Below are 57,671 nucleotides of genomic sequence, written 5' to 3' on the forward strand. Positions count from 1 at the left end.
GGCGCTCGGGTCTGCGGGTGCTGGCGATGCTGGAGGCGGCCGGCGCCAGCCTCCGCGCCGGGGGCGTCGCGGTCCCGGTGGAGCAGGTCCGCCTGGAGGTGGCGGCGTGAGTGCTGCGGTGGAGCTCGCCGGCAGCCGGGTGCTGGTCACCGGTGGCGCGGGCACCATCGGCTCGCACGTCGTCGACCAGCTCGTCGACGCCGGCGCCGCCGAGGTCGTCGTCCTGGACAACCTCGTCCGCGGTCGGTTGGCCAACCTGGAGCGGGCCCTCGAACGCGGTGGCGACGTCGTCCGGGTCGTGCAGGGCGACATCCGCGACGTCGGGCTGGTGCACGAGCTGACCCGCGGCACGGACCTCGTCTTCCACCTCGCCGCGCTGCGGATCACCCAGTGCGCCGAGCAACCACGGGTGGCGCTGGAGTCACTCGTGGACGGCACGTTCACGGTGCTCGAGGCCGCCGCCGAGCACGGCGTCGCCAAGGTGATCGCCTCCTCGTCGGCCTCGGTCTACGGCCTCGCGGAGGAGTTCCCGACCACCGAGCGGCACCACCCGTACAACAACGACACGTTCTACGGGGCGGCCAAGGCCTTCAACGAGGGCATGCTGCGCAGCTTCAAGGCGATGTACGACCTCGACTCGGTCGCGCTGCGCTACTTCAACGTCTACGGCCCGCGGATGGACGTCTACGGCGTCTACACCGAGGTCCTCATCCGGTGGATGGAGCGCATCGCCGCCGAGGAGCCGCCGCTGATCCTCGGTGACGGTCTGCAGACGATGGACTTCGTCCACGTCGAGGACATCGCGCGCGCCAACCTGCTGGCCGCGCAGGCCGACGTCACCGACGCCGTCTTCAACATCGCTTCCGGCACCGAGACCAGCCTGCGCGAGCTCGCCGACCGGCTGCTGGCGGCCATGGGCTCGGACCTGACGCCGGTGCACGGTGAGGCGCGGAAGGTCAACGCCGTCACCCGGCGGCTGGCCGACGTGACCGCGGCCCGGGAGCAGCTGGGATGGACGGCGCAGATCGGCCTCGACGAGGGACTGCGCGGCCTGGTCGAGTGGTGGCGCGCCGAGCGGGCGCCGGCCCAGGAGATGCCGGCATGACCGTCGTCGGCGTGCCGGCGGCGGCACTCCCGACCATCCCGGTGATGAAGCCCTGGCTGGGTGTGGAGGAGGCCGAGGCCGCTGCCGAGGCGGTGGCCTCGGGCTGGGTGGCGCAGGGGCCGCGGGTCAAGGCGTTCGAGGACGCCTTCGCCCGCCGCGTCGCCGTTCCCGAGGCGGTCGCCGTCTCCAACTGCACGACGGCGCTGCACCTGGCGCTGCACCTGCTCGGCATCGGGCCGGGGGACGAGGTCGTGGTCCCGTCCTTCTCCTTCATCGCCACCGCCAACGCCGCCCGCTACGTGGGTGCCGAGCCCGTGTTCGCCGACGTCGACGCACTCACCGGGAACCTGACCGCGGCCACGGTGGAGGAGGTGTTGACGCCGCGCACCCGCGCCGTGGTCGTCGTCCACCAGGCCGGGGTCCCCGCCGACGTCCCGGCGCTGGAGGCCCTGCTGGCACCGCGCGGGATCGCGGTCGTGGAGGACGCCGCCTGCGCCATCGGCAGCACCCTGCACGGCCGGCCGGTGGGCGCCGGCGCACACCTCGCCGCCTTCTCCTTCCACCCGCGGAAGCTGGTGACCACCGGGGAGGGCGGGATGCTGACCACCACCTCGGCAGGAGTCGCCGCTCGCGCCCGGCGGCTGCGCGAGCACGGCATGAGCGTCAGCGCCGCCGACCGGCACGCCACCGGACGCGTGGCCCCCGAGCAGTACCTCGAGCCCGGCTTCAACTTCCGCATGACCGACGTGCAGGCGGCCATCGGCCAGGTGCAGCTGACCCGGCTGGACTCGATGGTCGCCCGGCGGCGGCAGCTGGCCGCCCGCTACCGCGAGCTGCTGGCCGACCTGCCGGACCTGCGCCTGGTCGCCGACCCGCCGTGGGGGACGACGAACTTCCAGTCCTGCTGGGTGCTGCTGCCCGAGGGCGCCCCTGTCGGCCGGGACACCGTCCTCGAGCGGATGAGCGCGGCCGGGATCTCCTGCCGGCGCGGGATCATGGCCGCCCACCTCGAGCCCGCCTACGCCGACCGGCCGCGGGTCATGCTGCCCGTTACCGAGCGGCTCACGGCCGACAGTCTGGTCCTGCCGCTCTTCCACCAGATGACCGAGGCCGACCAGGACCGCGTGGTCGACGCCCTCCGCGCGGCACTGCGGTGAGCAGGACCGCGCGATCCCTGGTCATCCTCGGTTCGGGTGGTGCCGCCCGCGAGGTCGTCCAGCTGCTGCGTGCGTGCCCGCAGGCTGCTGGCGGTGATCCCGTCGCGGTCGCCGGGTTCCTCGACGACGATCCCGCGCGTGCAGGTACGGCGATCGACGGGGTGCCCGTCCTCGGACCCACCACCGAGGCCGCTGGCCACGCCACCCGCGGCGCACTGTTGCTGGCCTGCGTCGGCAATCCCGGAGCGCCCGCTTCCCGGCAGCGGCTGGTCGACCGGCTCGGGCTGCCCGCCGAGGTGTGGGCCACCGTGGTACACCCGCTAGCCAGTGTCTCGCCGGACAGCACGGTGGGTGCGGGCTCCGTCCTGCACGCCGGCGTCGTCCTCACCGCCGCCGTCATCGTCGGCCGTCACGTCTACGTCATGCCGCACGTCGTCCTCACCCACGACGGCGAGGTAGGCGACGCAGCCACCTTCGGCGCCGGCGTCCGGCTGGCTGGCGGCGTCTCGGTCGGCGCCGCCGCCTACCTCGGGTCGGGCGCGCTCGTCCGCGAGCACCGCCGCATCGGCGCCGGCGCCGTCGTCGGCATGGGCAGCGTCGTCCTCCGCGACGTCCCGCCCGGCGAGACCTGGGCCGGTAACCCTGCTCGTCCGCTCAGCTCGTCCCCGGCTCCCCTCATGGAGGCATCCCTGTGACCACCGTCGACCGTCCCGTGACGGCCCGCCCGGTCCCGCTGGTCGACCTCGGCGTCCAGCGGGACCGCATCGCGGACGAGGTCGCCGAGGGGTTCGCTCGGGTGCTGGCCACGACTGCCTTCATCCAGGGCCCCGACGTCGCCGCCTTCGAGGAGGAGTTCGCCACCTACACCGGTCGTGCGCACTGCGTCGGGGTCGGCAACGGCACTGACGCACTGGAGTTCGCACTCCGGGCCGCCGGCATCGGCGCGGGGGACCCCGTGGCGCTGCCGGCGAACACCTTCGTGGCCAGTGCGGAGGCGGTGCTCCGCGCCGGTGCGCGGCCGGTGCCGGTCGACGTCGATGACGAGCACCTGCTGCTCGACCCGGACGCGCTGGAGGAGGTCGCCGGCGAGATCCGCGCGGTGCTGCCGGTCCACCTGTTCGGGCAGATGGCCCCGATGGCGCGGATCCGCGAGGTCGCCGACCGGCACGGGCTGGTCGTCGTCGAGGACGCCGCGCAGTCGCAGGGCGCCACCCACCGCGGGGTGCCGATGGGCGGGTGGAGCACTGCGACGGGGACGAGCTTCTACCCGGGCAAGAACCTCGGTGCCTACGGCGACGCGGGCGCGGTGACCACCGACGACCCAGGCGTCGCGCGGACCGTGCGGCTGCTGGCCAACCACGGCAGCGAGGTCAAGTACCTGCACCCGGTGCTGGGCTTCAACTCGCGGCTGGACACGCTGCAGGCGGTGGTGCTGCGGGCCAAGCTGCGGCGGCTCGACGAGTGGAACGCCGAGCGGGTCGTCGCTGCACAGCGCTACGCGGACCTGCTCGCCGGCGTGCCGGGGGTGCGGCTGCCGGCGGTGGCGCCCGGCAACGAGCACGTGTGGCACCTCTACGTCGTGCGGCTGGCCGCTCGTGACGCCGTCCTGGCCGACCTGAACGCGGCCGGCATCGGCGCCGGGATCCACTACCCCGTGCCGGTGCACCTGACCGGCGCGCTCGCCCCGCTGGGGTACGGGCCGGGCGACTTCCCGGTCGCCGAGCGGGCGGCGGGTGAGATCCTCTCGCTGCCGCTGTTCCCCGGCATCACGCCCGCCCAGCAGGAGCGCGTCGCCGAGGCGCTCGTCACCGGGGTGGCCCGCCATGGGTGATCCGGCCGGCGTGCGTGTACACCCCCTCGGGCTGTGCGAGAGCGACGACGTGGGTCCGGGCACCCGGATCTGGGCTTGGGCGCACGTACTGCCCGGCGCCCGCGTCGGCGCGGACTGCAACATCTGCGACCACGCCTTCGTCGAAGGCGGGGCGCGGCTCGGCGACCGCGTGACCGTGAAGAACGCCGTCCTGGTATTCGACGGGGTCGAGGTCGGCGACGACGTCTTCCTCGGCCCCGGCGTCGTCTTCACCAACGACCTGCGACCGCGGGCGCACGTCAAGAAGGGACCCGACGCGCTGCTGCCCACAGTCGTCGAGGACGGCGTCACCCTCGGCGCCGGCACCGTCGTCGTCTGCGGCACCCGGATCGGCCGGCACGCCTTCGCCGCCGCCGGTTCGGTCATCACCCGGGACGTCGCGCCGCACTCCTTCGTCGCCGGGAACCCGGCCACGCACAGGGGCTGGGTGTGTGCGTGCGGGGAACGGCTGCCCGAGACCCTCTCGTGCGCGTGCGGACGAAGCTACGGGTCCGTCGGCGACGGAGTGGTGCAGATCGTCCCGCCCGCGGTCCAGTCAGCCGCCCCGGTACCCGAGGAGGTGCGCCTGTGAAGTTCCACCGGCCACAGCCGCTCTCCGGCCCCGCCAGCGTCAGCGTCCTCATCCCGTGCTATCGGTACGGCCGGTACCTGCGCGCAGTGGTGGACAGTGCGCTCGACCAGCCCGGTCTGGACGTGGACGTGCTCATCGTCGACGACGCGTCCCCTGATGATTCCGCCGAGGTCGCCCGGTCCATCGCCGCGACCGACCCCCGGGTCCGGGTGCTGGTCAACGAGACGAACCTGGGCCACATCGCCACCTACAACCGCGGCATCGCGGAGCTGACCGGAGAGTTTGCAGTGTTGCTCTCGGCCGACGACCTGCTCGTGCCCGGGGCGGTGACCCGCGCCGTCGCCCTCATGCAGGCTCATCCCTCGGTCGGCCTGGCCTACGGTCATGCGCCGCAGTTCCGGGGAACGCCCCCGCGACCTCGTCGTGGACCGGCGCTGTGGACGACATGGTCGGGGCACGAGTGGCTCGGGCTCCAGTGCCGGCGGGGCCGCAACCCGGCGTGGAGCCCGGAGGTCGTGATGCGTCGCACGGTCATGACCGAGTTCGGTGGTTACGACCCGGACATGCCACATGCCGGCGACATGGAGTTGTGGCTGCGGGCGGCGCTCCACGTCGACGTCGGCCGTGTCAACGGGCCCGACCAAGCGCTCTACCGGGACCACGGCGAGAACATGCACGTCGTCGTGTTCGGCGCGTTCCTCGACGACGCCACCGCACGCCGCGAGGTGTTCGACTCGATCCTGGGGGATGGAGCGACCGGGATCCTCGCCGAAGCGGAACGGCAGAGGCTGCTGCGTGTGGCACACCGAGCGCTGGCCAGGGAAGCGGTCCACACGGCGATCCTGGCGCTCGAGCAGGGACTGCCGGACAGCCGGAAGCAGGCCAAGGCCTGTCTCGACTTCGCTGTCGAGACCTGGCCGGACATCCGGGACGGGCGGCTGTGGAGGGCGGCCGAGTCGTGGCCGGGCTCGCAGCGATCGACCATCCGGATCCGTACCACGGCGACGGCGAGGCGAGTGCGAGACGTCGCTCGTTGGCGGCTCTGGCGTTACCTGGGTGTCTGAGGACGTGCTCTCCACCGGCCTGCCCGGGCAGGACGCTCCAGGGTCTCCGTGACGAGAGGTGGTGGAGTGGTGGTCCCCCGGCTGGCTGTGGTCGTCCCTGCCTACCAGGCGGAGCGATTCGTCGCCGACGCGCTGCGATCCGTGCAGGCGCAGACCCTCCCGGACTGGGAGTGCATCGTCATCGACGACGGGAGCACGGATGCCACGGTCGACGTCGTCCGGGCGTTCACCGCGTCGGACGAGCGTGTGAGGCTCATCAGGCAGGCGAACCGAGGACTCCCGGGGGCTCGCAACACCGCGATCCGGAACCTTTCACCCAGCGTGGAGTTCGTGTCCTTCCTGGACGCGGACGACCTCCTCTGTCCTGATGCCCTGCGCGTGCTGGTCAGCCGACTCGAGGACGACCCGTCGGCTGTCGGCGCATACGGCTATGCCGAGTGGACGGACGAGAGCGGTGACCCCCTGTTGCCCGGCTTCCATTCGGACCGGCAGCGATCTCGTCGGAAGTTGAGCGGGCGGGTCATCCGTGCGGTGGGCGAGATGGAACCCGTCGACTTCACCGAATGGCTGGTCGTCGGGCCCTTGTGGCCCCCGGCCGTCGGCTTGCACCGGCGCACTGTCGTGGACGCGGTCGGGTACTTCGACGAAGACCTCAAGCAGGTCGAGGACGTCGACTTCTACACGCGGATGTCCCGACATGGTCACTACCTCCCTGTCGCCGAACAGGTCGCCTGGTACCGCCAGCACGGCAGCCAGATGACGACGCGGCGAGCGGAGTTCTGGCACAGCCACGACACGGTTCGCTACAAGACCTGGGCTTCACCGCTGAACTCCCCCGAGCAGCGTCGGGCGGTCGTGAGGGCATGGCGGATAGCCCAGGTGCGGCGGATCGCCCGGTGCTCGGTGCGCTTGCTGACGGCAGTGGTCCGACGGCGGTGGAAGTCCGCCGGACGCCTGTTCGTCGGGCTCCTGGTCCTGCTGTTCCAAGGACTGCGGGGCAGGCCCCCGGTGGCCAGGCGCTGGCACGTCGTCTGGACGGGACGGGATGTCTGAGAGACCTCCTCCGTCGCCGGTGAACGGCGCCGGCACAGAACTCCTCGAGGACTGGGGCGATGGGTGAGGACGGAGTCGCGGCCGACGGGGCTACGCCGCGGTACGACAGCCATCCGGTGGTGGACGTCGTCGTGCTCGGAGCGGGGATCAGCGGCTTGGTCTCCGCATCCGTCCTCTTCGAGCAGGGTGCTCAGCGGATCGTCGTCCTGGATGAGTACGACCACGTGGGCGGCAATCACATCGACCGCACGTACGACGGGTACACCTACGACATCGGCAGCCTGATCTTCCAGGACGACTCGCCGCTGCTGGCACACTTCCCCGAGCTCCTGCCGCTGTACGTGCCCATCGAGCCCGCGTGGGCGCGGCTGAACCCGCAGGGCGTGGTGACGCACTACCCGTTCTCCATCCGAGACGACGTCTTGGCAGCAGGCCCCGTTGAGTGCGTACGGATGGTCGCGTCCGCGCTCGCTGGGCGTGCGCGCCGAAGGCGGCAGGCCAACGTGCGGGACTTCGCGGAACACCTGCTGGGTGCGCGGTTCGTCGAACGCTCAGGGCTGGGCCACTACATGCAGCGGCTCTGTGGGCTGCCGCCGGAGGAGATCGACCTCGAGTTCGCCCACACACGGCTGCAGTGGCTTGAGCAGGAAGCGAGCCTGCCGAACCTCGCTCGGCGTGTCCTGCGGTCGTGGACTGGCGACCCGGAAGCACCGAGCCGCAACAGGCAACTGGTGCGACCTCGGGAGGGATACGGGCACCTCTACGAGCCGGCTGTGAGGAACCTCGTGGCTCGAGGAGCGACGTTCTCACTGGGCGCTGAGCTCCACCGCGTCCGCAAGGTAGGGAACGACTACGAGGTGGAGGCCGAGCGGGGACGGGTGCGGACACGAAGGATCGTGTCCACCATCCCGATCGAGCGCACCTTGGAGCTGTGTGGTCTGGAACCACCGGGCCGACCCCTGCCGACGGTGACCCTCGTCAGCCTCTTCTTCAGCATCCGCGGAGACCGGGGGTTCGGACCGCCGATCCTCTACAACTTCTCCCGCGAGGGCGCGTGGAAGCGCGTCACCGTCCACTCCGACTTCTACGGGGAACACGAGGGGCGCGAGTTCTTCACGGCGGAGGTCATGGGGCGCGAGACAGGGGACGCGGTGGACGTCGCCGAGCGTGACTTCCGGGAGCACTGCCGGGCCAACGGACTCTTCAGAGGTGATCTGCGGCTCGAGGGGAGTCACGTACTCGAGAATGCGTACCCCATCTACACGCAGGGAAGCGGTCAGCGGGCGCGTGACGCCATCCGGGCGCTGCGCGACTTCGGTCTCGAGTCGCTCGGTCGTCAGGGCGGCTTCCAATACCAGCCAACGGCACGGGCTTCGACCGTGGAGGCCGAGAACGTGCTCCGCCGTCGACCGTCGACGTGACACCGGTGGGGACTGCGCCGCGGCGCCCTTCCATGCGCCTGAGCCGCCGATCGCACGCCCGGGTCCGTCGTCGGCCGGGCGCCCGGACCCACCCCTGGCCAGCTCCCAGCGCCATAGGGTGCCTCCTGGCGTGGGCGGTTCCCCGCGCTGGTCGAGCCACCGTGTCCCGGAGGGAGCTGATCCTCGTACTCGTGAGAGGACCCGGGATGCCCCACATCCGTGAGCAACTCTCATGAAGCGCCTCAGCGTGGTCATCGCCAACTACAACTACGAGCGTTTCGTCGGGCCGGCCATCGAGAGTGCGCTCGCCCTCGACTGGCCGGACGTGGAGGTCGTCGTCGTCGACGACGGGTCGACTGACGGCTCCCGCGAGGTGATCGCCCGTTACGCCGACCGTGTCACGGTCATCGAGCAGGAGAACGCCAGGCAGCGGGTCGCGCACAACCGCGGCCTCGCGGCATCGACAGGTGACGTCGTCGTCTTCCTCGACTCGGACGACGTCCTGTACCCCGCGCTGCCACGGCAGGTCAGTCGCGTGTGGCGCGAGGGGGTGAGCAAGGTCCAGTACCAACTCGAACGCATCGATGGAAACGGGCGGCGGCTGGGAGGTGTGATCCCGGAACTGCGCGAACCGCCTGAACCCGCGGAGATCAGGCACTGGATAGACACGACGACGGCCTACCCCACCCCGCCGTGCTCGGGTAACGCGTACGCCAGGAGCTTCCTGGAACAGATATTCCCGCTCGACGACTCGTGCGATGACTTCAGCGACTCGGCCTGCCTCGTCGCCGCTCCCTACTTCGGGGACGTCATCACGATCGCGGAGCCTCTCGGGGCGTACCGACTCCACGGGGAGAACGACAGCGACCTGCTCATCGACCCCTCCCGCTTCGGGCGAGAGGTGGAGCGGGCGTTGTGGCGGCATCGCTACGCTCACCGCGTCGCAGGCGCACGAGGAGCTCCAGAGGACGAGAGCCTGCTCTTCCGCGGACGCTTCCTCCTACAGCTGCGAGTGGCGGCCCTTCGGCTCCAGTCCGGTGCCACGCCGCTGCCCGGAGACGGACGGCTGAGGATGCTCCGCGACACGGTCGCCTCGGTGTTCCATCCGGGCCCCGAGGGGCCGGCGAAGCGTGCGCTCATCGCGACTTGGTGCATCGTCGTGCTGCTCGCACCGTCCCGGCTGGCGCGGAGGTTGGTCGCAGAGCGTTTCGGACGCATGCGATGACCCGCCAGGGGTGCCGGGCTCGTCGCCGCGTGATGTCGGTGGGCCCTCTCCAGTGGACGTTCTCTGAAGTCCGGTGTGGCCGGCGACGACACGACTCGGCTGCAGACTGTCTGATGGCAGCCTCGAGACCTGCGCGCCGGTCATCCTCGCGTCGAGCCTCGGCGAGTCCAGGATGGAACTCAGAGGTCCGCTGACCGCACCCGGCCTCGGCCGAGGCGTCGCGATAGCGTCTCGAACACCGCGATCACCGTCCCTCACCCCTCCTGTCGAGCCTGGGGCGGATCTCCGTGAGCGCTTTCCGCGGGGGTCGCTCCTGCGGCATGCCCTGTCCGGTCCAGGACGGTCAGAGGATTCCGCTACGACCATTGTCGGGAATGCGGTCTGATCGTCACCAGTCCCTAGTCGAGCGAGCGGTTCGCTGATGTTCGACAACAGTGACTTCTACGCCAACTCTCGGGGCGGTAGCCAGCCACTTGTAGGCGGTGGCGCGGGAAATACCGGCCACGTGTGCGGCTGGTCGACCAGCCAGGACACGCTTGACCAGCTGCAGACTAGACCACGGCGACAGGCGCGGCATGGTGTTGGCCACGAAGGCCGCCGGTCGAGCGGGTGACGTCAGGCATCCCCACTCCGCCGGGGCCTTCCTGCCGATCCACTACCGCCGCGGCGTGTCGACAACGTCCGTGAGCACTACACCCAGGCGGTGACGTGGCGACGGGACCCAGGCTGTGGGGGTATCTCGGGACTCAGGCCGTGCCCGGCCAGTGCACCCAGGCAGGACACCTCCTCGACGGTGTCCGACAGCATGCTCCGTGTCGCTGAGTCGTACGCGGTACCGGCCGCGTCGAGCGCCGCCCATCAGCCTCGGACACTGCCCAGCAAGGACTTGTACAACCGTTCGTAGTCGTCTGCCATGCGTTGGACGGAGAAGTGCTCGACTCCGCGCTCGGCATGGGCACGCCAGGTCCTGAGCACGTCTGTGTCGCGCATCAGCATCCGGAAGGCGGAGGCCATGGCCGCCGGCTCGGACGGGGGGGTGAGGAAGCCCGCCCGTCCGTGCTCAAGCACCTCGGGAATGCCGCCGACCGATGTCCCCACCATGGCGCACCCGGCTGCCCTGGCCTCGGCGACGGTGAGACCGAAGGGTTCGGCCAGCGACGCGATGGCGTAGATGTCCGCCTGCTGCAACAGCGGCCGAGGGTTGATCGTGAACCCGAGGAAGTGGATCGACCGCTCGAGGCCCAGGTGGTGGACCATCGCCTCGTAGGCCTCACGGTCGGGACCGACCCCGACGATGTTCAGGTGCCAGTCCGGGAATTCCGATGACACTTCGGCGAACGCTGTGATGAGGTCTCCGACGCCCTTCCGTGCGTGCAGACCCGACACCGAGATGACGCACGGCCGCGCCAAGGGGCCGATCTGGCCAACCGGCAAAGACTCCCGCGGCGAGCCCACAACGCCGTTCAGGATGGTCACGACCTTCCCGGCCGGATAACCGCGAGACAGCAGCAGGTGGCGTTCGGCCTCGCTGACCGCTACGACGACCCTGCCCAATCGCATGAGGGCGGAATGGCCGTCGAACGAGTTGTGCATGGTCGTCACGAGAGGCGCTGCCGTCACCTTCGAGGCGGCGTACCCCAGGACTGCCGACGTCATCATGTGCGCATGGATGATGTCAGGCCGGGATCTCCAGGCCAGCTTCACCAGCGATGATCCATGGCGGATGGCTCCCGCAGGCCCGTCGGCGGCGGGGAGGTCGACGACCTCGACGCCGTGCCCTGACAAGAGGGCGTCGTACGTCCCGCCCGCTGTTGCGAAGACGACGTCATGACCGCGCTCTGCCTGTGCGCATGCCAGGTCCACCGCCATGCACACGTGGCCGTTGCCAGGCTCCCGGTGCTTCAGCAGGTGCATGATCTTCACGAGCCGACTCCGCTCCTCAGCGCCTGCAACAGCTCGGCGGTCGGGTCACGAGCCCTCGCTCCCATGAAAAGGGCGGTCGCGTCGTGGGACCGGCCCGGCAGGCGCATGAAGGCGGCCGAAAGATATCCACCTCGTAGGCGGGCGGCAAGGTGCTGACGGCGTCACCCCTGCAGGACTTTTCTAGTGGGCGCTCCGCGTCACAGGTGACGCCATTCGGGACCTCCGCTGCCACCCGACGGGTGCGAGATCCGCGTCTCCCGGCCGTGGCCATGTGCTCGAGGACAGCACCGAGCCAGCACACCGGAACAGGAAGGAGGTCAGGATTGCACTGCGACGGGCTGTTGGTGTGATGGGATGAGCCGGTCTGTGCGCCTCGTCAGGGGGTCTTGCTGTGCCTGACCGATCAGAGATCCGTGAATGGCTGCGTTTCGCGTTCAGGGAACCGGTCGTGGCCCATGCGCGTAGTCACTGGATCGGTCGACAGCTCTCCGTGGTGAGATCGCCGGAAGACCTGGTGACCGCGCGGGTCGTGGCCGTGCTCGTCGTCAAGGACGAAGCTCCACGGCTCCCCTTTCTACTGGACTACTACCGCCGCCTCGGGGTGGACCACTTCATCGTCGTCGACAACGAGTCCACGGATGGAACTGTGGCTCTGCTCGGCGACGAACCGGACGTGTCGATCTTCCGCGCCCGGGGTGACTTCAAGAGGGCCCGCTACGGGACCGACTGGGTCAACCACCTCCTGAAGCGCTACTGCATCGGTAAATGGATCTTGTTCGTCGACGCCGACGAGTTCCTCGTCTACCACCCGGCCGACTACTCGCTGCCCCAGGTCTGTGCGGCGCTGCAACGCGCGGGGCGGCGGTCGCTCCAGACGATCATGCTGGACATGTACAGCACGGAGGGTGTGGCGCCCCGACCCGTGCGCGTCGGCCAGGATCCGCTCGAGGTGTGCGACGCGTACGACGTCTCGGGATACCTCCATGCCTACGCCCGGGACTCCGATGCGAGATGGATCAAGGGTGGGGTGCGGGGGAGGCTGTTCTTCGAGAACCTCTGGGAGGGGCCGGCGCTCAACAAGACCCCTCTGGTGCACTGGCGTCGGAGCTCGGTGTTCCTCCGGGTCGCTCATCTGTTGTGGCCTCGTCGTCTCAACGGAGGGCGAGAGCCGCTCCGGGGGGCGATCCTCCACTACAAGTTCACGTCGTCGGCCATCGAGCGGATGACCGACCCGAACTGGGCCGCGAGACACACGGACGAGTACCTGGCCTATGCACGTCCGCTCCCGGAGCAGGTCGTCGAAACGGGCGTGACCCGGCGGTACAAGTCCCCTCAGGACCTCGTGGACGCCGGCGTGATCCACTCGCTGTCCGGCCTCTGACCGGCTGGTAACGGCTGTGCCGCGGCCCGCTCTCGGTCGCGTCTGCTCAGGAGCGGGCGTCGTCGCAGCCGACGTCACCACCCCGATGAGACGCCTCGTTCGTCGATGGGAAAGCAGCTCAGCGGCGACGTCGCGACACTCGACGATCGTCTGCACGCGTGGGCGGAGCTGCCGGGACGCGCTGTGCCGCCTCCGGCACTGGACTCGCTCGGTCGGCGCCCCGGACGTCAGGGCACGCCTCTCGTGCGCCGCGGCGTCGGGACGGGTGGATCCGGCCCGTGACTCGACCCTAGGCTGCGCAGCGCATCCGCATCGCGGATGGAACGACGCAGGTCGGTGATCAGCCGTCTGCAGGTCCGGGTGGCACCGGTTCTCCCGGCAAGCCTCCTTCGCAGCTCGTGCCGCGGAGGGGGCGTCACGGGGGGTGACTCGCGGGGATGGCATTGGCGGAAGAGGTCCCGTTCCGGCGTGTCGTCGCGCTGATGACGGCATCGAGCCTCGTGGTGCCGCTGGTGGGTCTGGTGAGCGCTCCCCTCCTCGCCCGGGCACTCGGGGTCGAGGGCCGGGGCGCCCTCGCCGCAGCACTGAACCCCTCGGTGATCATCGTGGTCGCGGCCAGTCTCGGGCTGCCCGAAGCCCTGACCTTCCTTCTCGCGAAGCGACCCCGCGCGACCTGGCGTGCCTTGCTCTCGACGAGCCTGTTGACCGCCGTCGCCGGGCTCATCGGCGTCATCCTCAGTGTGGTCTTCGCCGACTCCCTGGCCGGCGGGGACCACGAGGTGGCCGCACTGATCGAACTCGCGTCTTGGCTCGTCTTACCGGGTCTGTTCGCCGGCCTGGTGCGAGGCGCGGCCACAGGCCGCCAGATGTGGCTGGCGGTCGCCGGCGAGCGCATCATCTCCTCGCTGCTGCGGCTTGCGGCGATCGTCGTCCTCATGGCCCTGGGCCTGCTCACCCCGGTGACGGTCATCGTGACGTCGACGATCGCATCAGTCGTGGCCCTAGCGCCGTACTGGCGCTTGGTGGTCGACCGTCCCGGCGACGGCCCGGCGGACCTGGAGGACCCGGACGGTCATCCGCCACTCACCCGGCAGTTGCTCGGTTACGGCTCCCGTACCTGGCTGGGCTCCATGGCCGGGATCATCGCCGCCCGGCTGAGCGCACTGCTGATCACGCCACTGGCCAGTGCGGCCGAGTTGGGGCTCTTCGTCGTGGCCAACACGATCTCGGACATCCCCTATCTCGTGACCCACGCCGTCAGGGACTCGTTGTTCGGCGTGAGCAGTCGCGTCGCCGATGCCCACCGGGTGGCGACCACGTCAAGGGTGATGACGCTGGCGGGTTTGATGGGGTCCCTCGTCGTGGGCCTGACGTTGCCCTTCTGGATCGGTCCACTCTTCGGAGATGCGTTCACAGCGGCACTGCCAGCGACCTGGATCCTCCTGGCCGCAGCCGTCATCAACATCCCGGGACTGGTCACGGGAGCCGGACTCGCCGCCTGGGGGCGGCCCGGCCTGCGCAGTCTGTCCCTCGTCGTCGCCGTTGTCACGGACCTGGTCGGAGGGCTGCTCCTCATACCCCAGTGGGGCGCGGTGGGTGCCGCCGTCTCAGGCCTCGTGGCGACCAGCGCCGTCTCCCTCTTCTCCGTTGTCGCGTTCGTGAGAGTCACCTCGTTGTCGGCGCTCGAGTTCGCGGTCCCCAGAGGATCCGACGTCGTCCTGCTCCTCCGCGAGAGCAAGGACCTCGTGGCGCGTGTCCGGGGAGCCGTCCGCAGATAGCCACCCGCACGACAACGGCTCGAGCTGCGTCGCTCAGGTGGCCTGCGGACGACGTCGTTCAGTACTCGACGGCAGACGGGCTGCGTGAGGAGCTGCCCGCCCCCGCTGCTGACGGGACTGGGCTCCCGTCCGGCAGAGGATCCCCGCGTGCGCGAGCAGGCCGAGCGACATCCACAGGATGCCGCTCGTGTCGGCCAGGTCAGGACTGCTGATGAGCTTGGCGACGAGTGCTCCCACCAGTGCCCAGATGACCGGCCTGTAGGCGCGGACGGGGGCGGCCTCGCGGATGAGGACGAAGACCAGGGAGAGGAAGAGCAGCGTGCCCGGGATCCCCACCGTGCCGAGCAGGCCCGCTGCGAAGGAGGACGGACGGGTCGACCCCAGGCCGGTTCCCATCCCGAAGGTCTGCATGACGAGATGGAAGGACTGCTCGTCCGCTCCTGAGCGGTCGGCGTACGACGAGGACGCGAGCTTCGTGTTCAACGTGTCCTCGACGTAGTCGGCCAGGCGGGGCAGGAGCCACACAGCCGCGATGGCCGCCAGGCTGAGGAGTGTCACCGCAGCCGGACTCAGCGGCCCTCTGCGCAGGAGGATCCGCTGCACGTGGACGACCGCGGCCAGGGCGGCGAGAGCCAACCCCGCGACGACGAAGGTCGCCGAGGTCGAGATCGCGGCGAGGTAGGCGGCGATCGATGCGACCACGAGGGCGCCGGCCCGCCGCAGGCCCGTGACGTGCACCGCCCGCGACAGCATGTAGGCGATCGTGACCACTGACGTCGTGGCGAGGCCGGCCGGCTCGGAGAAGATGCCCCTGAACCGGGGGAGCCCCGTGGGTGTGGAGTTGATGAAGTTGAAAGCAGGAGAGTTGTCGAACACCCCGGACGGATAAGGGACTCCCACTTCCTGCCCGAGGTAGGCCCACAGTGACAGCAGCGTGCTGAGACCGACCGTCGTCCCGATGATCGAGGGAGTCGCCCAGCGGGAGCGGGCCAGGAAGACCACGACGCACGCCCCGAGCACCAGGTAGATGATCTGGGCGCGGTTCGAGGGTGTCAGGTGGCCGGCGGTGAGCTGTCCTGGCACGCCTCCGGGTGCGAGCACGGGCAGCCCGTCGAAGAGCAGCGGTGCGATCAGCGTGACCAGTACCGCCCACGTCACGAAGGCCACCAGCGGGGCGAAACCCGGCAATGCGGGCACGCCGGAACGCTCGGAGCGCCGGGTTCGCGCCATCATGCGGGTAGCGACGCCCACGGCTGCGCCGGTCGCAGCGGCGTAGAAGGTGGGCACGGCGGTGGCCCCGACGAGAAGTGCCGCACCCACCGGGGTGGCCCCGCCCAGGGCCAGCGCCCGGCCGTACCCCCGTGAGTTGACGATGCCGTAGACGATCACGGCAATGGTCACGAGAGTCAGCGTCGTCACGGTGGGTCTCCAGGACCTGGGCGGCCTGGCGGCATCACGACCCGTCGGCCCACGGCACACATCCCCGACTGTCCGATGTCAGGTGAGGATCTCCGACTCGGGTCCCGCGGGTGCGTTGAACCGGCGCAGGCTCCCTCCGCCCAGATCCTGGTCGCGGACGTGGTCGATGGCGACGCTGACGGACGTCACCCGGACGCCGGCCAGCAACTCGAGGGCGAAGAGGAACTCCGAGCGCCGGGTGGCCCCGGACTCGACCACGACGAGAGCGCTGCCGGCGAGGGCCGCTGCGACAGCGGACTCCGACCGCTCGACCAGCGGGGGGCAGGCCAGGACGACGTACTCGAACCGGGCTTTGAGCTTCTCCAGCATGACGCGCATGGCCGGGGTGCTCATGAGCTGAGCCGACGTGATGTCGGCTTGGCCAGCCGCGACCTCGTGGACGTGGCTGTCGGCGGCCCGGATCACCACGTCGTCGACGGTGGCCGAGCCGGCGAGGACCTCGGCCACCCCTGGCTGCGGAGGAGCGGGGGCGGCCTGGCGGCTGCGCCGGTGCCGCCTGCTGTCGGGGCGTAAGTCGAGGTCGACGACGACCACACTGGCGCCGATCTCGGCGAAGGCGGCCGCCAGCTGACGCGCGACCGTGTGTGCGTCGGATGCCGCGGTTACCCCGGCCACCGCGATCGTCTCTTCCACGTGGGAGCCGAACTGGAGGTTGGCCCGGAGCTGGCGGAAGGACTCCTGGCGAGGATCGGTGGCGACCATGTGCCGAAGGCGCCTCTCCGGGCCGGAGGGCATCGACGTGAGGGTGACCAGCCCCGCTGCTCGCGGGAGGTCCGCGCTCGACCGGATCCTCGTGGACAGTGAGTCGGCCACCACCACGACCACCACGCCCAGGACGAGGCCGACGGCGATCCCGATCAGGAGGTTGTTGAGGGGGCTCGGAGCGATGGGGACGTCCGGTGTCTCGGCGGTCTGTACGACGGTGAGGCGCACCGGGTTGGTGGGCCCCGGGACGTCGAGGAGGGGGGCCTCGGTGATGAGGGCTGCCGCCACGGCGTTCGCCTGCGATGCCACCGCGTCCGGGTCGTTGCCGGTCGCGGTGATGTCGATGAGTGACTTGTCCAGGCGGGCCCCGGAGGTCACCGACTCGCGGAGTTGCCCGATGTCGAACCCGTTGCCCAGTGCAGCAGTGGCCCGGTCGAGCACCGTTGTCGTCACCGCGAGGTCGGCGTAGGTCCCCACCCGCTGGGTGGCGAAGGCACTGCCGGACTGCAGGTCCGCCGGCGTCGCGTTGCCACTGACGGAGGCGTAGATCGTCGCCCGGGCTTCGTACGTCGGGGGCGTGGTCACGCTCAATGCCACGGCCGCGAGGACCCCGAGCGCGGTGACGAGCAGGATCACCCACCACCGGCGCCGCAGGACCTGCAGGTAGTCGAGGAGACTCACGCGGCCATCCTGTGCGAACGGGAGGCGACGCAGAAGACATGTGGGCACCACCTGTTCCGGGTTTCACCTGGCGGCGGCGTGTGGGCGGATCAGGTGTGGACGCGCACCCAGTCGACGTAAACGTCCGTGGTCCCCCCGGTCGGTGACAGGTCGACCGGCCAGCCCCCGCCGAGGGCCAGGTCGACCAGGAAGAAGAACGGTTCCGAACTGTGCGTCAGCCCCCTCGGGGCGGACACCTCCTGCCCGTCGATCGAGAAGGTGGCGCCGTCCGGGGTGATCCGGACGCCGTAGGTGTGCCAGGCCATCGCCCAGTCGGCGAAGCCGTTCTCGTCCCGGCAGTTCGGCGCCGCGCCGTCGTCGGGCTCCGTCGGCTCGGACGCACCCCAGCTGTGCAGCGTGTGGCAGCTACCGGACGTGTCGTGACCGTAGAGCTCCACGGCGTCGACCTCCCCCGCGGTGTCGCTCGGCAGAGCGGCGCTCTCGGTGTTCAGCATCCAGAAGGCCGACCACGCGCCGGCCCCGGGCGCACCCATCATGCGTGCCTCGAAGTAGCCGTACTGCGCGGCGAAACCGGAGCCGCTGACGTCGGTGGAGGCCAGGAGGCCGGAGAGGTGTCCCGAGCTCTGCTGTCCAGCGGCGTCCCCGGCCGGCCGGGCGCGGATCCGCAGGTACCCGTCGTCGACCGTGGCCAGGGTCCCCGCTCCGGACGCGGGGTCGGCGAACGTGGCCTCACCGAACTGGCCGCTGCTCGAGGCGTCGGGCTTGACGGCGGCGTAGTCCGCGTCCACGCCCGTCCGGCTGACCGACAGGGGAGCGGTGAACTCCTCCGCCCACTGCAGCGTCATGCCCGGCGGCGCGGAGCCCGGCGACTCCACCTGCCGTCCCGCCCGGTTGACCAGCTGGACGTACAGCGGCGCGCCCGGTGCCGGTCCGCCTCGCTGGACCCTGAGCGTCAGCGGCCCGTGAGGGGCGCCGGAGGTGTCGACCGCCAGGACCGCCCGCCCGTCGGCGTCCGCCGAGCCGGACGCGACGACGGCGACCGAGTCGGGACCGGCCTCGGACTCGCCCGTCCACATGAGGACCTCGAGTGGGGTCCCCGGATCGGCGGCGACCACGACGGTGACCTCGCCCTCCACGCCGGACCCCGGGGACGGGCAGACCAGGGTCAGCTGTCCCGCCACCGGGTCCGCGACCGGGGTCGACGACGCGCCGCACGCGTCCGCCGGGGGAGGAGTGGTCGAGTACCCCTGTTCGGTCTGCGGCCACCGGGGCGGTGTCGTGCCGGCGTCGTGGGCGACGAACTCCCGCAGACCCACGCTGGCGTCGGCGACGGTCCGGTCGATCTCGAGCCGGACCGAGGTCACGATGCGCGGGGGGAACGCGATGGTGGTCGCCTCGTCGTCCCCACCGGCGATCCCCGACACGACGACGCTGCTGCCGTCGTCGAAGCGCAGGACGCCCCGTAGCGGAGCGGTCACGTCGTCGGCCGTGGACGTGGGCCCGAAGACCTGCACGCTGGCGACCTGGCGGGGCCGGTCCCAGGAGAGCTCCGCCCAGGGGGCCGGATCGTCGGAGGCTGCCGTCCACTCGGCCCCGGTGTCGCCGTCGGCCGGTGCTCCGTCCGCCAGCGCAGCTGCCGCAGTCCCTGCGGTGCTGGACGCCCTGGCACGGGTGCGTTGGCCGTCGTCCCCTCCGTCGGAGGGCCACTCGCCGGAGTCGTCCACGGACAGGCCGGCCAGGGCGACCGAGGCGGCACCGCGGGGGACCTCCGCGATGGTCAGCCGGACACGGGACACGGTGCGGGCGGGGAACGTGACGGTGGCGTCTCCGGAGTCGTCGGCGGTCAGCATCAGGGAGCTCCCGCCGTCGAACGTCATGACGGCACTCGTGAACCCGGTGGCGGAGTCCCCGACGCCGAGGACCCGGGCGTGGTCCACCCGGGTGGGCTCCGAGTAGTGGAGTTCGACCCATGCCCCGACGGTCTCGGTGTCCGTGAGCCAGGCGGTGTTCCCTCGCTCGCCCGTGAGCAGACCGGACGGGTTGAAACCCGACGAGGCGGTGACGCGGATGTCAGGAGCATCCCGCGCTACGAGGAGGAGCGAACTCAGGAGCGCGGCAGCTGCGGCGACCGACAGGAGGACGAGGACAGATCTCCGCGTTGCCACCTACCACCCCACCACGGACTGGCCCGGGACCCGAGGACGTAGTCGGGCACGAACCTACCCATGAGTCGAGTCCCTGCAGGGTGTCGTTGACGGTGTGCCGGAGTCCGATCGGGTCGGGCGGCCTACACAGCGCTCGGGCGGACCGACGCCTTACCACGGGTCGCGCTCCAGCGGCAGGGACCTTCGTTAACGACTAATGGCATGCGGTGTAGCGAAATGCTCACGGTGAGCCATTTATCTGCCTTGATCGGTCACGATGTGCGCGGGGGGAGTGGCTGTTCGTGATTGTTCAAGCTCCGTATTTGCAGCCATTGCGATCTCGCGTCGACGCGTGCCATGTTGACGCCCGCTCGCGCACCCATCCTGGAATCGCCAGGACGAACCGCCGGACGGGGGCGGCCGTCGTTCCTCCGGTCCTCCCGCGCCGCCACGGCTCGTCATGCGCGATTCCCGAGCACGGGGGATCTCCATGAGTCTCACGACCGAACGGGCCACACAGCCGCCGGGTCCAGCCGTGGAGACCGGGCGCCCGACGCCGGCAGTGCCCGTCCCGCGCAGTGCGAGCGATCTCGGTACCTCACCGAGTCGCCCCCCTGAGTTCCGGACATCGGGGCGGCAGGGTCCCACCCCGCCGCCCCCGGACACGGGCCTCCGGGGACTGCTCCGCCGGGTCCGGGCGTGGATGCTGGTGCTGCCGGTCGACGCGCTCATGCTCCTCGCCCCGATCGCGTGGACCACGCAACACGTCCGCGCGACGGCGACGATGACCGCGATGAGCCTGTTCATGCTGTGCCGTTTCAGCCGCTACCGGGCGCGCCTGTACCTGAGCGTCCTGGACGACCTCCCCGACCTCCTCGGCCGGCTGCTCACCGCCACCGCGGTGGTGGCCACCGTGATCGCCCTCCGCCACGACGCGCAAGGGGTGATGAGCTTCCTCGCGAGCACGGCGGGCGCGATCGGTCTCGTGGTGGCCGGGCGGATCGCCACCAGCCAGGTGATCCTCTGGAGTCGGCGGCACCGCATCACGGTCCACCGGACCGTCCTCATCGGCGGAGGCGCGCTCGCCGCGGAGCTCGCGCAGGTCCTGGAGCGTCATCCCCGGTACGGGCTGCAGGCGGTCGGCTTCGTGGACGGCGGTCCCGACTGCATCGCGGAGAGGGTCTTGCCTCGCCTCGGTGACGTCACCGACCTGGACCGGGTCGTCACCGAGGTGCGCGCGGACGTCCTGCTGATCACCGAGGGCGAGTTCTCCGAGCGCATCCTGCTCGACGCGGTGCGCACGGACGCCTGCACCGACTGCGACCTGCTCGTCGTCCCGCGGATGCACTGGTTCCACACGCAGACCGGGTTGCCCGACCACATCGGCTCCATCCCGGTGATGCGGATCCGCACGCCCAACCTCGCCGGCCCGGCGTGGGCGATCAAGCGCGCGTTCGACATCGCCGTCTCGGGCGTCCTGCTCGTCCTGCTCGCCCCGGTGATCGGGCTGTGCGCGCTGGCGGTGCGGATCGAGGGCGGTACCGGGGTCCTGTTCCGACAGACCCGGGTCGGCGGGAACGGCCGGACGTTCGACTGCCTCAAGCTGCGCACCATGCGGCCGGCCGACAGTCACGAGTCCGGCACCACCTGGTCCATCGCGACGGACCAGCGAGTGGGCCCCGTGGGGCGCCTGCTCCGCCGGACCTCCCTGGACGAGCTGCCGCAGCTGTGGAACATCCTGCGCGGTGACATGACGCTCGTGGGGCCACGTCCGGAGCGCCCGTACTTCGTCGAGCAGTTCTCCGCGACGTACGACCTCTACGCGCGACGTCATCGCGTGCGGGCGGGGCTGACCGGCTTCGCCCAGGTCAGCGGCCTGCGCGGGGACACCTCCATCGCCGACCGCGTGCGGCACGACAACTACTACATCGAGAACTGGTCGCTGTGGCTGGACGTCAAGATCCTGCTGCGGACCTTCGCCGAGGTCTTCTTCGCCCACGGTCGCTGACTCCCCGGCCGCAGGCCCCGAACGGCTGCGCCGCCGGCGGCGGGCCGGGACCGGTCCGGTAGAGGCCGGCTGAGGCGGACCCCGTTCACCCGATCGGGCGGCTACCCTGCGCGGGCCGAGACGCGCCGGTTCCGTGACGTCTCCGGCACCGGTGCGGGGGGAGGCCTGGTGGCGCGAGAGGACCTCGAGCGGGGTGCGGACCCCGGGTGGCCGGAGGCGACGACGCCGGTGTGGTCGCCCGGCCCGCCGCCGGTGCCGCGCGCGCCGGTGACCGACGTCTGGCCGCCCGTGGGCGTGCCGGTCCCCTCGTCGTGGGACGGCCGCGGCCTACCCCCGCCGTCAGGGCCGGTGCCGGTGGTGCAGCCGCCGGTCGACCTGACCAAGCGCGGGGCCCCGGCAGGATGGGGCCCCCCGCCGCCCGCGCCCACGTCGCGTGGTGACCGGGGCCGCGGGGTGCTGATCGGCGTCCTGGCCGCCTCGCTGGTGGTCGGGGGAGGGGTGGCGGCCTGGTCCGGCCTGGCCGGGGACGACGCGCCGTCTCCGCCGGTGGCGGCGTCGGAGCCGGTGGACCCCGCTGAGGGGGTGGACAAGGGCATCGAGCACGGCGGTGCGGCGCCCTCGAGTGCTCCGGCTCCGGCTCCGGCCCCGGCCCCGGCCCCGGCGACACCGACGGCGTCGCCGGAGGAGCAGGCGCTGGCGGAGCTGGAGTCGCTGCGCGAGGAGTCGCGGGCGTCCCTGGCGCTCGACGGCCGGTGGGTAGCGCAGGTGGCGTCGAAGAACGTCGGCATCACCGACCCGCTGCAGACCACCGCGACCGGCAGCCACCAGTTCTTCGCCGTCGACATCCTCGCCGAGAGCCGGTCGCTCCTCTCGCTGGCCGACGCCTCGCAGGTGCACGTGCTGACCAGCTTCGACTTCGGCCGGCGGTCCGCCGCGGCCAACGGCGACCCGTTCTGGATCACGATCGTCGACGCCGGCTTCGGCAGCGGCGACGACGTCCGGGCCTGGTGCGCCGGCGCGTTCCCACGGCTCAGTGGAGATGCCCTGGCCAACGCCTGCGTCGCCCGCAGCCTCGAGCCGCCGCACGACTGAGCTCAGTAGCTAGCGCCCGTGCCAGGAAGCGGCGTGGGGCTTCGGTCCAACTAGACAACGCTGCAGCTCGGGCCCGTGGGGTGCTGGGCGAGACGGGCGGCCGTTGCCTGATCCCGCGCCCTCGGCGCGGCCGTCACCCAGTTGAACAGGTCGCCTGTGCCAACGGATGTCTGGGTGCTGGCCGGCCGCGGGTTCGTCGCCGTCCTCCGGCGGCCGCTACAGCCGGTGGTGCCATTCAGCGTCCTGAGCCAGATTGCGGGGCTCTCGGCCGTGCCGATGGGGTCTCCCGCCGCGGCGACAGCGCTTGGCCTGGTGCCTTGGACAGTGTTGCAAGTCGGGGTGGGGCCTCGGTGCCGGGCCGGTCGGCGTGGGTGGCGCCCGCTGGGTCGCCTGTCATGCTGGGGGTGGTCGCGGCCCTGCTGGCCGTCCTAGCGTCGTGTGCCTGCGTTGGCGGCGGTCCGGTGGAGGCCGACTGAGACGGGTCCCAATTACAAGTTGAGGTCAGCGCCTGCGGTGCCTGAGCGGGTGAGGTTGCCCGCACACCTAGGGCCAGTTCCACCTCTAAGAGAGGATCGAGACTCGCCATGTTGACAGTTCGCGTGGAGCGGCACCAATAGGCTGGCCATCGCCGACTTGGCACCGACAGCTGGTCGTGTCCCCCTAGCTGCGTCCGCGCGGGTGCATCGACGGCCAGCTCACACGGGTACATATACCGCGGCCGCTCCGAGTCACCCGTACTGGAACTCGGCGGACAAGACCTTGGCATGAGTTATGACAACGGTCGACTGATGGCCAAGTGAGCGATCGGCGTACCTGCCGTACATAATAGTTGCATGCGCCACGCCGTTGTGATTGCCAGCGTCGATCGTCCAGAGCTTCTTGCCCAGGCGATTCGAGATCTGCAACTTCAAACCGTCGCCCCGGATGTGGTCGTCGTGTCGGTGGAGTCAGCAGGGGACGTGCCGTCGGAGACTGGGCTGACCTTCCCCGTACAAGTGGTCACGGGGGAACGAGGGCTAACGAAGCAGCGAAACCGTGCCATCGAGGCCCTTCGGGGGAGCGTTGACCTCGTAACCTTTCTTGATGATGACGCCATGCTGGCCCATGATTATCTAGAGGCGGCGCAGGCCTTCCTTGAATCACACCCCGAGGTGGTGCTCTTCTCGGGCCGAGTCATCGCTGACGGTGCCATAGAGGGTGAGATTTCGAGAGGTGCTGCTCAGCAAGTCCTCGCGGAGTCCACTCCTGACGGAGCAGTTACGGACGTGAAGTCCGCTTACGGGTGCAATATGAACGTCCGGGCCGACGTGTTCGAGTTCGAGAGATTTGATTCACGGTTGCCGGCATATGGTTGGTTGGAGGACGCGGACTTCAGTGCGCGTGCCCGTCGGCATGGGCGAGTGGTGGCCACGGGATCCTGTCTGCTGGTGCACTTGGGGGTGGCGGGTGGACGCATCTCGGGTCGCCGGTTCGGCTTCTCGCAAATTGTCAATCCGCATTATCTGATGAGCAAGGGCAGTCTGTCGCGCAATAGTGTGTCCAGCCTGTGGCTACGGGCGTTCGTCGGGAACTTCGTGGGTCTCATGCGTCGGGATAAGAGGGTCGATCGGACCGGCAGGCTGATGGGAAACGTTCAGGGATTCATTGCAGTCGTGCGTCGGCGAGCGGATCCGGAGATGATTCCAAGGCAGTGAGGCATCGGCGCCCATGTTGTTGCCTGCAAGTGGCGCATGTCTAGTTGCTAAGCGTCGCCGAGTACATCAGGAACGGCTACGGCAGACGAAGTGGATGTAGTCTGCATCGCAGTGAAGCTGATAAGGGTCAAGGGGGGCGCCGCTAGTGTCCCAGAGACCTTCGATGTCGAACCCCGCATCGCCCAACTCGCGTACTAGGCCGCCGAGGGTCGTGAAGTGAGCGATGAACCGGAACTCGTGGACCTGAAGCGGCCATTCGGCCCAATCGGTGCCCCATTGGATATGGGCCGCGCTCTTGGCGAAGTTATACATCTCGACAGGAAGGGCCAGTTTCCTGACCCCGCGCCGGATTGCGGATGTAGTAGTCCGGATGAGACCCGTGTTCAACTCGACAACCGGGCGGGGACGGCGAACCAGTGGGGTCTCACGAAAGGAGATGCCATCGAGATTGAGCGTCGACGCAATGAAGGTCCCCCCTGGTCTGAGGACCCGACTCACCTCCGACAGCACACCGCTGCGGTGCCCACGCCCAACCAGGTCCAAGCCGTTGAAACTGAACATCGCGGCATCGAAGTCGGCGCTGACGAAGCAGCTGAGGTCTCGCGCATCGACCACCTGATAATCCACGTGAGGTCGCTTCGTCCGCGCGCTCTTGATCATCCGCTCGTCGAAGTCGACACCAACGTATCTCTCGGATGCAGGCTCGAGGAGATCGGTCGTCCGTCCTCCCCCTACGCCGATGTCGAGTACGGATCCGCCTCGGATGACAGGCGCCGCGAAGTCGAGGGCGGCCTGCTCCCCCGCATCGGCGTAGCCGCTGTGCCGATATTGCCGACGCACCACCCAACTCCCCCAGGAGCCGCCCTGCCCTGGGTGTCCGGCAAGGTACTCAGTTCCCACCGTGGCCTCCATCTGCGCCTCCGTCGTGTCGCGAGTCAGGCGATCGGAGGCTAACAACCCACGTGATCAACGGTGCGTCGAACAGGGGAGGTCAATTCTGACGCCGGATACCTCCTCCCGCCCCTGCAGCGCGCACCAGGTGCGGACTTGCTGACTACGGTGCAGGTATGCGGGGTGTAGGGGCAGAGGGAGCGCCACGATGGGCGAGGACCACCATCGTCATCGTGGCCCTCGCCGCGGCGGCGCTCGGGATGCTGACCCTCCTGGTGAGACCAGCGGCGTCTCCCGAGGCTCGATCGCCGGTGGCGCCGACGACGACGCCCGCCAGTGAAGCGCCGGATCGTCCGCGGGCCGTCTTTCTCGGGGATTCCTGGGTGGAGGGCGCCGGCTCGACCTACGTTGGGGGAGGCTTCGCGGCTCAGGTGGCTGAAGCTGCGGGTTGGCAGTTCATCAACGCCGGGCAAGGGGGCACGGGCTACGTGACTGACGGCCCGCCCGACTACCCCGACCGATCGCCGTTGCCGAGCCGCGTCCAGGACGTGATAGCTCAGGCTCCCGACGTCGTCATCGTGGCCGCCGGAATCAATGACGCCGGGCGTGGCTACGGCGAGGAGCTCTTGTCCTCTGCCGTCGCCGAGACCCTGCAGTCCCTGCAGGAGGGCTTGCCGAACGCCTTCATGGCTGTGATCGGTCCCTTCTGGCCGAACGAGGCCCCCACACAGTCGGTGCTCGATGTCGACAACGTCGTGCGGGAACAGTGCCAAGAGTTCGACATCCCCTTCGTCAGCCCAATCGCGGAGCGGTGGATCACGGGGACAAATGACGGGACTGTACTGGGCAACCGGACTCGATTCATCTCTCAGGATGGGGCTAATCTGACCCAGGAAGGGCACGACTACGTCGCTCAGAAGGTGCTGGCTTTCCTGCAGACACAGCCGGGGCTGCCGTATGCGGGTTGACCCACACGAGAAGGTGACCGGGATCGTGCCGGCACACGAGGGCTGCGGTGGTGAGTAGACACCGCGCCAGTAACTCGGGACTCTGGCGAGCGGTCGGTGTCCTGCTCAGCGGACGGGCTCTCGCGGGACTCCTTCAAGTGGCCTTCCTCGCGTTCCTTGCCCGAGCGCTGGGCGTCACCAGTTATGGCTACTACGTCGCCTTCTTGGCGGCTGTCTACCTAGCGATGAACCTGGCGGATTTCGGGTTCGGGACGCGACTGTTACGCCTAGGGGCAGAGGAGGACCCGAAGCAGACAACCACGTGGATCCTGCTGATCCGCACACTCTCCAACGTCCTCATCGGTGCCGTCGCAGTTCTGCTCTGGGGAGTCTGGGGCTCTGATGGATGGCTGCTCGGCGTCGCCGTGGCGGTCTATGCCACGGGCGACACGTTCGGTGACCTCGGCCTGACGCACATGCTGAGCACCACGCGGGTGCGGTCAGCCACGACCTGGCTGGTGTTGCGGCGCGTCATCAGCCTCGGTCCCTTCGCTGCAGGACTGAACGAGGCTGCGGCCATCTCGGCTCTTGCGCTTGCCGGCATCGTCGGTTACGGCTTGGCCTTCGCCGCGATGCTTCCGTCCGTGACACGCCCACGACAACTGCGGGTCTTCATGCGTCAGAGCATGGGCTTCTGGGGGATCAACAGTGTGTCGAACCTCCAGCAAGCGGACGTACTGATCGTCTCTGCGGTGGCCGGCGCGCACCTGGCTGGCCTGTACGGCGCCGCCACTCGACTGCTCAACCCCCTCAACCTCGTCACGTCCGTTCTCCAGCAGGTCTTTGTCCCGAGGATCTCGGCCGCGACGACTCATGCGGAGAGACGGGCACAGTGGGACAGCCTCTTCAGGATCACCGGACTCGTGGCGTCGTTGATCGCTCTGGCGAGCCTGGCAAGCCCTTTTGGAGTACAACTCCTCTTCGGGTCTGATTACCAGGAGGGCGCGCCGGTGCTGTCTGCGGTCTGCTTGGCCGCGGCACTCAACGCGCTCTCGGAGGCCTATCTGTCCTGGATCTATGTCGAGGGCGTCAAACTCCGCATCAGCCTGTACTCAGGTGGCGTGCTGCTCCTGGGCCTCGGCGCGCTCGCCGCACTCAGCTGGAGTCTGGGGGTGCTCGGAGCTGCGATGGGACTGGTACTTCCCTACTTTCTCCTGACCCTGCTGTACCGCAGGACCAGCTCTCACTCACGTACTCGATCTGAGGTCTTGGTGACGAGGCCTTGAGACTGGAGGCGCCTTGACGTCCCTGGGAGTTCCAGAGCGAGCAACAGGAGCCAGACGGCCGGTTCGTGCCGTAGGAGTGGTGGCGTTGCTGTCAGCCGGGGCGACGCTGGGGTATCCCGCGTTCACCCGAGTCGACGACGTCGTCTTCTGGACCCTGGTGGTGATCGCGCTCTGGTGGTTCGTGCTCGGGTTGCTGATCATCTCGAAGCCCGCGGACCTCACAGAGCCGATCCACTGGATCAACGGGACCTATCTGGTCCTATTTGGACTGCACCCCCTTGCATTTTATCTGCAAGGTCAGGTGTACCGGCCGTATCACGGCAACTACGACATTTCACAGACCTACACCGCGGCAATCGCGGTCGGCGCGATCTCCTTCATGGCGGTCAACGTTGCGTACTTCTTAGGTCTGTCGCGACGGCGTCGTGACGTCTCGGAGCGCAGAGACTCCGAGGATGAGCGGGGTCACGACGAGACTCCCTCCTACCGCAGATTGCGCGCCCTGAGGAACTGGGCTTGGGCCCTTCTGTCCCTGGGGCTCGCCGGGGTGGCTTCCAACGTAGCCGCCGGGCTGGGATCCGGAAACGCCAATGGTGACTTCGGAGCCGGACGGACGGCCTATGTCTACCAACTTCCTCTCCTGCTGGTCCCGACTGCGCTGGTGTTCTTAGTCCTGTTCGCGTACGCCCGGTCTCGAGCGGACCTATGGATGGGCCTACTCGTGGTCCTCGGATACTCGTCTTACGTGCTCGCCCAGGGTGCCAGAACCAGCCTGTTGCTGGCCCTCGTTCCTCCTGCGGTCTTCATCGTGGTCCTTCGGCGGGTCCGATTTCCGCGGCTGGCGGTGGTCGGAGTGCTCGCGCTTGCCATCCTCGCATTCTCGGCGTTGCGGGATGTCAACTCTCCGGACAGTTCCCTGACCAAGTCCCTGAGCGACGCGCTGGCGGGCCCCGACCAGTTGTTGATCCAGACGTTCACGGGCGATGACACGGAGATGGTCGACGCATTGGCGCTCGAGATGACCATCGTGCCGGAATTCCGGGGGTTGCAACCTGGGATCATGCTCTACTCAACAGCGGGTGCTCCAATCCCCCGCCTCCTGTGGGCCGGTAAACCCGAGACTGCGGATGTCGTGCTCAATTCCTTTCTCTTCGACCGTGGAGTGAACGAGGCGAGTGTTGCCTACTCCATCGTGGGGGAGGAGTACTACGACTCGGGCATCGCAGGCGTCATCGCGTACGGCGCAGTCTTCGGCTTCTCGTTCGCCAGGCTCACACAATGGCGTCGGCGCCATCCGTCGTCGCCGTTCTCTGCTGCTCTCTACGCGGTCGCCGTGGCGATGGTTCCCATCGTCATTCGCGGCATCCTGGCCTACTCCCTTGCCATCGCTGCGTTCGTGGCCGTTCCACTGGTGATCGCCCACAGGATCGTCAACCCGAGGTCCTCTGACGCGGATGTCGTGGGTAGGGGCAGATGATTCGAGGAGGGGGCATGATATGTGGGCCGGGGTCAAGGGGTGCGAGGAGATGAAGGCGGTCCTCGTGACCAACTCGGGTACCCATCCGGAATTGCAGCACGCCGCGAGAGCCCTCGCGGCGGATGGCCTGCTCGCAAGGTATTGGACCAGTCTCGGGTGGTCGGACGAGGGGCGGATGTCTCGGCTGAACGCTCCAGCGCCCTTAAGTGCGCTTGCGCAACGTCGTCTCCTCGCGGGTCTCGAGGCGTCTCAGATCGGGCGACGCGCGACGTCCTGGGAGGTCGCCTACCAGGTCCTCTCCCGTGTCGGCCGTAGGTCCGCAGCAGATCACGCTTTGCGTCTGCGGACGGTCCAGTTCGACACGGCGGTGGCGAAAACACTTCGCCGCACTCGAGACCTACGACTCGTGGTTGCCCATGCCACAGGTGCCAAGGCGGTCCTCGAAGAAGCGGAGCGTCTAGGCGTACCGACGGTCCTGAACTGTGCCATAGCCCACCACCGGTGGATGGAGCGATTCCTCTCGAAGGAAGCGGTGGAGAACCCGGCATGGTCAGGGACGCTGCAGCACCATGAACTCGACGCGGCATGGGCTCAGCGACTGGACGAGGAGATCCAGCGGGCGTCATTCCTGCTGGTCGCCAGCACCTTCTCTGCGAGCACGTACGTCGCCGAAGGCGTGGACCCCGAGCGCATTGTGGTGGTTCCCCTCGGTGCCGAATTTCCGTCCGAACAGCCGCTGAAGATCCCGAGAGCAGGCGGTGTCCGCTATCTCTTCGCCGGACAGTTGACGCAGCGTAAGGGGTTGTCCCACCTCGTCGACGCATTCGCTGAGGCTCAACTGCCGCCCGGATCGGTCCTCCAACTGGCGGGCGCTCCCGTCGGGGATGCGGCCGAGCTCTGCGCTCGCGTCCCGGGGGTGGAGTTGCTCGGGCTGCTGTCACCCCCGGCTCTGGATGAGGTCTACCGGAGCGCCGATGTGTTCGTCCTGCCCTCCTTGGTGGAGGGTTTTGGATTGGTGGGCCTGGAGGCCATGGCTCGCGGACTACCGACGATCGTCTCGAGCCACACCTTCGCAGAGGATGTCATCGAGCCAGGGGAGGACGGATATGTCTTCCCGGTTGGGGATGTGGCCACCTTGCGGCGTCTCATGGAGCAACTCGGCGCCTCGACAGACGCCAGAGCCCGTATGGGGAGGGCGGGGGCAGAGAAGGCGAGCCGGTTCACGTGGGATCACTATGGACGGCGACTCATGCACGAGCTGCGCGCACGCCAGTTGATTTGACCACCTGGGTAGTGCGCGAGCGAGGAGGGGAAACGTGAATGGACCCGGCGAGCGCATATTGTGGTGCTCGGCCTCATACGGCTACGGTGGGCGACTGATGTACTTCCGCCCAATCCTGCAGAATTTCACGCGGGAGTTTCCGAATACTCGTGTGGCTGTCAGTCGCGACTTTCCTGTGCAGGACTATCCGGAGTTGCCCCTGTGGCCCGTGCTCGATCTCAGGACCTGGCGGGCCAAGCGTAAGCGGGACCAGCGCGCCTACTCGACCGACCGTCTCGTTCCCACCGCCGCCAGTGTCCGACGACTCGCAGGCTTCGACGCGGCTCTGTACATCGCCATCGAGTTCACGCCGGTGGCCCTGATCGGTTTCCTGCTCGCGCGGCTCCGGAGGAGGCGACTTCTGCTCCTCATCGAGAGCCATCCGAAGTACCGAGGCGGAGCGGACGGGGCCATCGCGCGCCGCGTGAAGTCGCGGGTGGCTCGATCGGCGGATCACGTCCTCGTGAGCAACGCCGAAGCGGCCGGTTACGTGACCAAGGACCTCGGAGTTTCGCCGGCGCGACTTTCCGTGGGGCCTTATCTGACCTCAGCTCCCACTGAGGAGCACCAGGAGGTCCAGGCCACTCGTCGGACGCGCCTGCAGCAGGAGCCCGTCAAGCTCCTGTTCCTCAATTCGGTTACTCGTCGCAAGGGGCTCTTGGAACTCCTGGACGCGCTGGCCATCCTCGAGCAGGACGCTCGGTGCCGAGGGCGCTGGCGGCTGGATGTCGTTGGTGCGGGCGAGGCGATGAGTGAGGTACAGGAACGCATGGCGGCACTGGGTCTTGAAGAGAACATGACCATCCGTGGTGCCTTGCCCTACGAGGACATCTGGGAGGTATACCGGTCGGCTGACGTCGTGGTCTGTCCGACACTGGCGGACTACCGGTCCCTGGCTGGCTTCGAGGCGGTCAACTCCGGCAAGCCCGTCGTGATCTCCGCCCTGGATGGCGCGACACGGGAACTGGCGGGCAGGATGCCCAGCGTTCGAGTCATCGACCCGCGCGACGCCGTGTCAACGGCCAAGGGGCTCTGCGACCTCATCTCGGACGACACGCAGTTGGAGGCTGTTCTCGCGGCCGCTGAGGAGATTCCCGAGGACTTCTCCTACGCGGCCGTCCAGCGGCACCTTTCAGCCGCCGTTACGGCTGCGCTCGGCCGCCTCGGGCCGGACAGCACGCCCACGGCGAAGGAGCGTGTGCCCTGACCACGCTGTTGATTCCTTTGCTTGAGCGCACGTCGTTGGTCGAGGAGGGAGTAGGCGGCGAGCCGCTACAGTCCGGCGCCGACCCGAGGTGCGGGCGGTGAGCGGGGACCTGCAGTGTCCCGTCATCTCGTGTCGACGGGGGGCACCGAGCGGACGGTCCAGCATGTCGAGTCCGGACGCTGAGCAGGCATGGGCGCGCGCCCAACGGCTGAGCGGGGCTGCGCGTGTTGCGGCGGATGCGCTCGGGTCCTCCTCGGACCGAGGAGGACTTGCTCGCCTCGTCCGATTGTTGCGTCATCCGGGTGTGGTGCTGCGCGTCATAGGCGTGATTCTGAGACTCCCCGTCCTCGAGGTCCGCTTGACCGCTCGTGACGGGGGAGAAGCGATCTGGCGCGCCTACCGTGCCAACAGCGGGATCGGCTTCCTCCGCGGCCTTGGTCGTAGTGCCTACCGGATCCCACCCTCCGGGGTGGCATTCCAGGGCCGAGCGGCCCACGGCCGGCGGAATGCCGCGAACAGAGCCTATCGAGCTGGTCTCGTCATCGAACCGGTGTCACGAGCCGAGATCGCCGGGCCGCTCAAGGTCATCGGACAGGACAGCCCCCTCTGTCCCCCGTGTGAGGGATTCTCCCTGATGGCCAGCGGTCCGATGGGAGAGCTGGTGGCCGTGGCTCACGTCCACACCGACGGGAGCGTCGGTCAACTGCACATCTCGGTGCAGTGGCCAGGCTCCGCGCTGGCAGGGCAGGCGCGCTATGCCCTCTTCCAGAGGGTTGTGCGGGAGTTGGCGGGCCTCGGCGTCGATGTCCTCATGGTCCTGGACAACTACTTCACCGCTCGACCGGGGTTGCGGGAGATGCAGCGGAACCTTGGGTTCGTCCCGATCAACCTGCGTCTGGTGCGAGGGATCTCGTCAGGTGGCGTCTTCAGATGGCACTCGGTGGTCGCAACAGTGCTCAGCAGCCGACGTGGCTGAGCGTGCGCTCCGCATGGTCAACGGATGCGGCCAGGTGGGCCGTCGGGTGGAGTGACGAAACGCGTCGAATGTAGGCATGGCATACCGTTGGCTGCGTGCGGAGTAATGCCGAGTCTGCGCCACGGCCGGTGATCGTAGCCATGGTGATCACCGTGGTAGCGACAGTTGTACTTGGAGCTCTCACCTCCATCCGTACAACTCATGACCGGTATCAGATAGCTCCAGGTGTCTTGGATGCGGCGGAGTCTCCCGAGTCGGTCACTGCCGTCTTCATCGGCGACTCGTGGACAGAGGGAACCGGTGCTGATAGTCCCGACAGAGGGTGGGCTCCTCAGGTCGCCCAGGCCGAGGGGTGGAGCATCATCAACGCCGGCCAAGGCGGTACCGGTTATGTCAGCGATGGGCCGCCCGAATACCCGGAGCGCGCTCCGTTGCCGGACCGGGTAGCAGACGTGATCGCTCAGGATCCCGACATCGTGCTCGTCGCGGCCGGGATCAACGACGCAGGTCGGGGTTACAGCGACCAGCAGATCATCGGGGCTGTCGAGGCGACCCTCCGGCCGCTGAGGGAGCAACTACCGGATGCGCGGGTGCTCGTCATCGGCCCTTGGTGGAACAACGGCGAACCCACGAAGTCAGCGGCCGCGGTGAACGAGATCGTCTAACAGGTCGCCGCCGACCTCGGGCTGCCCTTCGTGAGCCCCATGGACGAGGAGTGGATCACCGGAAGCAACGACGGCACGATCCTCGGCAATCGTGTCCAGTACATCGGCCCTGACAACGCACACCCGTCGCAGGCGGGGCATGACTACCTCGCCGACAGGGTCGAAGCCTGGCTGGACACGGTCCCGGACCTCCCCGCTCGTCAGTGAACCGTGCGTCGGAACGCCCTCTGCTGCGTGTACTCGAGGGTCTCGGCAGGTGGCTTGGTCGCAGGAACGCAGCAGCGAAATCTCCGGACAGTTGAGGGCCACCCGGCTGGGCTCCCGGTGGTCGAGGAACTCAGCGCGGCTCGCGGTCGGCCTCCCGCGTCCCTGACAACGCCGCCTGATAGACCTCGACGAGTCGGTCCCGCATCTTGTCCGCGCTGTAGCGCTGAGCCGCGCCGAGCGCCTCCGCAGACAACTGTGACCAGCCGGACGCGTCGGACTCGATTACCGTCCTGACCGCCTCGGTCATCTGCTCGACCGAGCCGTCCGTTACATGGGCCCCGCCATTCCGGCGCAACTCGTCGGAGATCCCCGTCGAGTCCGTCAGTACGGAGGGAAGTCCTACGCTGAGGGCTTCCAACAGCGCCATCGGAAACGGCTCGTCCACACTGGGCAGGACGAAGCACTGCGCACGGGTCAGTCGCGCGATGACCTGAGAATGCGGCAGTGCGCCCTCGTAACGGACGGCATCACCCATGCCGTGGTGCTCGACGAGGTCCATGACGTGAGCCAGAGATCCCTCGTCAGCGCCGATCAGGCTGAAGCGGGCGTTCACGCCCGACGCGAGCAGTCGCGCCGCCAGTTCCACGAAGACCTGTGGTCGCTTCCTGGGATGCAACCTCGAGCAGTAGAGCACCTCTGGAGGGCTCTGCCAGGCCGCATGGCTCTCCGGTGATCGCACACCGTTCGGTACGACATGCACCTCGCAGTGCGCGTCGACGAGGCCGCTGCTGACCAAGGTCGGCTCTCGATCGTGCAGGACCACCTGGTGTCGGATGCCCCGTAGGGCGGGACGCATCCAGAAACGGTCGAAGGTACGCGTGACCCTTCCGCTGCTCGGAGTGACCATGCCGTGGGTCTGTGCAATCGCCACCGTGGTCGACCGCTTGAGCCTGAGCGCCGCCGCTGTCACCGTCAGGTCACGGGGAAGATGCAGGTGAGCGATGTCTGAGTCGAGTTCCCTCAGGCGCCGCGCGACACCGGGCGCGAAGAGGGCGGAGAAGTGGCCACTGGGCAGGACACGCCGCGTCCGTTCAAGGTGAACCTCCACACCGGGGACGTGTAGCTCCGCTTGACCGTCCCAGCCCCCGAGGAGGCTGACCTGGTGTCCCATGGCGGCCAGGCTTCTGGACTGCTCGACAGCAACCGCGACGGGCCCGCCATACCCGCCGTCCTGACTGACGTAAGGGACGACATGGGCAATACGGAGCGGTGTTCCCACCGGCGTCACAGTGTCTCCTCGGGGTTCGCAGGTCTGCCTTCGAGGCGTCGGCCGACGTCAGCAGGACCGTCCGCCGGCGATCGCCATGCATGGCCGTGCCTCTCCCTCACCGCTTTGTGTCCCCGCTGCGGCGCCCACGGAGGTCTGCGAGCCATGCGTCGTAGGCGGCCAACGATGCGCCCCCGCTCAGTTGCTCCTCGGCGTACTCGTGTCCGTTCTCGGCGTACCTGTCCGCCTCCTCCGGGTGCTCAGCCAGGTACTCCACCGCGTCGAGGATCTGTGTGGGCTCACCTGCAGTGACCACGAGGCCGGCCTCCGCTGCTGTCACCAGTGCGGCCGCGCCGGATTGCGGGTGGGTCGCTGCTACCACCGGCCGGGCCGCAGCGAAGTAGGTCGTGAGCTTGCTGGGGACAGACATCTCCAGGACGCCGGGCTTTTCGTGCAGGACCAAGCAGTCCGCAGCCGACAGAGCCTCCTCGAACTCGCCGGCAGGTAGCGGCGCGAGGAAGGTCAGGTTCCCTGTGCCTGATGCCTGGTCGAGGAGCTGTGCCCGTTGGGACCCGTCGCCGAGGAGGACGAAGTGAACGCGACTGCCCCGACTGTGGGCGAGGCGAGCAACAGCGATCAGACCCTCGAGTCCCTGTTTCACTCCCATGTTGCCGGCGTGCAGGGCGACGAAGTCCGACGATCGCCATCCGAGTCGACGACGTGTCGCCTCCCGGTCGCTGCCGTCGGGCACGGTGACGTGGGACCAGTTCGGTATCACGTGGATGCGGTGGGCGGGGATGCCCTCTCGGCCCAGCCGCCTCGCGAAGACGTCGTGGATCACGACCACGCTGTCGACGGAGCGCAACAGGAGTCGTTCGCCCAGGGCTGCGAGGCGGCCGACCGTGGAGCCCATGAGTCCGGTCTCTGTCAAGGCGGCTCCGTACAGGTCCTGCACCACGACACCGATGCGGTACCGGAGGAACGGCCTCAGGAGCAGCGCCGGCAGAACGGACAGGAGCGCAGGACAGACGACGACCACGACGTCCGGTCGTGACCGGAGGAGCGGTAGCAGCGTCCGAAACGCGAAGACGAGCTCCATCCAGATCCTCGACAGACCGCCAGGATTTCGTGGCACCGGATGTCGCACTCGCACGAGGTGTACACCGACGTCGTCCCCTGGTGCGTGCGGGGCCCGGAAGTCGGTCCGTACTTCCCATTCCGGGTAATGCGGATAGCCGGTGATCGCGGTGACCGCGTACTCCCCTCGCGCGAGATGTCGGGCCAATCCGGTGGTGTAGGGCGCAATGCCCGTGGTCTCCGGGGCGTAGTTCAGGCCGACGATGGTGACGCGGGCGTGGACAGCCTCGGTAGCCGTCGGCTGGAGGGGGCTCAAGCAAACCCACCCAGGTCGGTGACCAGCACCGGGTGTTCCGCGACCGTATCCTCGCCGCGTGTCACGTCCACGAGTGATCGACCTTTCTCTAGCGCCGGGGGCCGGCGAGTCCTGGGACGTCTCCCGGTACAAGGTGTACCTGTGGGGACTCGTTGAGTTGTTGCTCGTGACCAATCCGTGGCAGATTAGTTCCACCGTGCGCCGTGCTGCACTCCGAGCCTTCGGGGCGCGGATCGGTCAGGGAGTGATCCTCCGTCCGCGCTTGCGGGTCCGCTTCCCATGGAAGCTGGAAGTAGGGGATCGCAGCTGGATCGGAGAGGACGTCTGGCTGCACAACCAGGACCAGTTGCGGATCGGGGCAGACGTCGTCGTCTCGCAGGGGACCTTCATCACGACAGGTTCGCATGCCCACCGTCGGGACATGGCGCTCCTGACGAGGCCGGTGGAGATCGCGGACGGCGCATGGGTCACCGCCCGGTGCATCATCACCGGGGGATGCCGTATCGGCATCTCCGCTCTCGTCAAACCGGGGACGGTCGTGTCCACGGATGTGCCAGACGGAATGGTCTTCGGCGCGCCACCTCCCGAGGTCCTCGGCCCGCGTTTCCAGTGAGGGATCGGGGAGTGCGAGGATGCGGCTCGGCTCGATCGCGCTCTTCGGTCGAAGCCGGTCTCGACGCTTCCGGCCGCATACTGCGTCTTCGACCACGTACGACGCGCTGTGAGTGACCGCAAGGGGGTCAGGTAGTGGAGCTCAGGGAGCTGGCTGCGGCGCTCCGGTCCGGGTGGTGGTTTCCCGCGCTAGGACTCCTCCTGGGATGCGCGATCGCGCTCGGCGTGGGTCTCCTGCAAGCCCCGCTGTACTCGGCACAGACCCAGCTCTTCGTGTCGACGACCTCCGCTGCGTCGTCCTCGGACGCTTACCAGGGTGGACAGTTCTCGCAGGAGCGAGTGGCGTCGTACGCACAACTCCTGCAAGGCGAAGAGTTGGCCGGCGCAGTGGTTGACCAGTTGCAGCTGGACCTGTCTCCAACAGACGTGGCGCGAGAGATCACCGCGTCTCCCGTGCCGGAGACCGTCCTGCTCGACGTCACGGTGACCGATCCCTCGCCGACCAGAGCCCGGGACATCGCGGCCGCCATCGGGACGCAGTTCGGGCAGTTGGTGAGTCGGCTGGAGACGCCTGCAGGCGCGTCGACGTCACCGGTCAGGGTCACCGTCGTCGACGCACCTGAGGTGCCATCCACCCCCGCCTACCCCCGAACGTTCCGAAATGTCGTGCTCGGCGCGATCCTCGGCTTGGTCATCGGGGCGGCATGTGCCGTCCTGCGCGTGCGGCTCGATCGAACTGTGCGGGATGCGGATGAGGCCGCCGCGCTGGGGAACGCGCCCGTGATCGGCATGACGCTGCGCGACTCGGCCCTGCAGCGAGCGCATCTGTACACCCGTGGTGCGGGCACTGGAACGGTGGAGGCGTACCGTCAACTCGGCGCCAACCTGCAATATCTGGACGTCGACCAGCCACCACGGGTCATCATGATTTCGAGCGCGATGCCCGCCGAGGGGAAGACCACCCTCGCGGTCAATCTCGCGCTGAGCTTGGCGGAGGCCGGACGTCAGGTCGTCCTGGTCGAGGCGGATCTCCGACGCCCGCGGGTCACTCGCTACCTCGGGATGGTCGGTGGTGTGGGCCTGACCAACATCCTCTCCGGTTCGGCAGAACTTCAGGACGTGCAGCAGTCCTACGGCGACGGCCGACTATCGGTGGTGGGAAGTGGCCCGCCGCCACCCAACCCGAGCCAGTTGCTGGCATCGTCTCGCATGGTCTCCCTCATCGAGGACCTGCGCGTGAAGAACGACTTCGTCGTCATCGATGCGCCGCCGTTGCTCCCTGTGGCAGACGCCACGAACTTGGCGGTGATCGTCGATGGCACCGTGCTCGCCATCCGCTACGGCAAGACCCACAAGCAGCAGGTGAGGCAGGCGCAAGCGACCCTCCAGCGGGTCGGTGCGAAGACCCTGGGGCTCGTGCTGAACCTCGTCCCGCCGAAGGCGGAGCTGGCCTCGGCCTATGGGACGGACGTCAGCTACGCCGCTGACGCCGTCGACTTCCCGCCGGAGAAGCCTGGCCGCCATGCCCCGGATGCTTGAGGCAGGCGTCAACGGCTCAGGAAGCACAGTGGGAAAGGTCCGAGCACCCCTCGACCTCTAGGCCGGCTCGCCGCAGGCACGGTTCCACTTGCCGACGATGGTCGACTCGTTAGGCGCGGAACAGCTCCCCAGTCGCCACACGCTCCCGGTACCAGGCATACGTACTGGTCAGGCCTTCACGCAGGCTGATCCGGGGTTCCCACCCCAGTGACTTGATGCGACTGACGTCGAGCAGTTTCCGGGGCGTGCCATCCGGCTTGCTGCTGTCGAAGTGCAGTTCGCCCTCATAGCCGACGATGTCAGCGACGAGGCCGGCGAGGTCGCGGATCGAGATGTCCTCGCCCACTCCCACGTTGATGGTCTCCGGCTCGTCGTAGTTCTCGAGCAGGTGGACGCACGCTCGGGCGAGGTCATCGACGTGCAGGAACTCACGGCGCGGTGTGCCGGTACCCCACACGGTCACCGATGGAGCGCCCGTGCGAGCGGCCTCGTCGAAACGGCGGATGAGCCCTGGGAGGACGTGGGAGTTCACGGGGTCGAAGTTGTCCCCCGGACCGTAGAGATTGGTGGGCATCGCGGAGATGTAGTGGACCCCGTACTGACGGCGGAGTGCTTGCACCTGCATGATCCCGGCGATCTTTGCGATCGCGTAGGCGTCGTTCGTCGGCTCCAGTGCCCCCGTGAGCAGGGAGTCCTCGCGGATCGGTTGCTTAGCGAACTTCGGATAGATGCAGCTCGAACCGAGGAACAGCAGTTTCGTGGCGCCGTGTCTCGCCGCGGCATCCAAGACGTTGACCTGGATGCGCAGGTTGTCCGACAAGAAGTCGGCGGGATACGTGTTGTTGGCGAGGATGCCGCCCACCTTCGCTGCCGCGACGATGACCGTCGCGGGCCGCTGCTCCGCAAAGAAGCTCTCCACGGCTCGGGTGTCGCGCAGGTCCAGCTCCGACGACGTCCGCGTCACCAGATCCGAGAAGCCCAGGCTCTGCAGGTGTCGCAGGACGGCGCTACCGACCAGACCCCGGTGCCCCGCGACGTAGGTGCGTGCATCGCGGTCGAGTGGTGACAGACTCACTTGATTTCTCCCCGTCTTAGCGTGGCCTCTAGGCTAACCGCAGGCGACCCGGAGCGGCTGGGTCGCCAGCGACTGCACGGGGGCGCAATGGCCAAGTCGGCGTTGATCACCGGTATCACGGGCCAGGACGGGTCCTACCTGGCTGAGCTGCTGCTGAGCAAGGGATACGAGGTGCACGGGATCGTGCGCCGTTCCAGTTCGTTCAACACGGAGCGGCTGGACGAGATCTACCAGGACCCCCATGCCTCCAATCGGCGTCTGTTCCTGCACTTCGGCGACCTCAATGACGGCGTCACGCTCATCAACTTGCTCCGTGAGGTCAACCCGGACGAGGTGTACAACCTCGGTGCACAGTCGCACGTGCGCGTCTCCTTCGACCAGCCGGTGTTCACCGGCGACATCACCGGGCTGGCAGCCATGCGGTTGCTGGAGGCTGTTCGAGCCGCACGGGTGCGGACCAAGATCTACCAGGCTTCCTCGTCCGAGATGTTCGGCGCCACGCCCCCGCCACAGGGCGAGGAGACGCCGTTCTACCCCCGGAGCCCCTACGGCGCGGCGAAGGTGTACGCCTACTGGGTCACGCGGAACTATCGCGAGGCGTACGACCTGTTCGCAGTGAACGGGATCCTCTTCAACCACGAGTCGCCTCGACGCGGCAACACGTTCGTAACTCGCAAGGTGACGCGGGCAGTAGCGCGGATCAAGGCAGGGCTGCAGGACAAGCTGTACATGGGGAATCTGGACGCGGTTCGCGACTGGGGTTATGCGCCGGAGTACGTCGAGGGCATGTGGCGGATGCTGCAGCACTCCACCCCGCAGGACTTCGTCCTGGCGACCGGCACGGCTTACTCGGTCAAGGACTTCGTGCGGATGGCCTTCGAACACGCGGAACTGGACTGGGAGAAGTACGTCGAGCACGACGAGCGGTACGAGCGGCCGACGGAAGTCGACGCCCTCATCGGTGACTACTCGAAGGCGGAGCGAGAGTTGGGTTGGGTGCCTCAGGTGAAGACGCCAGAACTCGTCCGCATCATGGTGGACGCGGACGTCAAGTTGCTGGACGACGAGCTGTCCGGCAGGCGAGTGCGTATCGACAGTTGACGTCGGGCGTGGGAGAGCCCCCTGCGTCCGACGAGGACCGCCGGCTGTCGGTCGTGGGTGGCTTCCTCAAGGACGAGACCCTCGTTCTCGTGCGGGCGTTGGTCCCCATCGTGTGCGTCGATCCCGTTCCTGTCGGGGTCGTGGACGACCAGAAGCGCGAGGTCGGTTGATCTTGCGGGACATGCCGGGCGGGGACCGACCCGTGTGGTGCCAGCACGGAGGCAGGGTCCGGCAGGGAGAGTCCCTCCGGACCGCCCTGCTGCGGCATCTGCATGAGACGTTGTCGGATGTGGAGATCGCTCTGCCGACGGAGCCTCAACCAACCCATGTGGTGCAGTGGTTCCCGAATGAGGCGATGATCCCGGACGGTCTGCCGCACGGACACGACCCCCCGTCAACACGCTGTCGCCCTCGGTCATCTGGTCGAGCTAAGGGAGGGGCGGGTCGGTGGCGTGAGGAGTGAAGCCCGCGGATTTCGTTGGTGGTCCCCCGCCGTACCCCAGCAGACGGACGCTCTGTGGCCGGGGACGTTGCTCACCGTGCAGGGTGCCATGAGGGACGGAGGGGACGGTACGGTGCCGACCTCTCCGCCAGACCCGGCGCAGTCGTCGGGAACCGAGATGCTCACCTGAGTCGTGTCCCAGTCCCAGTCCCCGGAGCCGGACTTGACTGTGCTGCTGGTCTGTACCGGGAACATCTGTCGCTCGGCCTTCGCCGAACGCCTCGGGCGTGCCTACCTGGAGGGTGAGTTCGGGAAGGGGGGGCACCCGGTCCGGCTTGTGAGCGCGGGCACGCAGGCAGTGGTGGGATCCGCGATGCACCCGGCCACTGCGCTGGTGCTGAGGGGGTTTGGCGGGGATCCCTCCAGGTTCGTCGCTCAGCAGTTGCGGGCCGACATGATCACGCAGGCAGACCTCGTGCTGGGTCTCACCCGCGTTCATCGCAATGCCGTCCGGCGGCTCGTGCCCAGCGCGTCCGGGCGCACCTTCACTCTGCTGGAGGCTGCTGATCTGGTGTCCAAGGGTGCGGTCATCCTCAGCCCCGCACTTTCGGACGCCGGGCAGCAGACGCATCTGGGGGGGCGTCTCGCGACGTCTCGCCCACTGCGTCGAGGGGCCGCCGGGGACGTACCCGACCCGATCGGCCGTCCTGTGGAGTTCCACCAACAGGTCGGAGAGCAGATCGCCGCGGCGCTCCTGCCACTACTAGGCCATCTCGCCCACGTAGCTGGTCGGCGGACCTCCAGGGCCTTCTCGACGGAACGGGATCGTGGGAGCGCAGGGCCCCTGATTGAAGACAGCCTGCTCGCTCGGTTCCGGCGTCTCCGTCGAGGCCATGGTCATGCGCCCCGGTGAGACGCCGCCGACTCATGCCGCGTACTGCAACGAGCCCCGTGCCGGCTCGATCCGCAGGTGGAGCAGGAGTGGGAACTGATGGGACCGGCAGCGCTCCTTGCGGGCGAGGGCCCGTGTTGTGCAGCCTTCGACTGGCCCAGCTCAGTCGCGTGTCGCAGTGGCGAGGGGCCGCCGTCCTCGTGCACTGACGAGCACGTGGCTCCCTGGCCGGCGTTCAGCAGCGCTCGGTGCTGAAGGCCGGCGTCGCTCGCACGCACTGACGCGTCAGAGGAGACCCGAAGTCGCGGCTCTTGGACGCGCACCTTCGCAGAGGGCGGCCAGCACCGGACGCAAGGTCTCTGCGATCGCGGCTGCCACCTCGTCGTGCACGGCTGGGCGCCGTCCAATTGGGTCCGCGATGTCGTCGGCGGAGGTCGTGGCACGCCATGACCGCGCAGCATGCAGGCGTCCACCGAGCTCGGTGGCCCGACGAGCTGTCTGGGAGCGCCAGAGATCATCGAGGTCTGCGTGCTTGATCAAGTCGGAGGCCTCTTTAAGGGTGAACGTGCGTCGCAGCCCCTTCGGGTTGAGACGGAGCACTTCTCGACGATGGTCCCTTGTCATCGTGAGCACGAGGTCGGCCCGTGCTGCGACTTCCGCGGTGAGCCGCTGGCTGCGGAAGTCCTCCGGGTCACCTCCGAGTCGTCGTAACGCCCGGGCGCTGTCGACGTGCATGGGAAGTCTGGGGGAGGCGAGGACGCCTGCGCTCCTGAAGTGAATGCCACCGGATGACGAGTTTGCGTCGCTACTGTCGGCCGTCCAAGCAGCGGCGAGCCTTTCGGCCAGCGGTGAACGACAGAGATTGCCGGTGCACACGAAGAGGACCTGCACTTTTCCACCGTAAGGGGCTTCGTCCGCAACAGGACGATCCTCGGACAGACTCAACCCCAGTGAGTGATCCTGACAGGAGTGGCGACCCCCCGTAAGGACAGGCTGACCGGTGGATGACTGCCGTGTTTCAGGGAGTAATCAATGTATTGAGCAGTGATACCCGGTCAAGGGCAGCGTTCACGTCGCCGTTGGGTAGCCGATACGACGAACGACCCGAGTCCTACACGGAATGCGGATTCAGCGTCCTGAGCAGCACCCGAGTGTCGCGCTCGTACGGCGAGCAGGGAGGTGTGGTGTCCTCGGCGCACCCGAAAGAGAAGGATGCGCCACTCGGAGGTTCAGTAGGCGCCGGAGCCACGGAGGACGGCGCCCACCGTTTTCCAGAGGATCATCAGGTCGAGAGCCAACGACCAGTTCTCGACGTAGCGGACGTCGATGCGCACCGAGTCGTCCCAGGAGAGGTCGGAGCGACCGCTGACCTGCCAGAGACCGGTGAGACCCGGCTTGACCAGGAACCGGCGGTGCATGTCGGCTCCGTACTGCTCGACCTCCTTGGCCAGCGGTGGACGTGGGCCGACCAGGGACATGTCCCCACGGAGCACGTTGATCAACTGAGGCAGTTCGTCGAACGAATAACGCCGGAGCACGCGCCCGACGCTGGTGACGCGCGGGTCCGCCTTCATCTTGAAGAGGACTCCGTTGCCCTCGTTCGCCGCGGCGAGCTGCTCGACCAGCCGCGGCGCGTCCTGCACCATGCTGCGGAACTTGAGCATGGTGAACGTCTCGCCGCACCGGCCGATCCGCTCCTGACGGAAGAGCACGGGCCCTCGGCTGTCCAGGCGCACCGCCACCGCGATCGCCAGCAGCGCCGGCGCCAGGACCAGCAGTCCGATGGCGGCCGCCGAACGGTCCACGAGCTCCTTGGTGAACCTGCGGACGCCGGTCAGCTCCGGGCGCTCCATGTGGAGCAAGGGGAGGCCGGCGACCGGGCGGATGTGCACCCGGGGCCCCACCACGTCGGTGACCGCGGGAGCCAGCAGCAGTTCGGCCTCGGTGTCCTCCAGCTGCCAGCCCAGCCGCCGGAGGACGGCACCGTGGATGTCGGGGCCAGGCAGCACGGCGACCGTGTCCACCTCGAACCGCTTGACGACATCGGCGACGTCCGCGACCCCGCCGAGCACGGGCAGGCCGTTGAACGCATCGATTCCCCGGGACTGCTCGGCGACCGGCAGACAGCACCCGATGACCCGGTAACCCTGGTGAGGGGACCGCTGCAGCTGCTCGTCGAGCGCCGCGACGGGCTCGCGGGCCCCCACCAGGATGGTCGTCTGCAGGTACTGACCTTGTTGCCGTTCCCTGCGCAGCCAGTGGCGGTGGGCCACCCGTCCCAACAGCGTGAACAACGTGGCGAGAGGCAGCGTCAGGACGACGAGACCGCGCGCCACCTCCAGCTGGAGGCCCCACGACACCGTCGCGACGACGGCGAGCACGGCCACGGCGGCGTCGAGCACCCTGCGGTACTCCTCGACGCCGATCCAGAGGAACCGCTCCTCGTAGGTGCGAGCCAAGAGCATTGCCGGCGTCCACACGACCGGGACGAGCAGCGCCTGCCAGAGAGGCGGCCGCGGGTCGTCCGCGGCGAACGCCTCGAACCACAACCAATAGCCCACCAGACCGGCCAGTGCGGCGAGGGCGGCGTCGAGCGCCGCGGTGCGCCACACGTACCGACGGCGCCACGCCCGCCGGGCCGCGGTTCCCTCCCCCCGGATGCCAGGAGCGAAGAGCTCCCAGCCGTCTCGCGATGGCGGTGTGGAGGGCGATCGTCTCGAGCTGTGGGTGCTCGTGGCGGACATGGCCTCACTCCCCGTTGTCCCCGTGGACCGCGGGCATCAGAGGCTGAACACCCGCGCCGTGCCATTGCGCCACGGGGATCGGGGGCGCACCACCTGGGGAGAGCGGAAGTAGCGCCAGGTCAGAGCGTCATCACCGTGGCGATACGTCTTCGTGCCGTTTGTAGGGCCTCGTGGCAGTTCTCGACGGGCGGACCCGGCTCCCCCTGGACGACCGTGATATGCATCACGTTGTGCTTCATTCGGTTGGGTGAAATCGATAAGCTCTTCCTGCCGCGGACCGTGCGCTCTTTCGCCTCTGACGGTCCGCGAACACCAGCGCTGTACGGGGGTCAGCCATGTCCTTGGTCGACGTGCGTGACGAGGTCGTCCGTCACCCGGCAGGGTCGGTCGGGGCAGGCTGGTCCCGCTTCGCCGGGCGGCTGCGTGGCGACGGCACTCTCGCCCGGCGTGCCTGGCGTCGGGCCTACGTGCGGCGCACGCTCGTCCTGGACGCCCTCGCGGCTGCGGCGGCCGGGGGTGCCGGCTACCTCATCCGCTTCGGCCCGGACCACAGCGAGGCGACCCACGCCTCGGTCGGGTTCGCGCTCGCCCTCCCGTTCGTGTGGGTCCTGGCGATGCTCGTCGGCCGCGCCTACGAGGAGCGCTTCCTCTGGATCGGCCCTGACGAGTTCCGTCGCGTGTTCGACACGGCGGTCCTCCTCCTCGCCGCGGTCGCCACGGTGTCCTGGGGACTGGAGATCGACGTCGCCAGGGGCTTCGTCGTCGTCGCCCTGCCCCTCGCCACCGTCCTGACGCTCGCCGTGCGCGTGGCTCACCGACAGTGGCTGCGCCGAGAGCGCGGCCGCGGCAGGCACCTGCAGACGACTCTCCTGGTCGGCCACCGGAGCGCCGTGGGGGCACTCGACGAGCAGATCGACCGCGAGGCCCACCACGGGCTCAAGGTGGTCGGCTGCTGCCTGCCGGCCGGCCACGACGACGTGATGGACGCCTTCAACGGGCTCCCGGTGCTCGGTGGCCTGGACGAGGTGGCGGCGGTGGTGCGCGAGTACGAGGTCGACACGGTCGCCGTGCTGCCCTGCCCGGAGCTCGACGGGCCCGCGCTGCGCCGGCTGGGCTGGGAGCTCGAGGACACGCCGGCCGAGCTGCTGCTCGCGCCCGCCGTCACGGAGATCGTCGGATCGCGGGTGCGCATCCGGCCGGTCAGTGGTCTGCCGTTGCTGCACATGGAGCGCCCCGAGCTCAAGGGTGTCCGCCGGCTGGCCAAGGAGGCGTTCGACCGCACCAGTGCCGCTCTCGGCCTCCTGTTGCTCCTGCCGCTCCTGCTGGGCGTGGCGGTCGCCGTCAAGGCGACGAGTCGCGGTCCCGTCTTCTACCGGCAGGAGCGGGTGGGGCGGGACGGAGCGCCGTTCCGGATGATCAAGTTCCGCAGCATGGTGGTCGACGCAGACCGGATGGTGGACGCGCTCGCCGCCGAGACCGACGGCAACGGGGTCCTCTTCAAGAAGAAGGCCGACCCGCGCGTCACCCGGGTCGGGCGTGTGCTGCGCCGGTACTCGATCGACGAGCTCCCGCAGTTGGTCAACGTGCTCAAGGGCGACATGTCGTTGGTGGGTCCCCGTCCACCGCTGCAGCGAGAGGTCGAGCAGTACGGCTCCGACATGCACCGCCGGTTCCTGGTGAAGCCGGGCCTCACCGGCCTGTGGCAGGTCAGCGGGCGCTCCGACCTCTCGTGGGACGACTCGGTGCGCATCGACGTGCGCTACGTGGAGAACTGGTCCCTGGCCTTCGACGCCATGATCCTGTGCAAGACCGTCGGAGCGGTCCTCCGGGGCTCCGGCGCCTACTGAGCCGGAGCGACCGAAGGCCGTCCCGTGGCCGTGCGGCGCAGCAGGCCGTGTGCGGGCGTGACACCGCAGAGCGCGGCAGCCATGAGGACGTGCCCGTGCTCGGCGACGAACACGTGGAGTGCCAGCCAGGTCGAGCCGAGGAGGAAAGCCACGACGGGATACTCGTGGCCCGCGGGGTCCTCGACCGTGGACACGTGAGGTGTCCGCGCAGCACGGGACCCATGGGGCTGCGGTGTCCGACGTGGTGGTCCAACCGTGCAGCAGTCGCACCACGGGCACCTCGGTGAACCGGGCACGCGGCCGAGGGGCTGCCGCTGGACCGTCGAGCGGCAGGGACCCCGCTCGGGGCGAGTCGCGTCAGCGGGGGACGTCGGGCAGTGCCTGGGTAGCGAACTCGTCGGCGTTCTGCGACAGGGAGTCGTTGCGCAGGTAGGCCCACATGCGCCCTCCCGTGACCTCGTCGAGGTAGACCACGCTCGCCGGGCCCTCCATCCCGGTGCCGAGCACCGGGGCCGTGAACGAGTCCACGTTCTCCGGCCGCAGGCCGCGCAGGGAGTACGCCAGGGACAGCAGGTCGCCGTTGCCCAGGGACTCGTCGACGCTGACGGCGCTGGTCACTGCGAGCAGCGCGGCGTCGAGTCGGCCGGGGTCGGTGAAGGTGTCGGACGTGAACAGCTGCGAGAACATCGCCTCGAGGTACTGCTGCTGGCGACGGACCCGGTCGAAGTCACCGCCTGCCAGGCCGTAGCGCTGTCCGAGGTACCAGCGGACCTGGTCGCCGTCGAGGTGGTTGACCCCGGCGGGGAAGGTGTACGGCCCGTTGCTGGTGGTCTCGGCGACGACGACGTCGACGCCGCCCAGTGCGTCGGTGACCTCGATGATCCCTTCGAAGTCGATGGCCACGTAGTGGTCGATGCGGACGTCGGTGAGCTGTTCCACGGTCTGGACGAGCAGCGACGGACCGCCGAAGGCGTACGCCGCATTGATCTTGTTCATCCCGTGGCCGGGGACGTCCACCCACGAGTCGCGGGGGATGGAGACCAGTTGCGCGTGCTGCCGGTCGCCGGAGAACCGGGCGAGCATGATGGCGTCCGAGCGGCCGCCCTCGGCGATGCCCGCACCGGCCGACGCCCGGGTGTCGCTCCCGACCAGCAGGAAGGTGACCGGTGCCGCGGAGGCCTGTTCTGCCGGCGTCGCAGGAGCGGGCCGTGCTCCTTCGTCGAGGTCGGCGAAGACGTCGCTGACCCGGTCGATGTTCCCGGCGTAGCGGTCGGTCAGGTACCAGAGGCCGCCGCCGACCAGCACGACCAGGACGGTGACGAGGACGCCGAGCGCCAGGAGGAGTCGCCGCAGGCCCCGCCCTCGGCGGGGAGGCCGTTCGCCGGTGGTGGGCGCGTCGGCGACCAGCGTGGATCCGGCGCGTGCCTCGTCGTCGCTCACAGTGACCCCCGTGGACTGGCAGTTGTCCCGAGGTTAGGTGCCGATCGGCTGATCGGTGGTCTCGTCCCACCCCTGCAGGGTGAGACCGCCCTGCGCTGGGTGACCGTGTCGGCTGCCACCACGGTGAGGCACCATGGACGCGTGTCGGCACTGTCTGGCCCCGCTCGTCCGGGGGAGTGGCGTCCCGCTGACACTGCTGCGGGACGACGGCGGTGCCTGTGGCACCGGTTCCGCTGGGTCGGCGAGGACGCGTTCAGCGGCGCCAGCCTCTACGCCTGCCGCTGCGGCGCGGTACGCCCCGGTCCCTGAGGTTCGTCAGGTGTCGGTTCCGCTGGCCGGCCGACCGGGAGGAGGCGCCGGACGGGCGGGCCCGTCGCTCAGACGGCCGTCGGCCCGGAGGTGTCCGGCCGGCCCTGCCGCGCGGGCACGAGCTGCCGAAACGGTCCTCGACCGGTGTCGCCAGGACGTGGTCCGCGCCCCAGCCGCCCCCGTGGTCGCACAGGCACCACGGACCCGTCGCGCCCTAAGAGCCGACCACCGGCAGGGCAGACCGGCGTTACGGTGGCCGGGTCGCTCACCGGCTCATCCCTCCCTCGCAGGGGCGTCAGGAGACGGTCCGCGCGGCTGCGGGGGCCGGTACGCGGGACAGGATGGTCCCGCCGCCTCGAGGGCGGCAGTCACCACGCCCACCGCAGGAGGACCACCCGTGCGTCTGCTCGTGACCGGTGGCGCCGGCTTCATCGGCGCCAACTTCGTCCACCAGACCGTCGAGCGCTTCCCGCAGTACGACGTCACCGTCCTCGACGCCCTCACCTACGCGGGCAACGAGGCCTCGCTGGCCGGGGTGAAGGACGCGATCGGCTTCGTGCACGGGTCGATCACCGACGCCGCCCTCGTCGACGACCTGGTCCGCGACAGCGACGCCGTCGTCCACTTCGCCGCCGAGAGCCACAACGACAACTCGCTGGCCGACCCGGCGCCGTTCCTGCAGACCAACGTGGTCGGCACGTACACGCTGCTCGAGGCGGTGCGCCGACACGGCGCCCGGTTCCACCACGTCTCCACCGACGAGGTCTACGGCGACCTCGAGCTCGACGACCCGGCGAAGTTCACCCCCGAGACGCCGTACAACCCGTCGAGCCCCTACTCGTCCACGAAGGCAGCCTCCGACCTGCTGGTGCGCGCGTGGGTGCGCTCCTACGGCGTGCAGGCGACGATCTCCAACTGCTCGAACAACTACGGGCCCTACCAGCACGTCGAGAAGTTCATCCCGCGGCAGATCACCAACGTGCTCGCCGGCCGCCGGCCGCGGCTCTACGGCGCCGGCCACAACGTGCGCGACTGGATCCACGTCGACGACCACAACGCCGCCGTCCACGAGATCCTGGAGCGCGGCCGGATCGGCCGCACCTACCTCATCGGCGCCGACGGCGAGGTGGACAACCGCACCGTCCTCGCCACGATCCTCGAGCTGATGGGCCAGCCGGCCGACGCCTTCGACTCGGTTCCCGACCGGGCCGGGCACGACCTGCGCTACGCCATCGACGCCACCGAGCTGCGCGAGGAGCTGGGCTGGCGGCCGCGCTACACCGACTTCCGCGACGGACTGGCCGCGACGATCCAGTGGTACCGGGACAACGAGGACTGGTGGGGTCCGCAGAAGGAGCGCGTGGAGGCGGCCTACGCCGCCCGCGGCCAGTGACGACGGTCGTCCTCGGCGCCGGTGGGCAGGTCGGCCGGGCACTGACCCGCCGGTTCCCCGGGGCGGTCGCGCTGACCCGGGCCGGCCTCGACGTCGGCGACCCCGCGGCCGTCGCGGAGCACGACTGGTCCGGCGTCGACGTGGTCGTCAACGCCGCCGCCTGGACCGCCGTCGACGCCGCGGAGGACCCGGCGAACCTCGCCGCGGTGCGGGCGGTCAACGTCGACGGCGCCGGCGCCCTGGCGGAGGCGGCGCGCACTCAGGGGTTCCTGCTCGTGCACTTCTCCACCGAGTACGTCTTCGACGGCGGGCACCCGGGGCCGATCCCGGAGGACGCGCCGGTCCACCCGCTGAGCGTCTACGGGCGGAGCAAGGCCGACGGCGACGCGTTCGTCACCGCGCTCGACCGGCACCTGCTGCTGCGCACCACCTGGGTGGTGGGGGAGGGGCGGAACTTCGTGCGGACGATGGCTGGCCTCGCCGACCGGGGCATCAGCCCGTCCGTCGTCGCCGACCAGATCGGCCGGCCCACGCTCGCCGACGACCTCGCCGACGCCGTCGCGCACCTCGTCGACCGCGGGGCGACGGGCACCTACAACGTCACCTGCGGGGGCGAGCCGGCGTCGTGGGCCGATGTGGCAGAGGTCGTGTTCGCCGCCCGAGGCCGTGACCCGCACGACGTCCGGCGGGTGAGCACCGCCGAGTACACGGCCGACCAGCCCGGCCTCGCGCCGCGGCCGCTCAACAGCGTGCTGGACCTGACCCGGCTGGAGGCGACCGGCTTCCGGCCACGCGACTGGCGCACCGCCGTCGGGTCCTACCTCACGTCGCTGTACTGAGCACCGCCGCGAGCACCTGCCGGGCGCACTCGTCGACGTCGCGCCCGGCGGTCTCCACGGTGACCTCGGCGTCGGTGGGGGTCTCGTAGGGGTCGCTGATGCCGGTGAAGGCGGGGATCTCGCCGCGCCGCGCCCGGGCGTACAGGCCCTTGCGGTCGCGGGCCTCGCAGTCGGCCAGGGAGGTCGCCACGTGCACGAGGACGAAGCTGCCCGGGCCGGCCTGCGCCTCGACCTCGCGCCGGACGTCCGCGCGCACCTCCGCGTACGGCGCGATCGGCGCGCAGACGGCGATGCCGCCGTGCTTGGCGATCTGCGCGGCCACCCAGCCGATCCGCCGGACGTTGGTGTCCCGGTCGGCCTTGGAGAACCCGAGCCCGGCGGAGAGGTGGTGTCGCACCTCGTCGCCGTCCAGGAGCGTCACGGTGCGGCCGGCCTCGATGAGCAGCTCCACCAGCCGCGCGGCGATCGTCGACTTCCCGGCCCCGGACAGGCCGGTGCAGAACACCACCGTGCCGCTCGTGCGCGCCGTCCCCGACCACGGGCGGCTGCCGAGGAGCGAGGCGCCGTGGGCGGCGGCGAGCTCCTCCGGCCCGGCCTCCGGCGCGTCCGGGGTGACCGGCACCGGCACCACGATCACGTCCCGACCGCCCTCGCAGACGGCCGCCCAGGCGGCAGCGGCGGACGACAGCGCCGCGGAGTCGGGGGGCAGGCCGGCCGCCGGCACCAGCGCGAGCAGCCGCTGCGGCAGCTCCGCGACGTCGTCCGGCGGCAGGCCCACCCAGGCCACGGTGTCGGTCCAGCCCTCGTCGTGCAGCCGCTCGGCCACCGCCGACGGCGGCTCCCAGCGCGGCACCTCGACGACGGTCAGGTCGCCGTCGGCCGCCGTCGCGACCAGCACGCCCTGCGCGTCCTCGTACTCCTCCGCAGGCGGTAGGTCGGGGCGCGGGGCGAGGCCCGCGCGATAGCGGGCCACCGCGGCGACCTGGGCGTCGTCGAGCCGGGCACGGGCGTCGGGCATGGCGCCATCCTGCCGGGTCCGTCCTCGCCCGGACGGTGGCTCCTCTCGTCCCGACGGGCGCGACCAGGCTCTCCGTGGTGCACTTCGGAAGCTAAGTGTCCGGAGCGTGAGGAGGCGGCGGTGCGGATCTCGGTCATCGGCTGCGGCTACCTCGGCGCGGTGCACGCGGCCTCGATGGTGGAGCTCGGCCACGAGGTGGTCGGGATCGACGTCGACGAGCGGAAGATCGCGGCGCTGTGTGCCGGACGGGCCCCGTTCTACGAGCCGGACTTCGAGCAGCTGCTGGGCCATGCGCTCGAGTCGGGACGGCTGAGCTTCAGCACCGACGTTGCCGACGCGGCCGGCGCCCGGGTCCACTTCGTCTGCGTGGGCACGCCGCAGCGCCACGGCGAGTACGCCGCGGACCTGCGGTTCGTGCAGGCGGCCGCGGAGTCGCTGCTGCAGGTGGTGCAGCCGGGCGACCTCGTGGTGGGCAAGTCGACCGTCCCCGTGGGCACCGCGACCGAGCTCGCCGCTCTGTTCGGCGAGAAGGTGCCCGGGGTGCTCCTGGCGTGGAACCCGGAGTTCCTCCGGGAGGGCTTCGCCGTCCGCGACACCCTGCACCCCGACCGGCTGGTCTACGGCCTGCCCGCCGACGGCGACGGGGAGACCGCCGAGCGGCTGCTCGACGAGGTCTACGCGCAGATCGTCGCCCGCGGCACACCCAGGGTCACCACCGACTACGCCACCGCCGAGATGGTGAAGACCGCCGCCAACAGCTTCCTGGCGACGAAGATCAGCTTCATCAACGCGATGGCCGAGCTGTGCGAGGCCACCGGTGCGGACGTGAAGCTGCTGGCCGACGCGATCGGTTACGACGACCGGATCGGGCGCAAGTTCCTCAACGCCGGCCTCGGCTTCGGCGGCGGGTGCCTGCCCAAGGACATCCGGGCCTTCATGGCCCGCGCCGGCGAGCTCGGCGCCGACCAGGCACTGACGTTCCTGCGCGAGGTCGATAACATCAACATGCGCCGCCGCATCCGCATGGTGGAGCTGGCCCGCGAGGTCCTCGACGGCTCCCTGCTCGGCAAGAAGGTGGCCGTGCTGGGCGCGGCGTTCAAGCCCGACAGCGACGACATCCGCGACTCCCCGGCGCTCAACGTCGCCGCCCAGCTGCAGCTGCAGGGTGCGTTGGTGTGCGTGACCGACCCGGCGGCGATCGACAACAGCCGCCGCGAGTGGCCGCACCTGGACTACGCCGCCTCGCCGGAGGAGGCCGCCGCCGGCGCCGACGCCGTCCTGGTGCTCACCGAGTGGCGCCAGTACCGCGAGCTCGACCCGGTCGCCTTCGGGGAGGTCGTGGGGAGCAGGCGGGTGCTCGACGGCCGCAACGCCCTCGACCGCGAGGCGTGGACCGCCGCCGGCTGGACCTACCGCGCCCTGGGCCGCCGCGCCGGCTAGCAGCCGTGACCTGGCTCGTGACCGGCGGGGCCGGCTACATCGGTGCGCACGTGGTCCTCGCCATGCGTGCGGCGGGGGAGCGGGTGGTCGTGCTCGACGACCTCTCCACCGGCGACGCCGACCGCGTCCCCGGCGTCCCCCTCGTCGTCGGCAGCGTCCTCGACGGGCCGCTCGTCGCCCGCACGCTGCGGGAGCACGGCGTCACCGGCGTCGTGCACGTGGCGGCCAAGAAGCAGGTCGAGGAGTCCGTCCGCCGCCCGCTGCACTACTACCGCGAGAACGTCGAGGGCCTGCGCGTGCTGCTCGAGGAGGCGACCGGCGCCGGCATCGACCGGTTCCTCTTCTCCTCGAGCGCCGCCGTCTACGGCATGCCCGACGTCGACCTCGTCGGCGAGGACACCGACTGCCGCCCGGTGAACCCCTACGGGGCGACGAAGCTGGTCGGCGAGCGGATGGTCGCCGACGTCGCGGCCACCACCGGCCTCCGCTACGCGAGCCTGCGCTACTTCAACGTCGCCGGCACGGCGGCGCCCGCGCTCACCGACCGCGGTGTCTCCAACCTGGTCCCGATGGTCTTCCAGCGGCTCCAGGACGGGCAGCCCCCGCTCGTCTTCGGCGACACGTACGACACCCCGGACGGCACCTGCATCCGCGACTTCGTGCACGTCGCCGACACCGCCACCGCCCACGTGGCCGCCGCCCGCGGCCTCGCCGAGGGCCGGGTGACCGCGCTGACGGCCAACGTCGGCCGCGGCGAGGGCGTCTCGGTCCGGGAGATGGTGGGGGTCATCCGCGAGGTCACCGGTACGGCGGGGGAGGCGTGGTCCGAGCCGGTCGTCGTCCCGCCGCGCGCCGGTGACCCGGCCCGGGTGGTCGCCTCGGCCGACCGGATCCGGGCGGCACTGGGCTGGACGGCGCGGCACGACGTCCGGGACATGGTCTCCTCGGCCTGGGAGGGCTGGACGAGCATCCGCGACGTCTCATCCGTCCGGGTGAGCGCACCCGTCCCACCCGCCCCCGTGGTGTGACCGGACTGTCACGTCCGGGCCCGGACCTGCCGATGTCACGCACGTGTGGACGTGGATCGTCGGCGGGCTCGCCGCGTGGGTGGTCGTCGCCGTCGCGCTCGGCGTCGTCCTGGGCCGGGGCATCCGGCTGGCCGACCGCCGCTCGCCGGGCACCGGGGTCGGGGAGCCGCTGACCACCGCGGCGCTCGGCGGCTCCCCGGCCGCCGCGCGGGCCGCCGTCCGCCCGGCCCGCCGGCGCGTGCCGCTGCCGCCGGTCGGGGTCGGCCTGGCCGCCCTCGCCGTGGCGCTCGAGGCGGTCGGCTACGCGCTGCGCCTGCAGGGCACGACCGGCCAGGTGTCCCGGGTGCTGTCCATGGACGCCCCGTACTCGCTGCCGCGCATGTACGTGGCCGCCCTCTTCGCCGCCGCCTCCCTCGCCGCGGTCGCGGGCGCGGCGCGCAACCCCGGCCGCCGCACCTGGTGGCTGGCCGTCGGCGCGGTGGCCGGCGGGATCGCGGTGGTCAAGGCCGGCAGCACCGTGCACGTCACCGGCATGCAGGCGCTGTCCTCGGTCGTCTCGCCGGTGGGCGCCGTCGTCGTGAGCGTGCTGCTCGCCGGGGCGGTCCTCGCCGTCCTCGCGTTCATCAGCCGCGCCGAGCGCCGCGACCGGCGCCGCGTGCTGACCACCCTCTGCCTGTACGCCGTCGCCTCGGTAGGGCTGTCCGCCGTCTCGGGATGGGTCGGCGCCCAGTGGTCCGCCATGGCGACGTTCGTCGAGGAGTCCGGCGAGGCGCTGTCCGCCGTCGCCGTGCTGGTCGCGGTGCTCGTCGGTGTCGCGCCGCGGCTGGTGCTGCCGGCGGCCTGGCTGCGCCGCCGCGACGACGCGCTGTCGCTCGAGGCGCCCGCCCAGCGGGTGCCCGCCCCGCAGGACTGAGACCCGGAGCTCGGCCCCCTGGACGGCCCGGCCAGCACCGGGCGCCCGACGACCGGCCCGTGGGGAGGACCGGGAGCTCCACCCGGTCGGCGACGTCGGCGTGACGCAGCGTGCACCCGACGGCTCCTGGCCACGCCGGCTGCGCGAGCCCGCGCATCAGCGGGTTGCGCAGGGCGTTCGCCGCCGTACCATCTGGGCTCACCAGGACGCCACTGCTGCGGGGGGCGTCGGAAGGGCGCGCGGTGCATGCTCCGGGTGAGGGACCACTGCCGAGTCCGCGCGGCCTGCCCCCAGACGACGCCGGGTCCGTGACGCGGCGTCACCTGCGTGCCGTCGAGGAGCCGCCAACCCCGACGGGCCTGCCCTGCACCTGCGGTCACGGGCGGACGGCACACGAGCACCACCGCCGGGGCAGCGACTGCGCGCTGTGCGACTGCCGTACCTACCGGCGTCACCGGTGGTTCCGCCGCGGTCGAGGGTGAGCGTTCCCTCTCCCGGGTGAACCTGCGGCGCATGCCGGGCGGATGACCCACTCCCCAGGAGAGGGAGACCGCTACGGAGAGTGAGACACGCCTGGTGGGTCGGAAGGCCGTCGCTCGATCTGATGGACGCCGGACGATCTGCCGGGGAAGGTCGCCTCCGGGGTGTCCGCGGGCCCGGTGCTCGCTGCCCCTGCCACGTCGCGACCGGCGCGCTGTGGCCGCGAGGAGGGCAGCGTGCTGGCGAACGGACACTCCGCGGGAGCGCTCGGCTCCGTCGCGGTGCCCGTTCCGGACGTGGCCGACCGGGGCACGCGCCGTCCGCTCCTCGTCCGCGTCCTCGTGCTCCTCGTCTTCCTCGTGGGTGCCACGGTGGTCCTCGGGGTCCTGGCCGGAGCCGCACGCGCTGACGAGGGACTGTCCGCCGACCACACCCACCGTGGAGCGGACGGGTACGCCGGCTCCTGGGAGGACCACGACGAGGCGGAGGACGACGGCGAGGCGGAGGACACCGGCACCGGTCCTGTCGAGCAGCCGGTCGAGACGCCGCCCGTCACCGCGCCCCCGCCTGCCGAGACCGCGGCTCCGCCGGTCCCGGTGACGCCGCCCGAGCCGACCACCCCGGTCCCGCCCGTCGAGCCGCCCGCTCCGGTCGAGTCGGCGCAGCCGCCGGCGTCACAGCCGTCCCCGGCTCCTGTCTCGCCGCCAGTGCCGGCGACGCCGGGCGCGGATGCCGGGACGCCGGCCACCGGTACGCCGGCCTCGCCCGGTACGGGCACGCCGGCCACGGACGCGTCGACCCCGACGACCGGCACCCCGACCACCGCCACGCCGACGACCGGCACCCCGACCACCGGCACGACGACCGGCACCGCGACCACCGGCACGACGACCACCGGCACGACGACCACCGGCACCGCGACCACCGGCACCGGTGCGCAGCCCGCGACCGCGCCGGCCGAGGACGGGCAGGCGACGAGCGGGACCACGGAGCCCGAGGCCGCCGGTCCCGAGGCCGGTCCCGAGGCCGAGGCCGTGGAGGAGGCCGCTCCCGCGGACAAGGCGGTCACGCACGCCGTCACCCACCCGGCCTGTGACGCCGGCGAGCGTGTCGTGACGCCGGAGACGGCTGAGTCCGTCCCTGCTCGCAGCGACGACGACGGCGGCAGCCGGAGTGCGATGGCGTCCGAGCAGAGCGCGCGAGACGCCGCGGAGAAGACCTCCCACGCGGGCGGCACGGCCGTGAGTCCTCCGGTGCCCACCCTCGAGGCGACCCCCGCGCCCGCGTCCGCGCTCCCGGCCGAGGCTCCCCTCAGTCCTCCTCCGCCGCCCGTGCCGGCTCCGCTGCCGCCCCCGGTGCCCCTCGCGCCCACCGGCTCCTGCGGCACGGGGACCGCCGGCAGCTACGTCCCGGGTGGCGGGCAGCACGGTGGGTCCGCGCAGGACCTCGCCGTCCTCGGCGGGAGCCTCCCGGCCCCCTCCCCGTCGGCGGCGGGTCTCCCGCACGGTTCCGACGTCGACCCGGTCTCCCCCCGCGCCGACGACCCTGGCTCGTCTCCCGACTGAGGCACGCGCGGCAGGTCGCCCGACCCGCCGCTCCTGTGGTCGAGCTCCGGCGCCAGCCGGCACCACACCTCGGCCCGCCTCCTCCCGCGCCCTGTGCGCACCGCCTCGCGGACCCGTCGTGGTCCCCGGCGTCCCGGACGAGGCCGCGGCCCAGTGCCCAGAGACAGCCCACCAGCCACGAGAGCTGAGACATGACAGAGACCCAGAGCCACACGGACGTCCGCATCCCGACGCAGGCCCGCATCCACCACGTCCCCGTCCGCACCGCCGTGCCGCGGGTGAGCGTCGTCATCCCGACCTACAACGAGGCGCGGAACCTCCCGCACGTCTTCTCGCGCCTCCCCGCCGGCCTGCACGAGGTGATCGTCGTCGACGGGCACAGCGTCGACGACACGATCGAGGTGGCCCGGGCGCTCCGGCCCGACGTCCGGATCGTCCGGCAGAACCGCCACGGCAAGGGCAACGCGATGGCGTGCGGCTTCGCGGCCGTCACGGGCGACATCGTCGTCATGCTCGACGCCGACGGTTCGGCCGACGGGCAGGAGATCGAGCGTTTCGTCGCCGCGCTCACCGCCGGCGCGGACTTCGCCAAGGGCACCCGCTTCGCCGGCGACGGCGGCAGCTCGGACATCACCCGGACGCGGGCCTGGGGCAACCGGTGGCTCAACCGCGCCGCGAACGTCCTGTTCGGCACGCGCTACACCGACCTCTGCTACGGCTACAACGCGTTCTGGACGCACTGCCTCTCGTCCCTCGACCTGGACCCCGGCACGGAGCACGGTGACGTCAAGCTGTGGGGGGACGGCTTCGAGATCGAGACGATCATCAACACCCGCATGGCCAAGGCCGGTATGCAGATCACCGAGGTGCCCAGCTACGAGCACCCGCGACTGCACGGGACCAGCAACCTCAACACCTGGCGGGACGGCTTCCGGGTGCTGCGCGCGCTGGCCGTCGAGCGGTGCAACGGCAAGGGCCGCCGCGTCCCGGTGGCGCCCATCGCGCT

General features: G+C 69.8%; 50 protein-coding genes (2 of these 50 only partly in view). 37 read left to right on the forward strand and 13 right to left on the reverse strand.

Features of this window, described 5'->3' with window-relative positions; translation table 11 throughout:
• The 10 genes from ACI79Z_RS02310 to ACI79Z_RS02355 all read left to right on the forward strand — a co-directional run.
• On the forward strand, positions 1 to 110 hold the end of the coding sequence (locus ACI79Z_RS02310; protein WP_456901556.1) for a Gfo/Idh/MocA family protein. It extends 952 nt beyond the left edge of the window; only the last 110 of its 1,062 coding nucleotides appear in the window; its start codon lies beyond the left edge, outside the window; it ends in the stop codon at positions 108 to 110.
• Positions 107 to 1,105, forward strand: a complete 999-nt coding sequence (locus ACI79Z_RS02315) for an NAD-dependent epimerase/dehydratase family protein (protein WP_456901557.1) — start codon at positions 107 to 109, stop codon at positions 1,103 to 1,105. The genes ACI79Z_RS02310 and ACI79Z_RS02315 overlap by 4 nt, the downstream gene beginning before the upstream one ends.
• Positions 1,102 to 2,262 (forward strand): DegT/DnrJ/EryC1/StrS family aminotransferase, encoded by a 1,161-nt coding sequence (locus tag ACI79Z_RS02320; RefSeq protein WP_456901558.1) that lies wholly within the window; start codon positions 1,102 to 1,104, stop codon positions 2,260 to 2,262. The genes ACI79Z_RS02315 and ACI79Z_RS02320 overlap by 4 nt, the downstream gene beginning before the upstream one ends.
• Complete coding sequence (locus ACI79Z_RS02325; RefSeq protein ID WP_456901559.1) at positions 2,259 to 2,957, forward strand: acetyltransferase; 699 nt, start codon at positions 2,259 to 2,261, stop codon at positions 2,955 to 2,957. Before ACI79Z_RS02320 ends, ACI79Z_RS02325 begins: the two co-directional genes overlap by 4 nt.
• Positions 2,954 to 4,093 (forward strand): DegT/DnrJ/EryC1/StrS family aminotransferase, encoded by a 1,140-nt coding sequence (locus tag ACI79Z_RS02330; RefSeq protein ID WP_456901560.1) that lies wholly within the window; start codon positions 2,954 to 2,956, stop codon positions 4,091 to 4,093. Before ACI79Z_RS02325 ends, ACI79Z_RS02330 begins: the two co-directional genes overlap by 4 nt.
• Complete coding sequence (locus tag ACI79Z_RS02335) at positions 4,086 to 4,703, forward strand: acyltransferase (RefSeq protein ID WP_456901561.1); 618 nt, start codon at positions 4,086 to 4,088, stop codon at positions 4,701 to 4,703. The genes ACI79Z_RS02330 and ACI79Z_RS02335 overlap by 8 nt, the downstream gene beginning before the upstream one ends.
• A complete protein-coding gene (locus ACI79Z_RS02340) occupies positions 4,700 to 5,767 on the forward strand; it encodes a glycosyltransferase family 2 protein (protein ID WP_456901562.1) in 1,068 nt (355 codons plus the stop codon). Before ACI79Z_RS02335 ends, ACI79Z_RS02340 begins: the two co-directional genes overlap by 4 nt.
• A gap of 69 nt (positions 5,768 to 5,836) precedes the next feature.
• Positions 5,837 to 6,820, forward strand: a complete 984-nt coding sequence (locus ACI79Z_RS02345) for a glycosyltransferase family 2 protein (protein WP_456901563.1) — start codon at positions 5,837 to 5,839, stop codon at positions 6,818 to 6,820.
• Between the two features lie 59 nt (positions 6,821 to 6,879).
• Positions 6,880 to 8,241 (forward strand): NAD(P)-binding protein, encoded by a 1,362-nt coding sequence (locus tag ACI79Z_RS02350; RefSeq protein WP_456901564.1) that lies wholly within the window; start codon positions 6,880 to 6,882, stop codon positions 8,239 to 8,241.
• Positions 8,242 to 8,473: 232 nt separating this feature from the next.
• The gene (locus ACI79Z_RS02355) at positions 8,474 to 9,466 is read left to right on the forward strand and encodes a glycosyltransferase (protein ID WP_456901565.1); all 993 of its coding nucleotides are present in this window, start codon (positions 8,474 to 8,476) and stop codon (positions 9,464 to 9,466) included.
• An 858-nt stretch (positions 9,467 to 10,324) separates the two neighbouring features.
• Here ACI79Z_RS02355 and ACI79Z_RS02360 read toward each other — a convergent pair.
• Entirely contained in the window at positions 10,325 to 11,380 is a 1,056-nt protein-coding gene (locus ACI79Z_RS02360) for a glycosyltransferase family 4 protein (protein ID WP_456901637.1), read from the reverse strand.
• 523 nt (positions 11,381 to 11,903) lie between these two features.
• Between ACI79Z_RS02360 and ACI79Z_RS02365 the strand changes: the two genes are divergently transcribed.
• Both ACI79Z_RS02365 and ACI79Z_RS02370 read left to right on the forward strand, forming a co-directional pair.
• The gene (locus ACI79Z_RS02365; protein WP_456901566.1) at positions 11,904 to 12,770 is read left to right on the forward strand and encodes a glycosyltransferase family 2 protein; all 867 of its coding nucleotides are present in this window, start codon (positions 11,904 to 11,906) and stop codon (positions 12,768 to 12,770) included.
• A 437-nt stretch (positions 12,771 to 13,207) separates the two neighbouring features.
• Positions 13,208 to 14,548, forward strand: coding sequence for an oligosaccharide flippase family protein (locus ACI79Z_RS02370; RefSeq protein ID WP_456901567.1), 1,341 nt, complete (start codon positions 13,208 to 13,210; stop codon positions 14,546 to 14,548).
• A gap of 33 nt (positions 14,549 to 14,581) precedes the next feature.
• Here ACI79Z_RS02370 and ACI79Z_RS02375 read toward each other — a convergent pair whose 3' ends face one another.
• The 3 genes from ACI79Z_RS02375 to ACI79Z_RS02385 all read right to left on the reverse strand — a co-directional run bounded on the left by ACI79Z_RS02375 (position 14,582) and on the right by ACI79Z_RS02385 (position 19,578).
• Entirely contained in the window at positions 14,582 to 15,967 is a 1,386-nt protein-coding gene (locus tag ACI79Z_RS02375) for a hypothetical protein (RefSeq protein ID WP_456901568.1), read from the reverse strand.
• Positions 15,968 to 16,045: 78 nt separating this feature from the next.
• Complete coding sequence (locus ACI79Z_RS02380; RefSeq protein WP_456901569.1) at positions 16,046 to 17,464, reverse strand: Wzz/FepE/Etk N-terminal domain-containing protein; 1,419 nt, start codon at positions 17,462 to 17,464, stop codon at positions 16,046 to 16,048.
• 38 nt (positions 17,465 to 17,502) lie between these two features.
• The gene (locus ACI79Z_RS02385) at positions 17,503 to 19,578 is read right to left on the reverse strand and encodes a glycoside hydrolase family 16 protein (protein ID WP_456901570.1); all 2,076 of its coding nucleotides are present in this window, start codon (positions 19,576 to 19,578) and stop codon (positions 17,503 to 17,505) included.
• Positions 19,579 to 20,266: 688 nt separating this feature from the next.
• Between ACI79Z_RS02385 and ACI79Z_RS02390 the strand changes: the two genes are divergently transcribed.
• The 3 genes from ACI79Z_RS02390 to ACI79Z_RS02400 all read left to right on the forward strand — a co-directional run bounded on the left by ACI79Z_RS02390 (position 20,267) and on the right by ACI79Z_RS02400 (position 24,351).
• Positions 20,267 to 21,565: a sugar transferase gene (locus tag ACI79Z_RS02390; protein WP_456901571.1), complete on the forward strand. Its 1,299-nt coding sequence runs from the start codon at positions 20,267 to 20,269 to the stop codon at positions 21,563 to 21,565.
• A 168-nt stretch (positions 21,566 to 21,733) separates the two neighbouring features.
• Positions 21,734 to 22,657, forward strand: coding sequence for a hypothetical protein (locus tag ACI79Z_RS02395; protein WP_456901572.1), 924 nt, complete (start codon positions 21,734 to 21,736; stop codon positions 22,655 to 22,657).
• Positions 22,658 to 23,490: 833 nt separating this feature from the next.
• Complete coding sequence (locus tag ACI79Z_RS02400) at positions 23,491 to 24,351, forward strand: glycosyltransferase family 2 protein (protein WP_456901573.1); 861 nt, start codon at positions 23,491 to 23,493, stop codon at positions 24,349 to 24,351.
• 66 nt (positions 24,352 to 24,417) lie between these two features.
• Here ACI79Z_RS02400 and ACI79Z_RS02405 read toward each other — a convergent pair whose 3' ends face one another.
• Positions 24,418 to 25,263 (reverse strand): class I SAM-dependent methyltransferase, encoded by an 846-nt coding sequence (locus tag ACI79Z_RS02405; RefSeq protein WP_456901574.1) that lies wholly within the window; start codon positions 25,261 to 25,263, stop codon positions 24,418 to 24,420.
• Between the two features lie 212 nt (positions 25,264 to 25,475).
• On the opposite strand from ACI79Z_RS02405, the gene ACI79Z_RS02410 reads away from it, so the two are divergent.
• The 8 genes from ACI79Z_RS02410 (at position 25,476) to ACI79Z_RS02445 (ending at position 33,328) form a co-directional block, all read left to right on the forward strand.
• A complete protein-coding gene (locus ACI79Z_RS02410; protein ID WP_456901575.1) occupies positions 25,476 to 26,210 on the forward strand; it encodes an SGNH/GDSL hydrolase family protein in 735 nt (244 codons plus the stop codon).
• Positions 26,211 to 26,260: 50 nt separating this feature from the next.
• The gene (locus ACI79Z_RS02415) at positions 26,261 to 27,475 is read left to right on the forward strand and encodes a lipopolysaccharide biosynthesis protein (RefSeq protein WP_456901576.1); all 1,215 of its coding nucleotides are present in this window, start codon (positions 26,261 to 26,263) and stop codon (positions 27,473 to 27,475) included.
• Between the two features lie 79 nt (positions 27,476 to 27,554).
• Complete coding sequence (locus tag ACI79Z_RS02420; protein ID WP_456901577.1) at positions 27,555 to 28,952, forward strand: O-antigen polymerase; 1,398 nt, start codon at positions 27,555 to 27,557, stop codon at positions 28,950 to 28,952.
• A 505-nt stretch (positions 28,953 to 29,457) separates the two neighbouring features.
• Positions 29,458 to 30,234 carry a glycosyltransferase family 4 protein gene (locus ACI79Z_RS02425; RefSeq protein ID WP_456901578.1) on the forward strand — a complete coding sequence of 259 codons (777 nt, stop codon included), beginning with the start codon at positions 29,458 to 29,460 and terminating at the stop codon, positions 30,232 to 30,234.
• A gap of 97 nt (positions 30,235 to 30,331) precedes the next feature.
• The gene (locus ACI79Z_RS02430) at positions 30,332 to 31,480 is read left to right on the forward strand and encodes a glycosyltransferase family 4 protein (protein ID WP_456901579.1); all 1,149 of its coding nucleotides are present in this window, start codon (positions 30,332 to 30,334) and stop codon (positions 31,478 to 31,480) included.
• A 304-nt stretch (positions 31,481 to 31,784) separates the two neighbouring features.
• Positions 31,785 to 32,456, forward strand: coding sequence for a hypothetical protein (locus ACI79Z_RS02435; protein WP_456901580.1), 672 nt, complete (start codon positions 31,785 to 31,787; stop codon positions 32,454 to 32,456).
• Between the two features lie 140 nt (positions 32,457 to 32,596).
• Positions 32,597 to 33,121, forward strand: coding sequence for an SGNH/GDSL hydrolase family protein (locus ACI79Z_RS02440; protein WP_456901581.1), 525 nt, complete (start codon positions 32,597 to 32,599; stop codon positions 33,119 to 33,121).
• 39 nt (positions 33,122 to 33,160) lie between these two features.
• Positions 33,161 to 33,328 (forward strand): hypothetical protein, encoded by a 168-nt coding sequence (locus ACI79Z_RS02445; RefSeq protein ID WP_456901582.1) that lies wholly within the window; start codon positions 33,161 to 33,163, stop codon positions 33,326 to 33,328.
• Positions 33,329 to 33,458: 130 nt separating this feature from the next.
• Here the strand turns inward: ACI79Z_RS02445 and ACI79Z_RS02450 are convergent, their stop codons facing one another.
• Complete coding sequence (locus tag ACI79Z_RS02450; RefSeq protein WP_456901583.1) at positions 33,459 to 34,616, reverse strand: glycosyltransferase; 1,158 nt, start codon at positions 34,614 to 34,616, stop codon at positions 33,459 to 33,461.
• Positions 34,617 to 34,713: 97 nt separating this feature from the next.
• Positions 34,714 to 36,162 (reverse strand): glycosyltransferase family 4 protein, encoded by a 1,449-nt coding sequence (locus tag ACI79Z_RS02455; RefSeq protein ID WP_456901584.1) that lies wholly within the window; start codon positions 36,160 to 36,162, stop codon positions 34,714 to 34,716.
• On the opposite strand from ACI79Z_RS02455, the gene ACI79Z_RS02460 reads away from it, so the two are divergent.
• Both ACI79Z_RS02460 and ACI79Z_RS02465 read left to right on the forward strand, forming a co-directional pair.
• Positions 36,062 to 36,601, forward strand: a complete 540-nt coding sequence (locus ACI79Z_RS02460; RefSeq protein ID WP_456901639.1) for a hypothetical protein — start codon at positions 36,062 to 36,064, stop codon at positions 36,599 to 36,601. The two genes, ACI79Z_RS02455 and ACI79Z_RS02460, sit on opposite strands and share 101 nt — an antisense overlap.
• 134 nt (positions 36,602 to 36,735) lie before the next feature.
• Positions 36,736 to 38,139 carry a polysaccharide biosynthesis tyrosine autokinase gene (locus ACI79Z_RS02465; protein WP_456901585.1) on the forward strand — a complete coding sequence of 468 codons (1,404 nt, stop codon included), beginning with the start codon at positions 36,736 to 36,738 and terminating at the stop codon, positions 38,137 to 38,139.
• 109 nt (positions 38,140 to 38,248) lie between these two features.
• Here the strand turns inward: ACI79Z_RS02465 and ACI79Z_RS02470 are convergent, their stop codons facing one another.
• Entirely contained in the window at positions 38,249 to 39,214 is a 966-nt protein-coding gene (locus tag ACI79Z_RS02470) for a GDP-L-fucose synthase family protein (RefSeq protein ID WP_456901586.1), read from the reverse strand.
• A gap of 87 nt (positions 39,215 to 39,301) precedes the next feature.
• Here ACI79Z_RS02470 and gmd point away from each other — a divergent pair, with 87 nt between their 5' ends.
• The 4 genes from gmd to ACI79Z_RS02490 all read left to right on the forward strand — a co-directional run bounded on the left by gmd (position 39,302) and on the right by ACI79Z_RS02490 (position 41,670).
• Positions 39,302 to 40,315, forward strand: coding sequence for a GDP-mannose 4,6-dehydratase (gmd, locus tag ACI79Z_RS02475; RefSeq protein WP_456901587.1), 1,014 nt, complete (start codon positions 39,302 to 39,304; stop codon positions 40,313 to 40,315).
• 8 nt (positions 40,316 to 40,323) lie between these two features.
• Positions 40,324 to 40,485 carry a hypothetical protein gene (locus tag ACI79Z_RS02480; RefSeq protein ID WP_456901588.1) on the forward strand — a complete coding sequence of 54 codons (162 nt, stop codon included), beginning with the start codon at positions 40,324 to 40,326 and terminating at the stop codon, positions 40,483 to 40,485.
• 11 nt (positions 40,486 to 40,496) lie between these two features.
• Positions 40,497 to 40,778 (forward strand): DUF4916 domain-containing protein, encoded by a 282-nt coding sequence (locus tag ACI79Z_RS02485; RefSeq protein WP_456901589.1) that lies wholly within the window; start codon positions 40,497 to 40,499, stop codon positions 40,776 to 40,778.
• Positions 40,779 to 40,986: 208 nt separating this feature from the next.
• A complete protein-coding gene (locus ACI79Z_RS02490; protein WP_456901638.1) occupies positions 40,987 to 41,670 on the forward strand; it encodes an arsenate reductase/protein-tyrosine-phosphatase family protein in 684 nt (227 codons plus the stop codon).
• Between the two features lie 264 nt (positions 41,671 to 41,934).
• On the opposite strand, the gene ACI79Z_RS02495 is transcribed toward ACI79Z_RS02490, so the two are convergent.
• Together ACI79Z_RS02495 and ACI79Z_RS02500 are read right to left on the reverse strand one after the other, a co-directional pair.
• Positions 41,935 to 42,540: an arsenate reductase/protein-tyrosine-phosphatase family protein gene (locus ACI79Z_RS02495; protein ID WP_456901590.1), complete on the reverse strand. Its 606-nt coding sequence runs from the start codon at positions 42,538 to 42,540 to the stop codon at positions 41,935 to 41,937.
• A 338-nt stretch (positions 42,541 to 42,878) separates the two neighbouring features.
• Entirely contained in the window at positions 42,879 to 44,261 is a 1,383-nt protein-coding gene (locus tag ACI79Z_RS02500) for a sugar transferase (RefSeq protein WP_456901591.1), read from the reverse strand.
• Between the two features lie 599 nt (positions 44,262 to 44,860).
• On the opposite strand from ACI79Z_RS02500, the gene ACI79Z_RS02505 reads away from it, so the two are divergent.
• Complete coding sequence (locus tag ACI79Z_RS02505; RefSeq protein WP_456901592.1) at positions 44,861 to 46,240, forward strand: sugar transferase; 1,380 nt, start codon at positions 44,861 to 44,863, stop codon at positions 46,238 to 46,240.
• Here the strand turns inward: ACI79Z_RS02505 and ACI79Z_RS02510 are convergent.
• Positions 46,234 to 46,434: a hypothetical protein gene (locus ACI79Z_RS02510; RefSeq protein ID WP_456901593.1), complete on the reverse strand. Its 201-nt coding sequence runs from the start codon at positions 46,432 to 46,434 to the stop codon at positions 46,234 to 46,236. The genes ACI79Z_RS02505 and ACI79Z_RS02510 overlap by 7 nt on opposite strands.
• 163 nt (positions 46,435 to 46,597) lie before the next feature.
• On the reverse strand, positions 46,598 to 47,680 hold the full coding sequence (locus ACI79Z_RS02515) for an LCP family protein (RefSeq protein ID WP_456901594.1): 1,083 nt from the start codon (positions 47,678 to 47,680) through the stop codon (positions 46,598 to 46,600).
• Between the two features lie 706 nt (positions 47,681 to 48,386).
• Here ACI79Z_RS02515 and rfbB point away from each other — a divergent pair.
• A complete protein-coding gene (gene rfbB / locus ACI79Z_RS02520) occupies positions 48,387 to 49,382 on the forward strand; it encodes a dTDP-glucose 4,6-dehydratase (RefSeq protein ID WP_456901595.1) in 996 nt (331 codons plus the stop codon).
• Entirely contained in the window at positions 49,379 to 50,221 is an 843-nt protein-coding gene (locus ACI79Z_RS02525) for an SDR family oxidoreductase (RefSeq protein ID WP_456901596.1), read from the forward strand. The genes rfbB and ACI79Z_RS02525 overlap by 4 nt, the downstream gene beginning before the upstream one ends.
• On the opposite strand, the gene cysC is transcribed toward ACI79Z_RS02525, so the two are convergent.
• On the reverse strand, positions 50,205 to 51,239 hold the full coding sequence (gene cysC, locus ACI79Z_RS02530) for an adenylyl-sulfate kinase (RefSeq protein WP_456901597.1): 1,035 nt from the start codon (positions 51,237 to 51,239) through the stop codon (positions 50,205 to 50,207). The two genes, ACI79Z_RS02525 and cysC, sit on opposite strands and share 17 nt — an antisense overlap.
• Positions 51,240 to 51,359: 120 nt before the next feature.
• On the opposite strand from cysC, the gene ACI79Z_RS02535 reads away from it, so the two are divergent.
• From ACI79Z_RS02535 to ACI79Z_RS02555, 5 genes are all read left to right on the forward strand, one after another.
• Positions 51,360 to 52,679: a UDP-glucose dehydrogenase family protein gene (locus ACI79Z_RS02535; RefSeq protein WP_456901598.1), complete on the forward strand. Its 1,320-nt coding sequence runs from the start codon at positions 51,360 to 51,362 to the stop codon at positions 52,677 to 52,679.
• A gap of 5 nt (positions 52,680 to 52,684) precedes the next feature.
• A complete protein-coding gene (gene galE, locus ACI79Z_RS02540) occupies positions 52,685 to 53,707 on the forward strand; it encodes a UDP-glucose 4-epimerase GalE (RefSeq protein WP_456901599.1) in 1,023 nt (340 codons plus the stop codon).
• A 43-nt stretch (positions 53,708 to 53,750) separates the two neighbouring features.
• Entirely contained in the window at positions 53,751 to 54,620 is an 870-nt protein-coding gene (locus tag ACI79Z_RS02545) for a hypothetical protein (RefSeq protein WP_456901600.1), read from the forward strand.
• Between the two features lie 716 nt (positions 54,621 to 55,336).
• A complete protein-coding gene (locus ACI79Z_RS02550) occupies positions 55,337 to 56,665 on the forward strand; it encodes a hypothetical protein (protein WP_456901601.1) in 1,329 nt (442 codons plus the stop codon).
• Between the two features lie 191 nt (positions 56,666 to 56,856).
• Positions 56,857 to 57,671, forward strand: the 5' portion of a protein-coding gene (locus ACI79Z_RS02555; protein ID WP_387988483.1) for a glycosyltransferase family 2 protein. It continues 55 nt past the right edge of the window; 815 of the gene's 870 nt are visible here — the first part of the coding sequence; it begins with the start codon at positions 56,857 to 56,859; its stop codon lies off the right edge, out of view.

This window comes from Geodermatophilus sp. SYSU D00663 (genome assembly GCF_054050655.1).

Bases quoted from the DNA above. Each gene is read 5' to 3' on its own strand.
- gmd (WP_456901587.1), top strand. From the start codon at position 39,302: ATGGCCAAGTCGGCGTTGATCACCGGTATCACGGGCCAGGACGGGTCC.
- cysC (WP_456901597.1), bottom strand. From the start codon at position 51,239: ATGCCCGACGCCCGTGCCCGGCTCGACGACGCCCAGGTCGCCGCGGTG.
- ACI79Z_RS02360 (WP_456901637.1), bottom strand. From the start codon at position 11,380: ATGCACCTGCTGAAGCACCGGGAGCCTGGCAACGGCCACGTGTGCATG.
- ACI79Z_RS02440 (WP_456901581.1), top strand. From the start codon at position 32,597: ATGGTGATCACCGTGGTAGCGACAGTTGTACTTGGAGCTCTCACCTCC.
- ACI79Z_RS02425 (WP_456901578.1), top strand. From the start codon at position 29,458: ATGGAGCGATTCCTCTCGAAGGAAGCGGTGGAGAACCCGGCATGGTCA.
- ACI79Z_RS02400 (WP_456901573.1), top strand. From the start codon at position 23,491: ATGCGCCACGCCGTTGTGATTGCCAGCGTCGATCGTCCAGAGCTTCTT.
- ACI79Z_RS02320 (WP_456901558.1), top strand. From the start codon at position 1,102: ATGACCGTCGTCGGCGTGCCGGCGGCGGCACTCCCGACCATCCCGGTG.
- ACI79Z_RS02350 (WP_456901564.1), top strand. From the start codon at position 6,880: ATGGGTGAGGACGGAGTCGCGGCCGACGGGGCTACGCCGCGGTACGAC.
- ACI79Z_RS02430 (WP_456901579.1), top strand. From the start codon at position 30,332: ATGTACTTCCGCCCAATCCTGCAGAATTTCACGCGGGAGTTTCCGAAT.
- ACI79Z_RS02370 (WP_456901567.1), top strand. From the start codon at position 13,208: ATGGCATTGGCGGAAGAGGTCCCGTTCCGGCGTGTCGTCGCGCTGATG.
- ACI79Z_RS02405 (WP_456901574.1), bottom strand. From the start codon at position 25,263: ATGGAGGCCACGGTGGGAACTGAGTACCTTGCCGGACACCCAGGGCAG.
- ACI79Z_RS02445 (WP_456901582.1), top strand. From the start codon at position 33,161: ATGGACGAGGAGTGGATCACCGGAAGCAACGACGGCACGATCCTCGGC.
- ACI79Z_RS02335 (WP_456901561.1), top strand. From the start codon at position 4,086: ATGGGTGATCCGGCCGGCGTGCGTGTACACCCCCTCGGGCTGTGCGAG.
- ACI79Z_RS02485 (WP_456901589.1), top strand. From the start codon at position 40,497: ATGCCGGGCGGGGACCGACCCGTGTGGTGCCAGCACGGAGGCAGGGTC.
- ACI79Z_RS02355 (WP_456901565.1), top strand. From the start codon at position 8,474: ATGAAGCGCCTCAGCGTGGTCATCGCCAACTACAACTACGAGCGTTTC.